A 57,671-nucleotide genomic window follows, 5' to 3' on the forward strand; every position below is an offset into this window, starting at 1 on the left:
CCCGTCATCGCCTCGCGCCGGCTCGCCGTGGCCGTCGCCGAGGACTTCCCCCGGGTCCTCTCGTACACCGACCGCGCGAGCGGCGCCCGGCTGCTCGGCAGCACGGCCCCCGTCACGAAGATCGTCCTCAACGGGACCGCCCGGGACGTCCGGGTCAAGGCCGCCCCCGTCCTGACCGCCTCCTCCGCCGCGTACACCCTCGTCCTCCCCGAGCTGCCCGGCGTCGAGATCGACGCGCGGCTCGGCGTCGACGGGCGGACCACCACGTTCCGGGTGACCGCCGTCCGCGACACCGAGGCCTTCCGCGTCGGCACGCTCGACATACCGGGCCACGACCTGGTCTCCGTGGGCTCCTCCGACCCCGGCGCCGCGACCGCGTTCACCCGGCTCGACCCGGACTCCACCAGGACCGCCGACGTCTTCGCCCGGGTCACCGACGCGACGGCCGCCGAGCCCGCCCCGGTCGGCGCGAGCTACGCGATCGTCAGCGCCGGCCGGCTCGCCGCCGCCGTCGAGTCCAACTCCAGCTTCGACAAGCCCTCCGGCGCGTCCGCCCGCGACGGCGCCCGCTTCTGGCACCAGGCCCGCACACAGGCCACCGGCACCGGCACCGAGACCCGGGTCGGCGTCTGGTCCGGCCAGTGGACCTACCGCGGCGAGGGCGCCCCCCAGCCCGCGAGCGGCGACGGACTGCCCTGGGCCAAGGTCGTCGTCACCCCCGACGCCAACGGCGACGGCACCACCGACTGGCAGGACGGCGCCGTCGCCTTCCGCACGATCGGGATCAGGGCCCCGGGCAGCGAGGACACCCCCGACCGGGTCGTCGCCCACATCCCGTTCAACTTCGCCTCACAGGCCACCCACCCCTTCCTGCGCACCCTCGACGACGTCAAGCGGATCTCGCTCTCCACCGACGGACTCGGCCAGTTCGCACTGCTCAAGGGATACGGCTCCGAGGGCCACGACTCCGCCCACCCGGACTACGGCGGCAACTACAACAAGCGGGCCGGCGGCCTCGCCGACCTCAACACCCTCCTCAAGGAAGGCCGGAAGTGGGGCGCAGACTTCGGCGTCCACGTCAACGCCACCGAGGCCTACCCCGAGGCCAGGAACTTCAGCGAGACCCTGGTCGACAAGACCAAGCCCGGCTGGAACTGGCTCAACCAGAGCTACTACATCGACCAGCGCCGCGACATCAACAGCGGCGACCTCGCCCGCCGCTTCCAGCAGCTCCGCGACGAGACCGACCGCAACCTCTCCACCCTCTACATCGACGTCTACTACACCCACGGGTGGATCGCCGACGAGACGGCCAGGGCCGTCCGGCGGCAGGGCTGGAACATCGCCACCGAGTGGTCCGACAAGTTCGAGCGGGCCTCCCTCTGGTCCCACTGGGCCAACGACCTCGACTACGGCGGCGCCACCAACAAGGGCCTCAACTCGCAGATCGTCCGCTTCATCCGCAACGGCGAGAAGGACGTCTGGAACGACCACCCGGTCCTCGGCCAGACCGCCCTCGTCGACTTCGAGGGCTGGACCGGCGAGACCGACTGGAACGACTTCACCGCCAACGTCTGGCAGCGGAACCTGCCCGCCAAGTACCTCCAGCACGAGCGGATCACCCGCTGGAACGGCGACGACCTCACCTTCACCGGCGGTGTCCGCGGCACCGTCGAGAACGGCGTCCGCACCTTCTACGAGCACGGCCGCAAGGTCCTCGACGGCGAGCGGTACCTGCTGCCCTGGGACGACGGAAAGAAGCTCTACCACTACAACAGGACCGGCGGCACGACCAGTTGGGCCGTCCCCGCCGGAGCCCGCTCGTACTCCGTGTACCGGCTCACCGACAACGGGCGGGTGAAGACCGCCACCGTACGGCCCGTCGACGGGCGGATCACCCTCGACGCCGCCGCCGGACAGCCCTACGTCCTGTACCCCGACCGCGCCCCCGAGCAGCGCGCCCCGAAGTGGGGCCAGGGCACCCCCGTCGCGGACCCCGGCTTCAACGACGCCGCGCTCACCGCCTGGACCAGGACCGGCACCGTCGCCCGGGACACCGACGCGCAGGGCCGCAACAGCGCCAGGCTCACCGGCGCCGGCGCCGCCTCGGTCGGCCAGCGGATCACCGGCCTCACCCCGGGCCGCCGGTACACCGCCTCGGCCCTCATCGAGGTACAGCCCGGGGCCACCCGGCCCACCACCCTCTCCGTCGCCGGGCGGACCGTCACCGTCGCACGCTCCGCGCTCCAGGACCGGGTCGCCGCCTCCGACTGGAACGGCACCCGCCTCCAGCGCGCCAAGGTCACCTTCACCGCGCCCCGCGGCGCCACCACCCTGCGGATCGAGGCCGCGGCCGGCAGCGCCGCCGCCGTCCGCGTCGACGACGTCCGGATCGTCGCCAACGCCCCCGCCACCAAGGCCGGGACCGTGGTGTACGAGGACTTCGAGGCCGTCGACCAGGGCTGGGGCCCCTTCCTCAAGGGCGACGCGGGCGGCACCACCGACCCGCGCACCCACATCGCCCAGCTGCACGCCCCCTACACCCGGGCGGGCTGGAACGGGAAGCTGATCGACGACGTCATCGGCGGCGCCGAGTCCCTCAAGTCCCACGACGAGAACAGCGGACTGGTCTACCGGACCGCCCCCTGGACCGTCCCGATGAAGGACGGCCACCGCTACCGCGTCGCCTACGCCTACCGGTCCAGCCACGCGGGCGCGTACGAGTGGATCACCGGCTACGACCGTGCGGACGGCACCCAGGTCGAGACCCGCCGCACCCCGATCGGGCAGCAGCGGACCGACGGACACTTCGCCGAGACCGTCACCGCCGGCTGCGGCGACACCTGGACCGGCCTGCGCAAGCGCGCCGACGCACCGGACGGCGCCGACTTCGTCCTCGACGACTTCACCGTCACCGACCTCGGACCGGCCGCCGAGCCCGCCGCCTGCGGCACGCTCACCCTCACCGCCCCCGAGACCCTGCTCCCCGGCCGCCCGAACGAGGTCACGGCGACCTTCGGCAACGACGAGGCGACCGAGGTCTCCGGTGCCCAGGCCGAGCTGGTCCTGCCGGCCGGCTGGACCGCCGAACCGGCCGCCCCCGTCGCCCTCGGCACGGTCGCGCCGGGCGGCCGGGCCACCGCCACCTGGCAGGTGACGCCCCCGGTGGACGTCGCCCACCGGCCGTACACCCTGGACGCCTCCCTCGCCTACACCGTCGGGGGAGGGGCGCGGAAGCTCACCACCGCGGCCACCGTCCGCACGCTGCCCCCGCCGCCCACCGCCGACACCTGGGCCAGCGACCTCGACTGGACCTCGGCGACCAACGGCTGGGGCCCGGTGGAGCGCGACCTCTCCAACGGCGAGACCGGCACCGGCGACGGCTCCCCGCTGCGCATCGGGGGAGTGACGTACGCCAAGGGCCTCGGCAGCCACGCGCCCGCGAAGGTCCGCTACTACCTGGGCGGCCGCTGCACCTCCCTCACCGCCGAGGTCGGGGTGGACGACGTCCAGACCGCGCGCGGCAGCGTCCGGTTCACCGTCCTCGCCGACGGGGCCGAGCGGGTGACGTCGCCGGTCCTCCGGGCCGCCGACCCGGCCTGGCCGCTCACCGCCGACGTCACCGGCGCCGACTACGTCGAGCTGGTGGCCGACGACGGCGGGGACGGCAACGGCAACGACCACGCGGACTGGGGCGCCGCCCGCTTCCACTGCGGAGCCTGACCGCCCGAGACCACCCACGGCAGCGCCGGGCCCGCACCCCCCACGGGGGGTGCGGGCCCTTCCGCGCGCGTGGACTACGTTGGGGCCCGGAACCGGCCCGACGACTCCCGGCCCGCCGGGGTCCATGTCGAACCCCTACAAACACGAGGGGTACCTGGCTGTTGACTCGTGCCGAACGGTTCCTCGTTCTGTCCAGCCTCACCAGGATTCGACACGCGAGACTGTACGGAGTCGACGGCGGGGTTTTCTTGTCCGACTTCGTAGGGTCGGTACATGACCGTTGTGGACCAGATCCCGAGCGAGCCCGTCGACGCCCGTGGCCGAGTGGCCGAGCTGCACGTCCTGCGCGAGCAGGCTCTCAGCGGCCCGAGCGAGCGCGCGACCGAGGCCCAGCACGCCAAGGGCAAGCTGACGGCGCGCGAGCGCATCGAGCTGCTGCTCGACCCTGGTTCCTTCAACGAGGTCGAGCAGCTCCGCCGGCACCGTGCCCAGGGCTTCGGCCTGGAGGCGAAGAAGCCGTACACCGACGGTGTCATCACCGGCTGGGGCACGGTCGAGGGCCGTACGGTCTTCGTCTACGCGCACGACTTCCGGATCTTCGGCGGCGCGCTGGGCGAGGCCCACGCGACGAAGATCCACAAGATCATGGACATGGCCATCGCGGCCGGCGCCCCGCTGGTCTCCCTGAACGACGGCGCGGGCGCCCGCATCCAGGAGGGCGTCTCGGCGCTCGCCGGCTACGGCGGCATCTTCCAGCGCAACACCCGCGCGAGCGGCGTCATCCCACAGATCTCGGTGATGCTCGGCCCGTGCGCCGGCGGCGCGGCCTACAGCCCGGCGCTGACGGACTTCGTCTTCATGGTCCGCGAGACCTCGCAGATGTTCATCACCGGACCGGACGTCGTCAAGGCGGTCACCGGCGAGGAGATCACCCAGAACGGCCTCGGCGGCGCCGACGTCCACGCGGGTGTCTCCGGCGTCTCCCACTTCGCGTACGACGACGAGGAGACCTGCATCGCGGAGGTCCGCTACCTCCTGTCGATGCTCCCGCAGAACAACCGCGAGAACCCGCCGACCGTCGCCTCCGAGGACCCGGCGGACCGCCGCTCCGACGTCCTCCTCGACCTGGTCCCGGCCGACGGCAACCGCCCGTACGACATGCACAAGGTCATCGAGGAGCTCGTCGACGACGGCGACTACCTGGAGGTCCACGAGCGCTGGGCCCGCAACATCATCTGCGCGCTGGCCCGTCTCGACGGCCAGGTCGTCGGCATCGTGGCCAACCAGCCGCAGACGCTGGCCGGCGTCCTCGACATCGAGGCCTCCGAGAAGGCCGCCCGCTTCGTGCAGATGTGCGACGCCTTCAACATCCCGATCATCACCCTTCTGGACGTCCCCGGCTTCCTCCCGGGCGTCGACCAGGAGCACGGTGGAATCATCAGGCACGGCGCGAAGCTGCTGTACGCGTACTGCAACGCGACCGTGCCCCGGATCTCCCTGATCCTGCGCAAGGCCTACGGCGGCGCCTACATCGTCATGGACTCCCAGTCGATCGGCGCCGACCTGACGTACGCCTGGCCCACCAACGAAATCGCGGTCATGGGCGCCGAGGGCGCCGCCAACGTGATCTTCCGCAAGCAGATCGCGGACGCCGAGGACCCCGAGGCCATGCGGGCCCGCATGGTCAAGGAGTACAAGGCCGAACTGATGCACCCGTACTACGCGGCGGAGCGCGGCCTGGTCGACGACGTCATCGACCCCGCCGACACCCGCCAGGTGCTCATCAGGTCCCTCGCGATGCTCCGCACCAAGCACGCCGACCTGCCGTCCCGCAAGCACGGCAACCCGCCTCAGTAAGAGGAGTCATCCACGTGACCACGCCTGCCAACCTTCTCCGTGTAGAGAAGGGCCACGCCGACCCCGAGGAGCTGGCCGCCATCACGGCGGTGCTGCTCGCCCGTGCCGCCGCCCGGTCCGACGAGGACACCGCCGCGGGCCACCGCGGCCGCACCACGGCCGGCTGGCGCCGCCTGGAGCGCGAGCACGGCTTCCGCGCGCCGCACAGCTGGCGCTGAGCGTCCGAGAGAGGGCCTGAACCCGGTCACACCGGGTTCAGGCCCTCTTTCGCGCTCCCGGGGCGCTCACGCGCCGTTCCCGGGCCCTGACGCGCCGTACAGGGCACCCGGGAGCCGGTACGCCGGCCCGGGGCGCCCCGAACCCGCCGACGAGGGGTCCCGGACACGCCGAAGGCCGCGTCCCCCGAGGGGAGCGCGGCCTTCGCGGTGCGGGGCGCCGGGGGACAGCTACCGCAGCCGGGCCATGAGGGCGTGCTCCACCAGGGTGATGAGCGCGCTCTTGGCGTCGGCGCGGTGCCGGGCGTCCGTGGTGATGATGGGGGTGTCCGGGCCGATCTGGAGGGCCTCGCGGACCTCCTCCGGCTGGTACGGCTGGGCGCCGTCGAAGCCGTTGAGGGCGATGACGAACGGCAGGCCGCTGTTCTCGAAGTAGTCGACGGCCGGGAAGCAGTCGGCGAGCCGGCGGGTGTCGACGAGGACGACGGCGCCGATGGCGCCGCGGACCAGGTCGTCCCACATGAACCAGAAGCGGTCCTGGCCCGGCGTACCGAAGAGGTACAGGATCAGGTCCTGGTCCAGGGTGATGCGGCCGAAGTCCATGGCGACGGTCGTCGTCTTCTTGTCGCCGGTGTGCGTGAGGTCGTCGATGCCCGCGGACGCAGACGTCATGACGGCTTCGGTACGCAGCGGATTGATCTCAGAGACGGCGCCGACGAACGTGGTCTTGCCCACGCCGAAGCCACCCGCCACCACGATCTTCGCGCTGGTGGTTGAACGGGCCGCGCCGCCGCTAGAGCTTGCGAAGTCCACTGAGCACCCTTTCGAGCAGTGTCACGTCTGGCTGACCGCCGGCGGCCTCGTCGCCGCCCGGCTGGTGAATGGCGACGAGCCCGGCCTCTGCCAGGTCGGCCACGAGGATTCGGGCGACGCCGAGGGGGATGGAGAGAAGGGCCGAGATCTCGGCGACCGACTTGATCTCGAAGCACAGCCGGCAGATCCGCTGGTGCTCGGGCAACTGCCCCTGCAACCGGGACGGATCGGCCGTCGTGCTGACCAGCGCCTCGATGGCGAGCTGGTAGCGCGGCCGGGTCCGGCCGCCGGTCATCGCGTACGGACGCACCAGCGGGTTGTGCGAGCCGCCCGCACTGCTGGAGCCGGCGGCCGACGAAGCGCGGGAGGAGCCCTGCGCACCCGCGGGCTGGGCGTGAGGCTGCCGATAGGGCTGCGACGCACCCTGTCTGCTCGGGGTGGAGGGAAAGTTGAATCGGTTGTGCGCGGTCTCGCCGAGCGGCGCCTGGTGCGCGTCATAACCGTTGTACGGGCTTGAGCCCGGTGGTGTTCCCACGTCTCCTCCTCCGACTGCCTCGCGGTCCATGTCCCTTGGAACCGCGCCACCGCACCTTACGGGGCGGTGGCGCGAAACGCACTGTCTGTCTGTTAGTTGAGAAGACTTCCCTGAAGCTCCGCCCGGAGGTCGGGGGTCAGGACGGTGCCCGCGCGATCCACGAGAAGGGCCATCTCGTAGCCCACGAGACCGATGTCCGCCTCGGGGTGCGAGAGCACGGCCAGCGAGGAGCCGTCCGAGATCGACATGATGAAGAGGAAGCCCCGCTCCATCTCCACGACGGTCTGGTTGACCGCCCCGCCCTCGAAGATCCGGGACGCGCCCGCGGTCAGCGAGGTCAGTCCGGAGGCGACGGCCGCCAGCTGGTCGGCGCGGTCGCGGGGGAATCCCTCGGACATCGCCAGCAGGAGTCCGTCGGCGGAGACCACCACCGTGTGGGACACCCCGGGGGTGTTGTCCACGAAGTTGGTGATCAACCAGTTCAGATTCTGCGCCGCCTGGCTCATGCTCACACTAACGCTCCTGGTTGTAGGTACTGCCCGGGCCGAGGCCCGATCCGTTCGTGTCCGTTCCCGCGCTGCGTCCCTGCTGGACCCCGCGGCGCAGGTTGCTCAACCTGCCCCGGACGTCCTCGGGTGCGCGGGAGACCTGGGGGCCGCCCTGCGGGGTCTGCTCGGCCGTGCCCTCGACCAGGTTGGCCTTCGGGACCCGGCGGGGAAGCCCGGACGAGGTGACCCCGCCCGCCTTCGGGTCCTTGAGCTTCCCGGCCCGCTGCCAGCGCTCGTCGTTGGTCGAGCGCCAGTCGTCGGTGGGGTCGGCTTCGTTCTGCTGCTGCTCCTGCGCCGGCTGCGCGGGCTTGGCCTGCTGCGGTGCCTGCTGCTGCGGCGCCCGCTGGGTCGGCGAGGCGACGCTGCCGCGGCGCGGCAGTCCGGCGTCGGTCAGTGCGTGGCCGGCGTCCGGGGCGGCACTCTGAGTCGGACCCGGACGGTCGAAGCCTACGCGCTCGGGGGCCTGTTCGGGAGCGCTCGGGGCAGATTCCGATTCCGCTCCGAACGGCTGCTGGTAGCCGCCCTGGTAAGCGCTCTGATCCTGCCAGTCTCCCTGGTGGGACTGGGTGTCGAACGCATTGCCGTACTGCTGGTGTTCGGTTCCCGGGGTCTCGTACGAGGCTTCCGCATAGCCCTGCTGCGGGTACGCCTCGTAGCCCTGCTGCGGGTAGCCGTAGCCGTCCTGCTGCTGCGGGAACCCGGCCGCGTACTCCTGGCCGTACTCCTGCGACTGCTGGGGCTGCTGCGCCTGCTGCTGTCCGTACTCCTGCGCCGGGGCGAACGGGTCGGCCGGGTACTCCTGACCCTGCTGACCGTACTCCTGGCCCTGGCCGTACTGGCCGCCCTGCGGCTGGGCCTGCTGCCCGAACTCCTCCGACGGCTGCGCCTCGTCGCGGAAGAGCGGCCGGTCGCCACCCTGCGCCTGGGCCTCCAGGGCGGCGCGCCGCCCCTCGCGCTTCAGCGAGCGGTCGACCGGGTCGAGCGGGCGCTCCTCCTCGGCCGGCTGCTCGTAGCGCGAGTCGTCGAAGCCGAGGTCGGCGGCGGTCAGCATCGGCTGCTGCTGCGGCGGGGCGCTCTCGAAGGCGCTCTGCTGCTGTTGCTGCTGCTGCGGAATGATCTGCGAGACGGTGAAGTCGTCCTGGAGCGGCTGCTCGCCACCGCCACCGTGCGTGATCGCGTCCGGCAGCATGACCAGCGAGGTCGTCCCGGCCTGCTCGCCCGAGGGGCGGAGCTGGACCCGGATGCCGTGCCGGTCGGCGAGCCGGCCGACCACGAAGAGGCCCATGCGCTGCGAGACGGCCGCGTCCACGGTCGGCGGGTTGGCCAGCTTGTGGTTGATGTCCGCGAAGTCCTCGGCGGTGAGGCCGATGCCCTTGTCGTGGATCTCGACCATCACGCGGCCGTCGGGGAGACGGGTCGCGGTCACGCGGACCTTGGTCTGCGGGGAGGAGAACGTGGTGGCGTTCTCCAGGAGCTCGGCGAGCAGGTGCACGAGGTCGGTCACGGCCTGGCCGTGGATCTCGGCCTCCGGCACGCCCGCCAGCTCGATGCGCTCGTACTGCTCCACCTCGGAGGAGGCGGCGCGCATCACGTCGACCAGCGGGACCGGCTGGTCCCAGCGGCGGCCGGGCTCCTCGCCGGCGAGGACGAGGAGGTTCTCGCCGTTGCGGCGCATACGGGTCGCCAGGTGGTCCAGACGGAAGAGGTTCTCCAGCTGGTCCGGGTCGGCCTCGTTGTTCTCCAGGTCGGTGATCAGGGTCAGCTGGCCCTCGATCAGCGACTGGTTGCGGCGCGAGAGGTTGGTGAAGATCGCGTTGACGTTGCCCCGGAGCATGGCCTGCTCGGCGGCGAGCCGGACGGCCTCGCGGTGGACCTGGTCGAAGGCGCGGGCGACCTCGCCGATCTCGTCCTGCGTGTCGATGGGGATCGGCTCGACACGGGTGTCGACCCGGCCGGGCTCGGTGCGCGAGAGCTGGTCGACCAGCATCGGCAGGCGCTGCTCGGCGATGCCGAAGGCGGCGGTCCGCAGCTGCTGCATGGCGCGGCTCATCTGGCGGGCCATCATCCCGGCGAGGATGAAGGCGGCGAGCAGCGCGATGACGACGATGCCGCCGTTGACCCAGGCGTCCGTCTTGGCCTCGTCGGAGATCTTGGCGGCCTCGTCCACGGCCTTGTCGACCAGGGTCTTCTCGACCTCGGAGTAGCCCTCGAACTTGGCGGTGGCGATGGCGATCCAGGACTCGGCCGTGATGCCCTTCGCCTTGAGCGAGGCGAGGCCCTCGGGGTCCTTGGCGGTGCCGATCGCGGTGGCGGCGCCCGAGTAGACGGAGCCGTCCTTGCCCTTGGGCAGGTCCAGGCCGGCGGCCTGCATCTGCTTGGCGCCCGCGGCGGCCTTGCCCGCCATGACCTTCTTCAGCATCTCGACGTCCTCGGGCATACCACCGGAGGAGAACTCGCCGAGGGCGATCTGCTCCAGGTAGTTGTACGAGTTGAACGCCACGGACTGCTGGGCGAAGACCGACTCGGTACGGCTGGGCCGGACCAGGAGCTGGGTGCCGATGGAGCGCTGGAGGGACTCGGCGCCCTTGGCCAGCTGGATGGCGTAGACGCTGCGGCCGTAGGCCGTGACGTTGCCGGTGCCGAGGCCGAGCTCGTTGGAGAACTCGGTGAGGTAGTGCTGGACGCCGGTGTACTGGAGCTGCGTGTTCACCGGGTCGAGGGAGCGGGTGTACGCGGCCTTGCGCAGCGCCTCCAGCTTCGGCTCCTCCTCGCGGAAGAGGTTCAGCCGGCGCTCCAGGCCCTGGCCCGAGGGCAGATCCTTGGCGGCCTCGTCGAACTTCACCTTGGCGGCGTCGGTCGCGGCGTACGCCCTGGTGACCTCGTCGCTCTTGCGGTCCTCGGCGGTCTTGGCCGCGAGCAGCGGGGCCGCGGTGAGGTCGCGCTCGTTGAGGAGGGCGGTGCTGTACTCCGAGGCGGCGCGCACGATGAGCGCCGTCTTCTCGGCGTCCTGCGCCTCCTGCCAGGTGTCGATCGCCCCCTTGACCTGGAAGCCGCCCATGACGAGGCCGACCAGCACGGGTATGCAGAGGATCGCGTTCAGCCTGGTGGGCACCCGCCAGTTGCGGGGCGAGAGCTTGCTGGAGCTGCCCGGGGCAGGGGCCACGGCGGGCTGCGTCACGGGCACGTCCGCGGGCGACATCGCCGTGCGCGACGGCGGGGTGAAGTTGCCCCGTGTCTCCTGCTCCGCGGAGCTTTCCTTGCTGCGCCTCACTCGACCAACAACCTCTCGGCGTCGGCACCTACGTTGTGCCGGTGTTTCGTTCAGGGCCGTACTACTCGGGAGTTCATGAATTGCAGCACGTGAAGGGTGTCGGTTCCAAACAGTGGGACGCGGACGGTTTCACGGGCGTGTGCGTCGTATAAAACGGGCATAAAGAGCGAGCCCCGCCAAAAGACGGGGCTCAGGTGAGCGCAGCGACACCGATCGGATGCATCGGGTGTCCGGGGCGCCCCAATTCTCTGTCGAAACGTTATGAACACGCGGGCGGTCGTGTCGAACGACACAGACCGCCCCCGGGCGCGCTGGCACAGGACGACCGTCCAGGGCCTCCGCCTACTTCAGCCGGGCCATGAGGGCGTGCTCGACCAGGGTGATGAGCGCGCTCTTGGCGTCGGCGCGGTGGCGGGCGTCCGTGGTGATGATGGGGGTGCCGGGGCCGATCTGGAGGGCCTCGCGGACCTCCTCCGGCTGGTACGGCTGGCTGCCGTCGAAGCCGTTGAGGGCGATGACGAACGGCAGGCCGCTGTTCTCGAAGTAGTCGACGGCCGGGAAGCAGTCGGCGAGCCGGCGGGTGTCGACGAGGACGACGGCGCCGATGGCGCCGCGGACCAGGTCGTCCCACATGAACCAGAAGCGGTCCTGACCGGGCGTACCGAAGAGGTACAGGATCAGGTCCTGGTCCAGGGTGATGCGGCCGAAGTCCATGGCGACGGTCGTCGTCGTCTTGCCACCGGTGTGCGTGAGGTCGTCGATGCCCGCGGACGCGGACGTCATCACGGCCTCGGTGCGCAGCGGGTTGATCTCAGAGACGGCGCCGACGAACGTGGTCTTGCCCACGCCGAAGCCACCCGCCACCACGATCTTCGCGCTGGTGGTCGACCGAGCAGCACCGCCGCTAGAGCTTGCGAAGTCCACTGAGCACCCTTTCGAGCAGAGTCACGTCCGGCGTGCCGCCGGTCTCTCCGTTGCCCGGCTGGTGGATCGCCACCATGCCGGCCTCCGCCAGGTCGGCGACGAGGATGCGGGCGACGCCGAGCGGCATCGACAGCAGCGCCGACACCTCGGCCACCGACTTGACCTCACGGCACAGGTGGCAGATGCGCTGGTGTTCCGGGAGGAGCGTGGCGAGGTGCGCCGGGTCGGCCGTGGTGCTGACCAGCGCCTCGATGGCGAGCTGGTAGCGCGGCCGGGTCCGGCCGCCGGTCATCGCGTACGGACGCACCAGCGGCTGGTCGCCCTCGTGCCCGTACTCGTCGACTGAGGAGCCGTACGGATCGTGAGAGGCGGGGGGCGGGGTCATGAATCCTCCGGGCGTGACAGCAAGCCTTCTGCCGTCTGACGTCTGATGGGGCCGGTGGGGGGCCGGGTGGGGCGGCCGGACGGATAACGGTGCCAGGGCGGTACGGAGGGGCGTACCGCCCTGTCGTTCGGTCGTGCGGTGAGGTCGTGTCCGGGGGGCGGACCGGTCAGTGGAGCAGGCTTCCCTGGAGCTCCGCGCGGAGATCCGGGGTGAGGACACTGCCGGCCCGGTCGACCAGCAGCGTCATCTCGTAGCCCACGAGGCCGATGTCGCACTCGGGGTGTGCGAGCACGGCCAGCGAGGAACCGTCGGAGACCGACATGAGGAAGAGGAAGCCTCGCTCCATCTCCACCACGGTCTGCGCGACGGGGCCCCCCTCGAAGATCCGGGACGCGCCCGCGGTCAGCGAGGTCAGTCCGGACGCGACCGCCGCCAGCTGGTCGGCGCGGTCACGGGGGAATCCTTCGGACATGGCAAGCAGGAGTCCGTCGGCGGAGACCACCACCGTGTGGGACACCCCGGGGGTGTTGTCCACGAAGTTGGTGATCAACCAGTTCAGATTCTGCGCCGCCTGGCTCATCGCGTTCAACTAACGCTCCTGCTGATGGTTCGGACCGAGGTGGATGCTACCCGTGGTCGAGTTGCCCGCCTGCCGGCCCTGCTGGATGCCGCGGCGCAGATTGGTCAGCCGGCCGCGGACGTCGTCGGGTGCACGCGAGACCTGGGGGCCGGCCGTGTGGGCCTGCTCCTGTGCGGTCCCGGGTACGAGGTTGGCCTTCGGCACGCGCCGGGGGAGGCCGGAGGTGGTGACGCCGCCGGCCGCGGGCTTGCGGACCCGCTCGGCCTGGCGCACCAGCTCGTCGTTGGGCGAGGTCCGCCAGGCGGCCCCGCCGTTCTGGTCACCGGCCGGACGCTGTGCCGGAGCGGAGGGCTGCTGCGGCGCGGCCGGGGCCTGCGCCTGCTGCTGCTGGGCCTGCTGCTGTGCCTGAGCCTGCTGCTGGGCCTGCTCCTGCTGGAACCAGTTGGTCTCCAGCGTGTCGTACAGCGGCGTACGGCCGTCACCGGTACCCGCCGGCGGCAGGGCCTCCGGACGGCGCGGCTGCTGGAGCTGCGGCTGGCCCTGGGGCTGCCGGCCCTGCGGCTGGACCGGCTCCGGGCGCGGGGCGCCGAAGTCGCCGCCGGTCCGCTGGCGCGGCGCGGGCGCCTGGCCGGCCTGGGGTGCCTGCTGCTGTGCCTGCGGGACGTACGGCTGCCGGCCGAACTGCTGCTGCTGGCCGCCCTGGTAGCCCTGCTGCTGGGGGGCCTGCTGCGGGGTCTGCTGGGGGCCGCCGAAGTCGGGCCGGGCGAACTGGCCGGTGGAGCCGGGGCCCTGCGGCGCGCCGAAGTCGGGGCGCGGGAACTGCGCGGTGGACGCCGGGTCCTGCGCGCCGCCCTGGTACGCCTGCGGCTGCTGTTGCGGCACCTGCTGCTGCGGGGCCTGGGGGCGGCCCTGCTGCTGCGGCGCGCCGAAGTCGGGACGCGGGAACTGGCCGGTGGAACCGGGGCCCTGGGGAGCCGGGAACGAACCGGTCGTCTCCGGGTCCTCGTGACCGCGCGGCGCGTCGAGCGGGCTCATCTCCTGCTGCGGGCGGCGGACCGGCTGCTGGGCCTGGTCGTTGCCCCAGCTCGCCGCCTGCGGCCGCTGCTGCTGGGGGGTGCCCCCCGGCAGTTCGGCGCGCGGGAACTCGTATCCGCCGGTCGGCTGGCCGCCCTGGGCGGGGCCCTGTGCCTGCGGAGCGCCGGGTCCGGCCTGCGGGCCGGAGCGGCTGCCCCAGACGTCCGTACGGGACGGGATGGCGCTCGCGGCGCCGCCGATGAGACCACCGCCGCCGGGGCCCGGACGGAGCGGGTCGCCGCCCTGCGGGGCCTGCGGGCCCTGCGGGTTCTGGGGGACCTGCGGCAGCTGACCGGTCCGGTCGAGCGAGGCGTTCTGCGGCTGCGGGGACTGCGGGGCGCCCTGCGGGCCGCCGCCGAGCGGGGCACCGTCGCGGGCGGGCAGCGCGGGGCGGGGACCGCCCGTACCGACCTGGCCGCGCGGCGCACCGGTGCCGAGCCGGCCGGCCGCCGAGGACGGCGGACCGCCCTGGCCCGGGCGTCCGCCGGGGCCGCCGGCCGCGCCGGGACCGGCGGGAAGCCGACCGCCGGGGGCGGTGGCGCCGGGCGGCATCGCGCCCTGGCCGCCGGCACCCTGCTTGGGCATCGGCTTCTTGCCGCCCTGGGCGACGTCGACCGGCAGCATGACGAGCGCGGTGGTGCCGCCCGAGTCCGAGGGGCGCAGCTGGATGCGGATGCCGTGTCGCAGGGACAGGCGGCCGACCACGAAGAGGCCCATGCGGCGGGAGACGGAGACGTCCACGGTGGGCGGCGAGGCGAGCCGCTCGTTGATCGCGGCGAGGTCCTCGGGGGAGAGGCCGATGCCGGTGTCGTGGATCTCGACGAGGACGCGGCCGTCGGGCAGCGCGTGGCCGGTGACCCGGACCTTGGTCTGCGGCGAGGAGAACGAGGTGGCGTTCTCCAGCAGCTCGGCGAGGAGGTGGACGAGGTCGTTGACGACCCGGCCGGCGACCTCGGTCGCGGGGACCGAGGCGAGTTCGATGCGCTCGTACTGCTCCACCTCGGAGGCGGCGGCACGGAGGACGTCGACCAGCGGGACCGGGCGGGTCCAGCGACGGCCCGGCTCCTCACCGGCGAGGACGAGGAGGTTCTCACCGTTACGGCGCATACGCGTCGCGAGGTGGTCGAGCTTGAAGAGCGAGGACAGCTGGTCCGGGTCGGCCTCGCGCGACTCCAGCTCGGAGATGAGCGAGAGCTGTCGCTGGATGAGGCCCTGGGAACGGCGCGAGAGGTTGGTGAACATCGCGTTGACGTTGCCCCGGAGGAGGGCCTGCTCGGCGGCGAGTCGGACGGCCTCGCGGTGCACGTCGTCGAAGGCCGCGGCCACCTGGCCGATCTCGTCCCGGGAGTGCACACCGACGGACTCGACGGAGGTGTCGACGTCCTGCGGGTCGGACTCGGAGAGCTGCTTGACGAGCTCGGGCAGGCGTTCCTGGGCGACCTTGGTCGCGGTGTCCTGGAGTCGGCGCAGCGAGCGGATCATGGACCGGGCCACGACGAAGGCGCCGATGAGGGAGACGCCGAGGACGAGGAGGATCAGCGCACCGTTGACGATGGCGTCCCGCTGCGACTCCTGGCGGAGTTCACGGGCCAGGCTCTCCATGTCGCCGAGCAGACCGCGCTCGATGCGGTTCATGGTGGCGATCTTGGTGCCGTACTCGTCGGTGAAGTTGAGGTGGCCGCGCGGGGTGGTGGACCGCTCCATGGCGCCGTCCATGTTGAGGACGCGCTCGGCGTACTTCTCGGCGGCGGTGATCGAGGGGTTGCCGCTGTTCAGGGAGGCGAGCCGCTCGGTGGCGTCGCCGCCGGTCGACTCGTAGATCGCCTGGAAGGACTGGAGTTCACGGCCCTCGGAGTTGAGCGCGGCCTCGGCGTAGAGGCGGTCACCCTGCTGGATCTTGCCCTTGGTCCGGTCGCTCGGCGGCAGCGCGGAGGCGATGATCGCCTGCTGGATGGAGGCGTACTCCTTGGCGGACGAGAACGCGGCGAGCGCGCGGGTCCGCTTGATCATCTCGGGGTTGCTGGTCGCCTGGGCCATGTCCTGGGACAGGCTGAGCAGGGAGCGGATGAGACGGCTGTACGCCTCGACCGTCACCGAGTGGGAGACGCCTTCCTCGTACGCGTTGCTCCGGATCGTGTGCAGACCGCTGACCTGCGAGGCGATCTGGTTGACGTTCTGCCGGATGCTGCGCAGCGCCTCGTCGCCCTCGGTGGCCGGGATGGCCTCCGTGGCCTGGAGGAATGCCTTGTACTCGAGGTCCGTCTTCCGGCGCGGGTTGGCGACCTGGTAGTCGCTGACCGGGCGGGCGTTGGAGAGGGGCCCCGCGGAGAGGTCCCGCTCGGACTGGAGGGCCTGCGCGAGGTCGGTGGCCTCGCGGGTCAGCTTGGTGAGCAGCTGCATGTGGTCGAGCTGCTCCATGTCCTGGAGCGACTCGCTGATGCGGATGCCGCCCAGGGTGGTCGCGGCGACCACGGGGAGGGTGAGGAGCGCGACCAGGCGCGTGGAGATGCGCCAGTTGCGCAGGGCTATTCGAGGTCCGACCTCGTTCTCGGCCCGGGCCTTGGGGGGTGTGTCGGTCGGCTCGGCGGAGCCGGCCGCGGCGCTCGTGCGCCTGCCGCCGTCACCGGCGTCGCCGGACGGGCCCTGACCCTGGTTCGGGGTGTGCGGGGCCGAGGGACCGCGGTCGGTCCCGGCACGCGGTTCCTGCTCCGCCGGAGCATCCGCTCGGCCCTGACGGGCCTGGGGAGACCCCGAGCCATCCCTCTTGAAACGTCCCTGCACTAGCGTCGCAACCTCTGGACCAGGCGTCCTTCCGGATGAACGGAGAGGACGGTGTCGGTGTCAATCGGGGTGCGTGGAGGGCACCCCAGGTGGTCGTCGGTGACCGGCGCAGTTCCCCCTTCTCCGCCCCTGGGCCGGCGCTGCGTTGCGCCCCCTGCGTGCCGGTTTGAATCCCGCGGCGGTGCGTGGAATTCCAGCACAGTGGCGGACCTCCAACAAGGGCCGCGTGTCGCGCCGGGCGGGTCATGACAACCTGTGCGCACGGCGTCACCCGATGTAGAAGATGATCACGGAGGATTCGGACTATTCCTCCCCAATGGCCGCGCGTACCTGTGTGTCCCAGTCGCCATGATCAGGAGCGGAATGCTGCATTCAGTGGCGTAATGTCCCTTTCCGTGGCGACAGGCGACGGTCCGTAATGCCCGGATTATGTCATCGTTGGTGAGCAAACTCACACGATGATCGATGTCTTAGCCATGCATTCGAAGGGAATCGCATGTTTAGCCTGACGCTTTACACCCCTTCGCGCCCGAACGCGGCGCCCGTTTCGGAACAAGGTCAGATCACCGCGATGAAGACGACGCAGACGACGACGCCCGGCAGCACGGCCAACCCCCGCCGTTCCACCCTCGTCCACCTCTCGGACGCCGCAGAGCTCGGCCGGGTCGCCCTCCCCGAGTACGCGGCCGAACTGCCGGCGAAGACGGCCAACCCGCGCCGCACCGTCCTCATGCAGCCCCCGGCGCCCTACCAGCCGCAGCCGTACGCCGCCGCGACCCGCTGACGCCACTCCCGGGCCCGCCCGCGTCATCCTTGTCACGGCGCCGGTGACATCGCCGGTCGGCCGCCCCGCGCCGCGTTAGCCTGGAGCGTCAGACTCCAGCCAGCACCAAGTGAGGGGCGACAGCACTCGTGCGCATCGCCAGATTCTCCATCGACGGCAATGTGGCCTTCGGCGCCGTCGAGGGCGAGGACCCCGCCGAGTCCGCCTCGTCCGGCGGCCTCGTCCTCGACATCATCAAGGGCATCCCGTACACCGACTTCGAGCTCAGCGGCACCAAGGTCCCGCTGAGCAAGGTACGGCTCCTGCCGCCCGTGCTCCCCAACAAGGTCGTGGCCATCGGCCGCAACTACGCGGAGCACGCCGCCGAACTCGGCAACGAGGTCCCCGACGTCCCCGTCGCCTTCTTCAAGCCCACCACCTCGGTGATCGGCCCCGGCGACGCCATCGAGTACCCCTCCTTCTCCAGCGAGCTGCACCACGAGGCCGAACTGGCCGTGGTCATCGGCCGCATGTGCCGCGAGGTGCCCCGCGAGCGCGTGAAGGACGTCGTCTTCGGCTTCACCTGCGCCAACGACGTCACCGCCCGCGACGCCCAGCGCCGCGAGAAGCAGTGGGCCCGCGCCAAGGGCTTCGACACCTCCTGCCCGCTGGGCCCCTGGGTGGAGACCGGCCTGAGCCTCGCGCAGGCCGGCGACCTGACCGTCCAGGCCACGGTCAACGGCGAACAGCGCCAGCTGGGTCGGACGAGCGACATGATCCGCTCCATCGAGGACCTGGTCGTCCACATCACCGAGGCCATGACGCTGCTCCCCGGAGACGTCATCCTCACCGGCACCCCCGCCGGGGTCGGCCCCCTCAACGTCGGCGACGAGGTCGCCGTCACCATCGAAGGCATCGGCACTCTCACCAATAAGGTGATCAAGCGTGGCTAACGCGATCCGCGTCCGTTTCTGTCCCTCGCCGACCGGCAACCCCCACGTGGGTCTGGTCCGCACCGCTCTCTTCAACTGGGCCTTCGCCCGGCACAACGAGGGCACCATGGTCTTCCGCATCGAGGACACCGACGCCGCCCGCGACTCCGAGGAGTCGTACGAGCAGCTGCTCGACTCCCTGAAGTGGCTCGGCCTCGACTGGGACGAGGGCCCGGAGGTCGGCGGCCCGCACGCGCCGTACCGCCAGTCGCAGCGGATGGACCTCTACAAGGACGTCGCCGACAAGCTGCTCGCCGGCGGGTACGCGTACCCCTGCTACTGCACCACCGAGGAGCTCGACGAGCGCCGCGCCGCCGCCCGCGCCGCCGGCCGCCCCTCCGGCTACGACGGCCACTGCCGTGACCTCACCGAGGAGCAGAAGGCGGCGTACGAGGCCGAGGGCCGCGCGTCGATCGTCCGCTTCCGGATGCCCGACGAGCCCATCACCTTCACCGACCTGGTCCGCGGCGAGCTCACCTTCACCCCGGAGAACGTGCCGGACTACGGCATCCTCCGGGCCAACGGCGCCCCGCTGTACACCCTGGTCAACCCGGTCGACGACGCCCTGATGGAGATCACCCACGTCCTGCGCGGTGAGGACCTGCTCTCCTCCACCCCCCGCCAGGTCGCCCTCTACAAGGCCCTGATCGAGCTGGGCGTCGCCAAGGAGATCCCCTCCTTCGGCCACCTGCCGTACGTCATGGGCGAGGGCAACAAGAAGCTCTCGAAGCGCGACCCGGAGGCCTCCCTCAACCTCTACCGCGAGCGCGGCTTCCTCCCCGAGGGCCTGCTGAACTACCTGTCGCTCCTCGGTTGGTCCTTCTCGGCCGACCAGGACATCTTCACCATCCCCGAGATGGTGGCGGCGTTCGACATCGCCGACGTGAACGCCAACCCGGCGCGCTTCGACCTCAAGAAGGCCGAGTCGATCAACGCCGACCACATCCGCATGCTGGACGTGAAGGCGTTCGCCGAGGCCTGCGAGCCCTGGCTGCGGGCCCCCTTCGCCAACTGGGCCGCCGAGGACTTCGACCGGACCGCCTGGGAGGCCATCGCGCCGCACGCCCAGACCCGCGTCACCGTCCTCTCGGACATCACGGCCAACGTGGACTTCCTCTTCCTGCCGGAGCCGGTCTTCGACCAGCCCTCGTGGGACAAGGCGATGAAGGGCGAGCCCGCGGCCCTCCTCACCACCGCCCGGGAGAAGCTGGACGGCGCCGACTGGAGCGACCCCGAGTCCCTCAAGAACGCCGTGCTGGCCGCCGGTGAGGCCCACGGCCTGAAGCTCGGCAAGGCCCAGGCCCCGGTCCGCGTCGCCGTCACCGGCCGCACGGTCGGCCTGCCCCTCTTCGAGTCCCTGGAGATCCTGGGCAGGGAGAAGACCCTGGCCCGCATCGACGCGGCCCTGGCGAAGCTCGCCGCCTGACCCCTGCCGCGCGGTACGGTCGGTCCATGACCATCCGCGCGGTGCTGTGGGACGTCGACGACACCATCTTCGACTACGCCCGTGCCGACCACACCGGCATGAGCGCGCACCTGACGGCCGAGGGCCTGGTGGACGGATACGCCTCCGTCGACCAGGCCCTCGGTCGTTGGCGGGAGCTGACCACGCTCCACTGGCGCCGCTTCGAGGCCGGCGGGGTCGACTTCCAGGAGCAGCGGCGCGACCGCGTCCGGGACTTCCTGGCGCTGCCGGGGCTGACCGCGGCGGAGGCCGACGGCTGGTTCGAGCGGTACGTCTCCCACTACGAGGCGGCCTGGGAACTCTTCCCCGACGCGCTGCCCGTCCTGGACCTGCTGGCCGATGACTATCGTCACGGGATCCTGTCCAACTCCAGCCTGCACAACCAGGACCGGAAGCTGCGGGTCCTCGGCGTACGGGACCGCTTCGAGACCGTCCTCTGCGCGGCCGAGCTCGGGGTGGCCAAGCCGGCCCCGGAGGCCTTCCTCGCCGCCTGCACCGCCCTTGACCTGCACCCGAGCGAGGTGGCGTACGTGGGGGACCAGCCCGACATCGACGCCAGGGGAGCCGTGGAGGCGGGTCTGCGGGGCATCTGGCTGGACCGGGCGGACACCGGCGGCCGCCCCGAACTGAAGCGGATCACGAGCCTCCGCGAGCTTCCGGCCCTGCTCGGGGGCCCAACCCGTTTTGGAGCACCGTCCACCTTCGGGTAATGTTCTTCCTGCGCCGAGGGGAACAAGCCGAAAGGCAAGAACCCGGAAAGCGCAAGCCGAGCAAGATCCTCCCTGGTGGGGACATTGCCCCGGTGGCCTATGGTGTAATTGGCAGCACGACGGTTTCTGGTTCCGTTAGTCTTGGTTCGAGTCCAGGTAGGCCAGCTCGCAGAGCTTTATCTGCAACCTGTGGATGGCATCCACGAAGCCCCCGTTGTGTAGCGGCCTAGCACGCCGCCCTCTCAAGGCGGTAGCGCCGGTTCGAATCCGGTCGGGGGTACTGATCCATCCTGTAGGTCACTTGGGTAGCTCCCGGTCGATCTACGGTGACATCACCCGGTTCCGGCCGGGTGGGATCGCTAGGGCCCCCGTTGTGTAGCGGCCTAGCACGCCGCCCTCTCAAGGCGGTAGCGCCGGTTCGAATCCGGTCGGGGGTACGGTGTAACCACCATGGCCTATGGTGTAATTGGCAACACTACGGTTTCTGGTACCGTCATTCTTGGTTCGAGTCCAGGTAGGCCAGCTCGCAGAGTTTTATCTGCACCCGCGGATCCGATCCGCTAGGGCCCCCGTTGTGTAGCGGCCTAGCACGCCGCCCTCTCAAGGCGGTAGCGCCGGTTCGAATCCGGTCGGGGGTACAGACAGAGGAAGCCCTTCCCTTCGGGGGAGGGCTTCCTCGCTTTTTGCCCGCCGTACCCACAACTCCGGCCCACCGCTGCGGCGTTGAAGCGGTGGGCCGGGACGAACGGGATACGGCGGGAGGTCAGCCGGTGCGGCGGAGCGCCTCGGAGAGACGGGCCGCGGCGTCGATGACCGCCTGGGCGTGCATACGGCCCGGGTGGCGCGTCAGGCGCTCGATCGGGCCGGAGACCGACACGGCGGCCACCACGCGGTTCGACGGGCCGCGGACGGGCGCGGAGACGGACGCGACGCCCGGCTCCCGCTCGCCGATCGACTGGGCCCAGCCGCGGCGCCGTACGCCCGAGAGGGCCGTCGCCGTGAAGCGGGCGCCCTGGAGGCCGCGGTGGAGCCGCTCGGGCTCCTCCCAGGCCATCAGGATCTGCGCCGAGGAGCCCGCCTTCATCGTCAGCGTCGAGCCGACCGGGACGGTGTCCCGCAGGCCCGAGAGCCGCTCGGCCGCCGCCACGCAGATGCGCATGTCGCCCTGCCGGCGGTAGAGCTGGGCGCTCTCGCCGGTGACGTCGCGCAGATGCGTCAGCACCGGGCCCGCGGTCGCGAGCAGCCGGTCCTCGCCGGCCGCGGCGGCGAGCTCCGACAGGCGCGGTCCGAGGATGAACCGGCCCTGCATGTCACGCGCCACCATCCGGTGGTGTTCCAGTGCCACGGCCAGTCGATGGGCCGTGGGTCGTGCGAGTCCCGTCGCCGCGACCAGTCCTGCGAGGGTGGCCGGACCGGACTCCAGGGCGCTCAGGACAAGGGCTGCCTTGTCGAGAACGCCTACGCCGCTAGAGTTGTCCATGCAACGATATTCGCGTCTCACTCTGTGAAACGCAAGTTCAATTTCCAGCGGAACTTGTCACTCTGGTGAGGCGGCCGCACAACGGCCCGCGAAACGGGTCTCTAGTTGTGCCGGCGTAGACGTCGGCCGGAGGGAAAGCGATGGGTAGGACACTCGCGGAGAAGGTCTGGGACGACCACGTCGTCCGGCGCGCCGAGGGCGAGCCCGACCTCCTCTTCATCGATCTGCACCTGCTGCACGAGGTGACCAGCCCCCAGGCCTTCGACGGTCTGCGCCAGAACGGCCGGCAGGTGCGGCGCCTCGACCTCACCATCGCCACCGAGGACCACAACACCCCGACCCTCGACATCGACAAGCCGATCGCCGACCCCGTCTCCCGCGCGCAGCTGGAGACCCTCCGGAAGAACTGTGCCGAGTTCGGCGTCCGGCTGCACCCGCTGGGCGACGTCGAGCAGGGCGTCGTCCACGTGGTGGGACCGCAGCTCGGCCTGACCCAGCCGGGCACCACCGTCGTCTGCGGCGACTCGCACACCTCCACGCACGGCGCCTTCGGCGCGCTGGCGTTCGGCATCGGCACCAGCCAGGTCGAGCACGTGCTCGCCACCCAGACGCTGCCGCTGGCCCGCCCCCGGACCATGGCCATCACGGTCGACGGCGAGCTGCCCGAGGACGTCACCGCCAAGGACCTGATCCTGGCGATCATCGCCCGGATCGGCACGGGTGGCGGCCAGGGCTACATCCTGGAGTACCGCGGCTCCGCCATCGAGAAGCTCTCGATGGAGGCCCGGATGACCATCTGCAACATGTCGATCGAGGCCGGCGCCCGCGCGGGCATGATCGCCCCGGACGAGACCACCTTCGCGTATCTGAAGGGCCGCGCCCACGCCCCCGAGGGCGAGGACTGGGACGCCGCCGTCGCGTACTGGGAGACCCTGCGGTCCGACGAGGACGCGGTCTTCGACGCCGAGGTCGTCATCGACGCCGCCTCCCTGGCGCCGTTCGTCACCTGGGGAACCAACCCGGGCCAGGGCGCGCCGCTTTCGGCGAACGTCCCCGACCCGGCTTCGTACGAAGACGCCTCGGAGCGCCTGGCCGCGGAAAAGGCCCTGGAGTACATGGGGTTGACCGCCGGACAGCCGCTGCGCGACATCCGGGTCGACACCGTCTTCGTAGGCTCCTGCACCAACGGCCGCATCGAGGACCTGCGCAACGCCGCCGCCCTGCTGGACGGCCGCAAGGTCGCCGACGGCGTCCGCATGCTGGTCGTCCCCGGCTCGGTGCGGGTGGCCCTGCAGGCCGTCGAGGAGGGCCTGGACAAGGTCTTCAAGGAGTCCGGCGCCGAATGGCGGCACGCGGGCTGCTCGATGTGCCTGGGCATGAACCCCGACCAACTGGCTCCCGGTGAGCGCTCCGCGTCCACCTCGAACCGCAACTTCGAGGGCCGGCAGGGCAAGGGCGGCCGGACCCACCTGGTCTCGCCCCAGGTCGCCGCCGCCACCGCCGTCCTGGGCCATCTGGCCTCCCCGGCCGATCTGTCCGACGTCGCCACCACCGCGGGGGTCTGAGGAACCATGGAAGCTTTCACCACGCACACCGGCCGGGCCGTCCCGCTGCGCCGCAGCAACGTCGACACCGACCAGATCATCCCGGCCCACTGGCTCAAGAAGGTCACCCGCGACGGCTTCGAGGACGGCCTCTTCGAGGCCTGGCGCAAGGACGAGGAGTTCGTCCTCAACCGCCCGGAGCGGCAGGGCGCCTCGGTCCTGGTCGCCGGCCCCGACTTCGGCACCGGCTCCTCCCGCGAGCACGCCGTCTGGGCGCTCCAGAACTACGGCTTCCAGACGGTGATCTCCGCCCGCTTCGCCGACATCTTCCGCGGCAACTCGCTGAAGAACGGACTGCTGACCGTGGTCCTCCCGCAGGAGACGGTCGACGCGCTCTGGGAGCTGACCGAGGCCGACCCGACCGCAGAGGTCACCGTCGACCTGGAGCGCCGCAAGGTCCTGGCCGACGGGATCGACGCCGACTTCGAGCTCGACGAGAACGCCCGCTGGCGGCTCCTGAACGGTCTCGACGACATCAGCCTCACCCTTCAGAACGAAGCCGACATCGCGGCCTTCGAGGCGTCCCGACCGGCCCACAAGCCCCGTACAATTACGGTCTGAGCAGCGCTTTTCCACGACTGCGCCCCCCACCGCCCGGTGGGGGGCGCAGTCGCTTGTTGAGACCCTGTCGGGCGACAACTCGCCCTAGATGGCACAATCGGTGCATGGAACGCGACAGCCAACTCGAGCTCTACGAGTCAGTCGCCGCCCGATTGAAGGAAGCGCACACAAGAGTGCGCTCACTGCAAGTCCCGGAGGGCGTAAGGATGGCGCTGTCCCGGAAGCTGCTGGTCGTGACGGCCGCGGCGAAGCACGATCTCAAGGACGCGGCAGCGCGTCTGGACCGGTTGATGAAGGACCTCGACGAGGGCCGATTCCCAGAGGACGACTGACACCAGGAACTCCGCAGCGGATCTACCGCGTTGCGGCACTAGGGTGATTAGCCCGTTTCGTGTTTGATTTGCGGTATATACATGCCTAACGTGCGAAAAAGCTTGAACACTTTCGTTCTGGCAATGTCTCCGAAGGGGAAGACGTGAACAAGGCGCAGCTCGTAGAAGCGATTGCCGACAAGATGGGCGGTCGCCAGCAGGCCGCCGAAGCCGTCGACCACGTGCTCGACGCCATCGTGCGTGCCGTGGTCGGGGGCGACCGGGTCTCGGTGACGGGTTTCGGCTCGTTCGAGAAGGTCGACCGTCCGGCCCGCTACGCCCGCAACCCGCAGACGGGTGAGCGGGTGCGGGTCAAGAAGACCTCGGTCCCGCGCTTCCGTGCCGGTCAGGGCTTCAAGGACCTGGTCAGCGGCTCGAAGAAGCTCCCCAAGGGCGGCGAGGTCTCCGTCAAGAAGGCGCCCAAGGGCAGCCTGACCGGCGGCGCCTCCGCCACGGTGAAGAAGGCCGCCGCCAAGAGGGCGACCGCCGCGAAGAAGACCACCGCCGCCGCCAAGAAGGCGACCCCGGCGAAGAAGGCCACCACGGCCGCCGCCAAGAAGACCACCTCGGCCGCCGCGAAGAAGACCACCGCGGCCGCCAAGAAGGCGACGCCGGCGAAGAAGGCCACCACGGCCGCCGCGAAGAAGACCTCCGCCGCCGCCAAGAAGACCACCACGGCCGCCGCCAAGAAGGCGACCAAGGCCACCGTCAAGAAGACCGCGCCCGCCGCCAAGAAGGCCACGGCGACGAAGGCGCCGGCCAAGAAGACGACGGCGCGCAAGACGACCGCCAAGAAGACCGCCGCCAAGAAGTAGGACGAGCGGTAGACACCCGCCGGGCCGGGCTCCCCCCAGGGAGCCCGGCCCGCGGCGCGTCCGGTGCCCCGACGCGGGGGACCGGGCGCGTCAGAACGTCTGGAGCGTCACCAGGGTGATCCGCAGGCCGGCCCCCGAGGTGCCCGGCTCCGCCTCGATCCGGACCCGCTGCCCCGGCCGCAGCATCCGCAGCCCGCCCGCCTCGAAGGCCGCCGCCCCGAACTCCACGGGGGTGCCGTCGTCGAGCAGCACACTGCCGCTGCGGGTCTCGGAGTCGTACGTGAACGCGGTCGCCTGCATGAACCGCAGCCTATCCGGCCGCCGGCAGCCACCGGGCCGCCGTCCGCGGGCCGAGCCCCAGCGCCCCGGCCGCCGCCAGATCCTCACCGGTGTCGACGTCCCGGCGCACCGAATCCACCCCCGCGAGCAGGATTTCCACCGCGCCCGAAGACAAATGCCGAAGCCGCGACGCACCTCCGAATGCCGGTTCCAATTCCACCCCCGGACCCGCCGAGAGGAATGTCGTACCTATTTCGGCGGCATCCGCGAGAAAAGCCCTGGGAAAATTACCGGCCACCTCCAGGACCCGGGTCAGCTCCTCGGGCCGGAGCGCCGGCAGGTCCGCGTTCAGCGCCGCCACCCGGGCGCGCGGCCGCCGCGACCGCACCGCGCGGACCCCGTGCGCGAGCGCCGCGTTGAGCCCCGCCGCCGGGGCGTCCGGCACGATCCGCGCGCCCAGGGCCGCGAGTGCCGCGCCGGCCGCCGGATCGTCCGTGACGACGACCACATCCCGTACCCGCGGGCAGACCAGCACCGCCCCCACGGTGTCCTCGGCGAAGGCCAGCGCCAGCCGTGGGCGGAGCCGGGACCCGGCCGCCGCGGCCAGCCTGCTCTTCGCCAGGGCGAGGGGCTTCAGGGGTACGACCAGGGACCAGCCGTCGTCCGCATGCGTGTTCATCGCGGCCCATTCTGTCCCGCCCACGCGGTCCCCAGCAGGGCCCGGGGCGTACGGTGTCACTCGACAGAGCAGGAGCACGGGGCGACACTTGACCCCCTGCCAGGCTGTCCCGGAGAAAGGTGTACGCGTGCCCCGCCGCAGAATCGGCTTCTGGTACCGCCTCGCGGCGGTCATCGCCAAACCCCCCCTGGTGGTTCTGTTCAAGCGGGACTGGCGCGGCATGGAGCACATTCCGGCCGACGGCGGATTCATCACCGCGGTCAACCACAACTCCTACCTGGACCCGCTGTCGTACGCGCACTACCAGTACAACACCGGTCGGGTCCCGCGCCTCCTCGCCAAGGCGGGTCTCTTCAGGACCCCCTTCGTCGGGATGATGCTGCGCGGCACCGGCCAGATCCCCGTCTACCGCGAGACGACGAACGCGCTCGACGCGTTCCGCGCCGCCGTCGCCGCCATCGAGCGCGGCGAGTGCGTCGCCTTCTACCCCGAGGGCACCCTCACCCGGGACCCCGACATGTGGCCCATGGCGGGCAAGACGGGAGCCGCGCGCGTCGCGCTGCTCACCCGGGCCCCCGTCGTCCCGGTGGCCCAGTGGGGCGCCAACCTGGCGATGCCGCCGTACGCCAAGGAGAACAAGCTCAGCCTGTTCCCCCGCAAGACCCTGACGGTGCAGGCCGGTCCGCCCGTCGACCTCTCCCGCTTCTACGGACTCGAGCCCACGCCCGAGGTGCTCCGCGAGGCGACCGAGGTCATCATGGCCGCCATCACCGCGCTCCTGGAGCAGATCCGCGGCGAGCAGGCGCCCGCCGAACCGTACGACCACCGCCGGGCCCGCCTGGAGCAGCGGCGCAAGGCCGCCGAAGGGGGCACCAAGTGACCAGGGCAGCAGTCTTCGGAAACGGATCGTGGGGCACCGCGTTCGCGATGGTGCTCGCCGACGCGGGCTGCGAGGTGAGCCTGTGGGGCCGCCGCGCCGAACTCGCCAAGGAGATCAACGCCTCCCGGACCAATCCCGACTACCTGCCGGGCGTCGAACTCCCCGCGGCGATCACGGCCACCGCCGACCCGGCCGAGGCGGCCCACGACGCCGACTTCACCGTCCTCGTCGTCCCCTCCCAGACCCTCCGCGGCAACCTCGCCGCCTGGGCGCCGATGCTGGCCCCCGACACCGTCCTCGTCTCCCTCATGAAGGGCGTCGAACTCGGCACGGCCAAGCGGATGAGCGAGGTCATCACCGAGGTCGCGGACGTCCCCGCCGAGCGGGTCGCCGTCCTCACCGGGCCCAACCTGGCCAAGGAGATCGCCGCCCGGCAGCCCGCCGCCGCCGTCGCCGCCTGCGTCGACGAGACGGTCGCCCAGCGCCTCCAGGCCGCCTGCATGACCCCGTACTTCCGCCCGTACACCAACACCGACGTGGTGGGCTGCGAGCTCGGCGGGGCCGTGAAGAACGTCATCGGCCTCGCCGTCGGCATCGCCAACGGCATGGGCCTCGGCGACAACTCCAAGGCCACGCTCATCACCCGCGGCCTCGCCGAGACGACCCGCCTCGGACTCGCCATGGGCGCCGACCCGCTGACCTTCTCCGGCCTCGCGGGCCTGGGCGACCTCGTCGCCACCTGCTCCTCGCCGCTCTCCCGGAACAACACCTTCGGCACCAACCTCGGCCGCGGGATGACCCTCCAGGAGACGATCGCCGCCACCAAGCAGACCGCCGAGGGCGTCAAGTCCTGCGAGTCCGTGCTCGACCTGGGGCGCCGCCACGGCGTCGACATGCCGATCACCGAGACGGTCGTGTCGATCGTCCACGACGGCAAGCCCCCGGTCGTCGCGCTCAAGGAGCTGATGTCCCGCAGCGCGAAGCCCGAGCGCCGGTAGCCGCCACCGCGCGCGCCACCCCGCGCCCCCCCTCCGCCGCACCGCCCCGCACTGGGCCGGACGCGCGCGAGGGGAGCGGGGTCGCAAGGCCGTTCGGGACGCGCAGGGTACGCTCATCGCGATATGAGCGAGAACACCCAGAGCCCCCGCAAGCCGCGCGTGGCCGTCGTCTTCGGCGGACGCAGCTCCGAGCACGCCATCTCCGTCGTCACGGCGGGCGCCGTCCTGAGCGCCATCGACCGGGACAAGTACGACGTGCTGCCCATCGGCATCACGACGGACGGGCGCTGGGCGCTCACCGCCGACGCCCCGGAGCGCATGGCCATCGCCGACCGCGCCCTGCCGAACGTCGCCGAGCTGGCCGAATCCGCCGACGGCGGCGTCGTCCTCTCCGTCGACCCCGCCAACCGCGAGGTCGTCCTCACCGAGCCCGGCGCCGTGCCGAGGGCCCTCGGCGAGGTCGACGTCGTCTTCCCCATGCTCCACGGCCCGTACGGCGAGGACGGCACCCTCCAGGGCCTCCTGGAGCTCTCCGGCGTCCCCTACGTCGGCGCGGGCGTCCTCGCCTCCGCCGTCGGCCAGGACCCGCGGCGGCTCCTCCATGGGCATCACCAAGGTCGACGACCTCTCGGGCCTGGACGAGGCCATCGAGGAGGCCCGCCGGCACGACCCCAAGATCCTCGTCGAGTCCCTGCTGCGCGGCCGCGAGATCGAGTGCGGCGTCCTGGAGTTCGAGGACGGGCCGCGCGCCAGCGTGCCGGCCGAGATCCCGCCGGTCACGGACCACGACTTCTACGACTTCGAGGCCAAGTACATCGACTCGGCCTCCGGCATCGTGCCCGCCCCCATCGGGGACGAGGCCACCGCCGAGATCCAGCGCCTCGCCGTCGCCGCCTATGAGGCGGTCTCCTGCGAGGGCCTGGTCCGCGCCGACTTCTTCCTCACCGAGGACGGCGAGTTCGTCATCAACGAGATCAACACCATGCCGGGCTTCACGCCGATCTCCATGTACCCGCGCATGTGGCAGGAGAGCGGCGTGAGCTACCCCGAGCTCGTCGACCGGCTGATCCAGGCCGCGCTGAGCCGCTCCACCGGCCTGCGCTGACCCGGAGGACCCCGAAGACCGTGCCGCCGCCCTCAGAGGCTGGGCGGCACGGTCTTCCGTACGGGGGCGGCGAGATCCGCGAGCGGCGTCATGTCGTGCGTGTACTGCTCGCCGAACGTCACCTCGACGTACGTCTTCCGGTACGTGGAGGTGAAACGGGGCCCGCCGCCCTCGGGACGCTCCAGCATCCAGTTCACGCCGTTCGCCTCGACGCCCTGCGCCTTGGGATCGCTCATCTTTTCGGGCCGGGGCACCCCGCAGCGCAGTACGATCGCACCGTCACCCCAACCGGCGGTCAACTCGGAGCCGGGCTCCGGGTCACTCCGTTCCAGCCCCGCCACGGTGTCGGGAAGCTCCTTCGCCAGTGCCTGGCAGAAGACGGCCTCCGCCGCCGGCGGACGGGGAACCTCGACGGACGCGGTGGCGTCCGGCGAGGAGCAGCCGGCGGCGGCCAGCAGCAGAACGGCTGCCGTGACGGCGGCGGGCAGGCCGAAGGGCCGGTGGGAAGACATCACCGGCCAAGCGTAGACGGGGGCTACAGATGAACGACCGGGCAGGTGAGGGTGCGCGTGATGCCGTCCACTTGCTGGACCTTGGCGACCACCATGCGGCCGAGTTCGTCGACCGTGTCCGCCTGCGCCCGCACGATCACGTCGTACGGACCGGTGACGTCCTCCGCCTGGATCACCCCCGGGATCTTGGAGATGGTGTCGGCGACGGTCGACGCCTTGCCCACCTCGGTCTGGATGAGGATGTACGCCTGAACCACGGAACCTCCAGGGCGACCACGAGGATCTTGTGGGAGAAAGGGACGCCACGGTACCGCGTCGCCGCGGGCCGCGGGGAGACCCGCGCCTCCCGAGGCGCTCGCGGGGTGGCGTACGCAGGACAGAAGTTGACGGCTTACTTGACGGTACCCAGCACGGTGACGGCCCGCGACCCGCGGCGCGCGCAGACGCGCCGCCGCCCGCCGGCCGGCACGAAGACACGAGGTGAGGCGCGGTGAAGGGCACAGTCGGAGAGCTGGGCGAGTTCGGGCTCATCAGGGAGCTCACGTCCCGGCTCACGTCCACCCCGGCGGTACGGATCGGGCCGGGCGACGACGCCGCGGTCGTCTCCGCACCCGACCGGCGCGTGGTCGCCAGCACGGACATCCTGCTCGAAGGACGTCACTTCCGCCGCGACTGGTCGACGGCGTACGACGTCGGCCGCAAAGCCGCCGCGCAGAACCTCGCCGACATCGCCGCGATGGGCGCGGTCCCCACGGCGCTCCTCCTCGGCCTGGTCGTCCCGGCCGAGCTGCCCGTCACCTGGCCCACCGAACTGATGGACGGACTGCGCGACGAATGTCAGGTCGCGGGCGCCGCGGTGGTCGGCGGCGACGTCGTCCGCGGCGACACGATCATGGTCTCCATCACCGCGCTCGGCGACCTCCGCAACCACGACCCGGTCACCCGGGGCGGCGCCAAGACCGGCGACGTCGTCGCCTACACGGGATGGCTCGGCTGGTCCGCCGCCGGGTACGCGGTCCTCTCCCGCGGCTTCCGCTCCCCGCGCGCCTTCGTCGAGGCCCACCGCAGGCCCGAACCGCCGTACCACGCGGGCCCCGCGGCCGCCGGCCTCGGCGCCACCGCCATGTGCGACGTCAGCGACGGACTCATCGCCGACCTCGGCCACATCGCCGAGGCCAGCAACGTCCGCATCGACCTGCGCTCCGGCCTCATCGACATCCCGACGCAGATGAACGACATCGGCCAGGCCGTCGGCGTCGACCCGATGCAGTGGGTGCTCACCGGGGGAGAGGACCACGCCATCGTGGCCACCTTCCCGCCCGACGTGAAGCTGCCCGCCCGCTGGAAGGTCATCGGCGAGGTCCTCAACCCCTCCGCGCTGCCGCAGGTCACCGTGGACGGCGCGCCCTGGCACAGCGTGGGCGGCTGGGACCACTTCGGGGAGACCGAGTGACGCCCCCCGGGGCGCAGGCGCCCCCGCTGGTGCTGACCGTCGCCGGATCCGACTCCGGCGGCGGGGCCGGCATCCAGGCCGACCTGAAGGCGATGCTCGCGCTCGGCGTCCACGGCATGAGCGTGCTCACCGCCGTCACCGCCCAGAACTCACGGGGTGTCCAGGGGGTCTGGGAACTGCCCGTGGAGGCCGTGCGCGCCCAGTACCGGGCCGTCGTCGACGACATCGGCGTCCAGGCGGTCAAGACCGGGATGCTGGCCTCCGCCGCGCTGGTGGAGACCGTCGCCGAGCTGCTCACGGACACCGCCGCCCCGGTCGTCGTCGACCCGGTCGGCGTCTCCAAGCACGGGGACTCGCTGCTCGCCGCGAGCGCGCTCGACTCCGTCCGTACGAAGCTGCTTCCCCTGGCCACCGTCGCCACGCCCAACCTGGACGAGGTGACGCAGCTCATAGGCGTGCACGTCGTGCACGAGAGCGACATGAGGAACGCCGCCGAGGGAATCCTGTCGTACGGACCGGAGTGGGTCCTCATCAAGGGCGGGCACCTGCCCACCGGCCGGGAGGCCGTCGACCTGCTCACCGACGGAACCGAGGAGCACTGGCTGCGCGCCCCGCGCCACGACAACCGGCACACGCACGGGACGGGCTGCACCCTGGCCTCGGCGATCGCGTCCGGACTCGCGAAAGGCCTCCCGGTGCCTGAGGCGGTACGGGAGGCCAAGGAGTACGTGACCGGGGCCATCGCCGCCGGGTTCGCCCTGGGGGAGGGCATCGGGCCGGTGGACCACGGCTGGCGGTTCAGGGAGTGAGGACCCCGCCGGTGGTCACACCGGCGGACCTCCCGGGCCCGGGCATGGCAAAAGGCCGGTTCACCTGGGTGAACCGGCCTTTCAAGGCAACCGCAGGGGCTGCGCTACGACAGAACACGCGTCGCAATTAGCGCGAGACCTTGCCGGCCTTGATGCACGAGGTGCAGACGTTGAGCCGCTTCGGCGTCCGACCGACCACGGCACGCACACGCTGGATGTTCGGGTTCCAGCGACGAGGCGTACGGCGGTGCGAGTGCGAAATGTTGTTGCCGAAGCCCGGCCCCTTGCCGCAGACGTCGCAGTTGGCAGCCACGGGTCACTCCAAAGACTTCAGATTTACAGTGAAATCCGGCGCACCGGAATCAGGAGTCTGAAGTGGCTTGCCGGGGGATGGCCCGGTGTGGAACCGGGCAACCGAAGCAGCATACAACGACTGCCTCGGTGGAACGAAACTACCATGCTCGGGGCAGACCCCGCCCCGGGCCCAGGTCACCGGGGGTCCCCTGCCCGACCGAAGCCCGAGAGCTTGGGGGAGGGACACCCCGGGTCTACCCTGCGGTGAGCGCACCGCCGAAGGAGGACCCCCCGTTGTCGCGAGCCCGTCAGCCCTCCGAGGAGCTCGTCCAGCTCGACGCCGCAGCGGTCAGGTCCTGGTGCGCCCGCTCCCTCGACGCCCTCGGCCGGGAGCGCGAGGAGATCGACGCGATCAACGTGTACCCCGTGGCGGACGGGGACACCGGCACCAACCTCTACCTGACCGCGGAAGCCGCCCACCAGGCCGTCGAGGCCGTCTTCGCGGCCTCCGCCCCCGACACCGCCGAGACCGTACGGGCCATGGCACACGGCGCCCTCCTCGGCGCCCGCGGCAACTCCGGGACCATCCTCTCCCAGCTCCTGCGCGGCATGGCGGGCGTCCTCGCCGAAGGCGGTGACGGGGACCACCTCGCCCGTGCCCTCGCCGAGGCCGCGAGCGCCGCCCGCCGGGCCGTCGCCCACCCCGTGGAGGGCACCATCCTCACCGTGGCCACGGCAGCCGCCGAGGCCTGCGCCGGCGGCGGCGGACTCATCGATGTGGCCAGGAACGCCCACCGGGGCTCCCGGACCGCCCTCGCCGCCACCTCCGGACAGCTCGACGTCCTCGAACGCGCCGGAGTCGTCGACGCGGGCGGCCGGGGCCTGGTCACGGTCCTCGGCGCCCTCCTCGAGACCGTCACCGGACAGGCCCCGGCCGCCCGCGTCGACGACTCCGGCGCGTTCGAGGACGTCGAGCTGTCCGGAGGTGGCGGCGAGGGCGGTCCGGGAGCCCCGGTGGGCGTTCCTGGCCACATCGCGCACGGACCCGCCCCCCACGAGGAGTGCCCCACCGAGGGCGGACCCGCCTACGAGGTGATCTACCTCCTGGAGGCCGACGACACCGCCGTGGAGCTGCTCCGAGCCCGGCTCGACGCCCTGGGGGAGTCCCTCGTCGTCGTCGGCGGCGACGGGCTTTGGAACGTCCACGTGCACGTCGACGACGCGGGCGCCGCCGTCGAGGCCGGTGTCGAGGCCGGACGGCCCCACCGCATCCGCATCACCCATTTCGCCGCCGACTCCGCGGCCTCCACGGCGCGCGGCGAACGCGCTCAGCGCGCCGTCGTCGCCGTCGTCCCCGGCGAGGGCCTCGCCGGGCTCTGCGCCGAGGCCGGCGCCACCACCGTCCGGACCCGGCCCGGCGAACCGCCCGCCGGCGACGAACTCCTCGACGCGATCCGGCGGGCCCACGCGCGCGAGGTCGTCCTGCTGCCCAACGACACCGACCTGCGGCAGACCGCGGCCACCGTCGCCGAACACGCCAGGGCCGAGGGCATCCGCGTCGCCCTCATCCCCACCCGGGCCGCCGTCCAGGGCATCGCCGCCCTCGCCGTCCACGAACCCGACCGCCGCTTCGACGAGGACGTCGTCGCCATGACCGCCGCCGCCGGCGCCACCCGCTACGCCGAACTCGCCGTCGCCGAACGGCAGTCCTTCACCTCGGCCGGCGTCTGCCAGGCCGGCGACGTCCTCGGCCTCATCGAGGGCGACGTCGCCGTCATCGGCACCGACCTCACCGACACCGCGCGCACCGTCCTCGACCGGATGCTCTCCGCGGGCGGCGAACTCGTCACCCTCGTCGTCGCCGACGACACCCCGCCCGGACTCGCCCCCGACCTGGAGGCCCACGTCCGGAGCGGCTACCTGGCCGTCGACACCACCACGTACCACGCGGGCGCGGGCGCCCCACCGCTGCTCATCGGGGTGGAATAGCCACTTTTCCCGGCGCTCCTCCCCGGCCTCCGGGACGACTGTCGGTCCCGTGGTGTGCAATGGAACGCGTGCCCGCGCTCGACGAACCACTCAAGAAGTCCCTCGGCCCCGCCACCGCCAAGGTCATGGCCGAGGCGCTCGACCTGCACACGGTCGGTGACCTCCTCCACCACTACCCCCGCCGGTACGCCGAGCGGGGGGAGCTGACGACCCTCGCCGACCTGCCGCTCGACGAGCACGTCACCGTGGTCGCCCAGGTCGCCGACGCCCGTGTGCACACCTTCAACGGCGCCAAGGGACGCGGCCAGCGCCTCGAAGTGACCATCACCGACGGCAGCGGCCGCCTCCAACTGGTCTTCTTCGGCAAGGGCGTGCACAAGCCGCACCACGACCTGCTGCCCGGCACCCGCGCGATGTTCGCCGGCAAGGTCTCGCTCTTCAACCGGCGCCTCCAGCTCGCCCATCCCGCGTACGAACTCCTCCGCGGCGAGGACGGGGAGCGCACCGACACGATCGACGTCTGGGCCGGGGCCCAGATCCCGATCTACCCGGCCACCACCAAGCTGGAGTCCTGGAAGATCGCCAAGGCCGTCGACGCGGTCCTGCCCAGCGTCGTCGACGCCGTCGACCCGCTCCCCGACGCCCTGCGCGAGGGCCGCGGCCTCGCCGAACTCCCCGACGCCCTCCGGCTCATCCACCGGCCCCGCACCAAGGCCGACATCGCCGTCGCCCGCGAACGCCTCAAGTGGGACGAGGCCTTCGTCCTCCAGGTCGCCCTCGCCCGCCGCCGGCACGCCGACACCCAGCTCCCCGCCGCCGCCCGCCGGCCCGTCCCCGGGGGCATCCTCGACGCCTTCGACGCCAAGCTGCCCTTCACCCTCACCGACGGCCAGCGGAAGGTCTCCCGCGAGATCTTCGACGACCTGGCCACCGAACACCCCATGCACCGCCTCCTCCAGGGCGAGGTCGGCAGCGGCAAGACGCTGGTCGCGCTGCGCGCCATGCTCGCCGTCGTCGACACCGGCGGACAGGCCGCCATGCTCGCCCCCACCGAGGTCCTCGCCCAGCAGCACCACCGCTCCGTCACCGAGATGATGGGCGAGCTCGCCCAGGGCGGGATGCTCGGCGGCGCCGAACGGGCCACCAAGGTCGTCCTGCTCACCGGCTCCATGGGCACCGCCGCCCGCCGGCAGGCCCTGCTCGACCTGGTCACCGGCGAGGCCGGACTCGTCATCGGCACCCACGCCCTGATCGAGGACAAGGTCCGCTTCCACGACCTGGGCCTGGTCGTCGTCGACGAGCAGCACCGCTTCGGCGTCGAGCAGCGCGACGCCCTGCGCGGCAAGGGCAAGCAGCCCCCGCACCTCCTGGTGATGACCGCCACCCCCATCCCGCGCACGGTCGCCATGACCGTCTTCGGCGACCTGGAGACCAGCGTCCTCGACCAGCTGCCCGCCGGACGCTCCCCGATCGCCACCCACGTCGTCCCCGCCGCCGACAAGCCGCACTTCCTCGCGCGCGCCTGGGAACGGGTCCGCGAGGAGGTCGGCAAGGGACACCAGGCGTACGTGGTCTGCCCCCGCATCGGCGACGAGGAGGACCAGAAGAAGAAGGCGAAGGCGTCCGCCGCGGACGAGGCCGAGAAGCGCCCGCCGCTCGCCGTCCTCGACGTCGCCGAGAAGCTCGGCGCCGGGCCCCTCGCCGGACTCCGGATCGCCGTCCTGCACGGCCGGATGCACCCCGACGACAAGGACGACGTCATGCGCCGCTTCGCCGCCGGCGAGCTCGACGTCCTCGTCGCCACCACCGTCATCGAGGTCGGCGTCAACGTCCCCAACGCCACCGCCATGGTGATCATGGACGCGGACCGCTTCGGCGTCTCCCAGCTCCACCAGCTCCGCGGCCGCGTCGGCCGCGGCTCCGCGCCCGGCCTCTGCCTCCTCGTCAGCGAGATGCCCGAGGCCACCCCCGCCCGGCAGCGCCTCGCCGCCGTCGCCGCCACCCTCGACGGCTTCGAGCTCTCCCGCATCGACCTCGAACAGCGCCGCGAGGGCGACGTCCTCGGCCAGGCCCAGTCCGGCGTCCGCTCCTCGCTGCGGGTGCTCACCGTCATCGACGACGAGGAGGTCATCGCCGCAGCCCGGGAGGAGGCGACCGCCGTCGTCCTCGCCGACCCGGACCTCACCGCCCACCCCGGGCTGCGCACCGCCCTCGACGCCCTGCTCGACAAGGACCGCGAGGAGTACCTGGAGAAGGGCTGACCGCGCGGCGACGGACCGCGGTCATATCCTGAGACGTACGCACTGGACGACGCAGGACGAGGACACCGATGACCCGCGTGATCGCCGGAACCGCCGGCGGGCGCCGCCTGGCGGTACCGCCAGGCAACGGCACCCGCCCCACCTCCGACCGGGCGCGCGAAGGCCTCTTCTCCACCTGGGGCGCGCTCCTCGGCACCCTCGACGGGGCCAGGCTCGCCGACCTGTACGCCGGCTCCGGCGCCGTCGGCCTGGAGGCGCTGTCCCGGGGAGCCGCCCACGCCCTCCTCGTCGAGGCCGAACCGCGTGCCGCCCGGACCATCCGGGAGAACATCGCCTCGCTGGGCCTGCCCGGCGCCGAACTCCGTACCGGCAAAGCGGAGCAGATCGTGACGGGAGCGGCCCCCGCCGACCCCTACGACCTGGTCTTCCTCGACCCGCCGTACGCCGTCGGCGACGAGGAACTCCGGGAGATTCTCCTCACACTCCGCTCGGGGGGGTGGCTCGCGGACGACGCCCTCGTCACCGTGGAGCGCAGCACCAGAGGCGGGGAATTCGGCTGGCCGGTCGGTTTCGAACCACTGCGGGCCCGTCGTTACGGCGAGGGAACGTTTTGGTACGGTCGCGCCGCCTCACCGTGCGAAGACGCACGATGACCGGACCGGAGAGCGAGGGACCCACGTTGCGCCGCGCCGTCTGTCCGGGGTCATTCGACCCCATCACCAACGGACATCTCGACATCATCGCCCGAGCCTCCAAGCTCTACGACGTCGTCCACGTCGCGGTGATGATCAACCAGTCGAAGAAGGGCCTGTTCACGGTCGACGAGCGGATCGAGCTGATCCGCGAGGTCACCGCCGACCTCGGCAACGTCGAGGTGGAGTCCTTCCACGGACTGCTCGTCGACTTCTGCAAGCAGCGCGACATCCCCGCGATCGTCAAGGGGCTGCGCGCGGTCAGCGACTTCGACTACGAGCTGCAGATGGCCCAGATGAACAACGGCCTCACGGGCGTGGAGACCCTCTTCGTCCCCACCAACCCGACCTACAGCTTCCTGTCGTCCTCGCTGGTCAAGGAGGTCGCGGCCTGGGGCGGCGACGTCTCGCACCTGGTCCCGCCGACGGTCCTGCCCCGGCTGACCGAGCGCCTGGCGCGGAAGTGACGCGCGGCCACCGCCGCTGACGCTCCGTCACCCGCTGTCGGACGGGCCCCGACTGCCCTTACAGTCGTCCCGTCCGTCTCCATCCAGCTGTAGAGAGTGGCGAGCACCCGGTGGACGTGCAGAAGAAGCTCGACGAGATCGTCGCGACCGTGCAGGGCGCCCGCTCCATGCCCATGTCGGCATCCTGCGTGGTCAACCGCGCCGAGCTGCTCGCCCTGCTCGCGGAGGTGCGGGAGGCCCTGCCCGGCTCCCTGGCCCAGGCCCAGGAGCTGATCGGCGGCCGCGAGCACATGGTCGAGCAGGCCCGCCAGGAGGCGGAGCGGATCATCGAGGCCGCGCACGCGGAGCGCGGTTCGATCGTCTCCGACACCCAGGTCGCCCGGCAGTCCCAGGAGGAGGCCGACCGGATCCTCTCCGAGGCCCGCCGGGAGGCGGAGGAGGTCCGCGCGGAGGCCGACGACTACGTCGACTCCAAGCTCGCGAACTTCGAGGTCGTCCTCAACAAGACGATCGGCTCCGTCGACCGCGGCCGCGAGAAGCTCCTCGGCCGGGGCCCCGGCCTCGACCAGAACGGCTACGCCGACGAGGACGCCCCCGAGTACAGCTCGGACCCGCAGACCCTGATCCACCGGGCCGACGAGTACGTCGACGCCAAGCTCGGCGCCTTCGAGGCGGTGCTCAGCAAGACCCTGGAGGCCGTCGGCCGGGGCCGGCAGAAGCTGCACGGCCGGATCGCCACCGACGCGCTGGGTGAGCACATGGCCGCCCAGGACGGCCTCGTCGGCTCCGTGCACACCAGCGACTCCGACTACCTGGCCGGTCTCGCGGAGCTCGCCGACCCCGAGCCGGTCCAGATCCCCGCCCAGCAGCAGGCCCCGCAGGCGCAGCCCCAGGCCGACCCGTACGCGGCCTACCAGCAGTCCCAGGGCGACCCGTACGCCGGCTACCAGCAGGTCCAGCAGCAGCCCGACCCCTACGCGTACCAGCAGCAGCCGCCGCAGCACACGGATCCCTACGGCTACCAGCAGCAGGACCCGTACGCGTACCAGCAGCCCGCCCAGCAGGACCACGGGCAGGGGCAGCAGCACCAGGGCGGCGCGCTGGACGAGACGAGCTTCTTCGACACGGGCATGATCGATCTGGAGCAGCTGCGCCGCTACGAACAGGGGCAGTAGCCGGGCCGGTCGGGACCCCGACGCCCGGATTGGGCCCTGGGCGAAGCGTCCAGTATCCTGGCTCTTCGGTCGCGCGCATCTCCGCGATCCATGCTGCCCGCGTCTGGCAGCCTCCTCGACGCAGCACGACTTTCGAAAGCAGGAAGAGCCCTGAGCACGCGCCTCGACCACCGCAACCCCCTCGTGTTCGACACACACGAGCTGGGGCGGCGTCCTGGTGCCCTCCAGCGGATCTCGCGTTCGATCGAGGCCCCCCGGGACCTGGGCGTCGAAGGAGTGATCGGAGTGCCCGAGGGCGCCCCGGTCGACATCGATCTCCGTCTTGAGTCGGTCATGGAAGGGGTGCTTGTCACAGGCACCGCCCGTGCATCGGCCGAGGGGGAGTGCGTAAGGTGTCTGGAGCCCGTCGAGCTGGAGCTCGACGTGGACTTCCAGGAGATGTTCTCGTACCCCGACTCCGACGACCGGGGCCGCTCCAAGGCGGCCGCGGACGACGAAGCCGAGGCAGACGAGGACATGATCCCCCTCGAGGACGGCATGTTCGACCTCGAACCCGTGCTGCGTGATGCGGTGGTGCTCGCACTGCCGATGCAGCCGGTGTGCCGGGAGGACTGTGCGGGTCTGTGCTCCGAGTGTGGAGCCAACCTGAACGAGAACCCCGACCACCACCATGACGCCGTCGACGCTCGTTGGGCGGCACTGCAGGGACTCGCCGGTTCGCTGGGAACCGATGAGAAGGACAACATGAGCGGCAAAGCCTCTGACGGGGACGTCCGAAGCGCCGCCGAGAAGCAGGAGAAGTAGCCGTGGCTGTTCCGAAGCGGAAGATGTCGCGCAGCAACACGCGCCACCGCCGGTCGCAGTGGAAGGCTGCGGTCCCCACCCTGGTTTCGTGTGAGCGTTGCCAGGAGCCGAAGCTGCAGCACATCGCGTGCCCGAGCTGCGGCACCTACAACAAGCGCCAGGTCCTCTCGGTCTGATTGGGCTGGTGAGAGGCGCAATGTCTGAGTCCCGCAAGACGGACGACAAGACGGACCATGCCTCGTCCCACACGCTTCTGGAAGGGCGGCTCGGCTATCGGCTCGAGTCCGCCCTTCTGGTGCGTGCGCTGACCCACCGTTCGTTCGCGTACGAGAACGGCGGTCTGCCCACCAACGAGCGGCTGGAGTTCCTCGGGGACTCCGTGCTCGGCCTGGTGGTCACGGACACGCTGTACCGGACCCACCCCGACCTGCCGGAAGGCCAGCTGGCCAAACTGCGGGCCGCGGTGGTCAACTCGCGTGCGCTGGCGGACGTGGGGCGCGAACTCGAACTCGGCTCCTTCATCCGGCTCGGCCGGGGCGAAGAGGGCACGGGCGGCCGGGACAAGGCGTCCATCCTCGCCGACACCCTTGAAGCGGTGATCGGCGCGGTCTATCTCGACCAGGGCCTCGAAGCGGCGTCCGAGCTGGTGCACCGGCTCTTCGACCCGCTGATCGAGAAGTCCTCCAACCTCGGTGCCGGCCTGGACTGGAAGACCAGTCTCCAGGAGCTCACCGCGGCCGAGGGTCTCGGTGTGCCGGAGTACCTCGTCTCCGAAGAGGGTCCGGACCACGAGAAGACCTTCACTGCTGCCGCCCGCGTCGGTGGTGTCTCGTACGGCACCGGCACCGGCCGCAGCAAGAAGGAAGCGGAACAGCAGGCGGCGGAGTCCGCGTGGCGCTCGATCCGGGCCGCCGCGGACGAACGCGCGGCGGCGGCCAAGGCCGCGGCCGAGGCGGGAGAGGTCGCCGACCCCTCGTCGACCGCCCACCGGGCGTCGGCCTGACCGGCCGCGTCACCGCTTCCCGGGAACCCCGCCCCACGGCGGGGTTCCCGTCTTTTCCGGGGTGCGCGCGCCGGTAGGGTGGAACCTCCGTAGGAGAGACGTACGTCCGGAGGAGTCCCGTGCCCGAGCTGCCCGAGGTCGAGGTCGTCCGGCGGGGTCTGGAGCGCTGGATCGCCGGACGGACCGTGACCGACGTCGAGGTGCTGCACCCCAGGGCCGTACGCCGTCATCCGGCCGGCGGCGAGGACTTCGCGGCACGGCTGAAGGGGCAGCGGTTCGAGGTGGCGCGCCGCCGCGGCAAGTACCTCTGGCTGCCGCTGGCCGAGACCGGCACCTCCGTCCTCGGTCACCTCGGCATGAGCGGGCAGCTGCTCGTCCAGCCCGAGGGCGCCGCGGACGAGAAGCACCTGCGGATCCGGATGCGCTTCGACGACGCAGACGGCACCGAGCTCCGCTTCGTCGACCAGCGCACCTTCGGCGGGCTCTCGCTCCACGACCAGACCCCCGACGGGCTCCCGGACGTCATCGGGCACATCGCGCGGGACCCGCTGGACCCGGAGTTCGACGACGACGCCTTCCACCGCGCGCTGCGGCTGCGCCGTACGACGGTCAAGCGCGCGCTGCTCGACCAGTCGCTGATCAGCGGCGTCGGCAACATCTACGCGGACGAGGCGCTCTGGCGTGCGCGGCTGCACTACGACCGGCCGACGGCGACCCTGACCCGGCCGCGCTCCGCGGAGCTGCTCGGGCACGCCCGGGACGTGATGAACGCGGCCCTCGACGTGGGCGGCACCAGCTTCGACAGCCTGTACGTCAACGTCAACGGCGAGTCCGGCTACTTCGACCGCTCGCTCGACGCCTACGGCCGCGAGGACGAGGCCTGCCGCCGCTGCGGCACCCCGATACGCAGGCGCCCCTGGATGAACCGCTCCAGCTACTTCTGCCCGCGCTGCCAGCGCCCGCCGCGCACGACCCTCTGACGGCTCGCGCTCCGGGACACCGTCCGGACCGGCGTCCCGCGCGGTCCGTCCGGCCGCTCGCTCTGGGATACGGAGCTCCGGCGCCGCTCAGCCCGACGCGGGCGCGGCGCGCTCCGCGTCGTAGCCGGCCCGGGCCGCCTCGACCTCGGGCATGCGGCCCTCCACCAGCGCGATCAGGCCGATCAGCCGCTCCGCGATGTCGCGACCGAGGGCGGTGAGCCGGTAGTCGACCCGCGGCGGGTTGGTGGGCTGGGCCTCGCGGTGCACGAGGCCGTCGCGCTCCAGCGCGTGCAGGGTCTGCGACAGCATCTTCTCGCTCACGCCGTCGACCCGGCGCCGCAGCTCGTTGAACCGGAACGACCCCTCGTACAGGGCGCCCAGCGTCAGGCTTCCCCAGCGCCCCGTCACGTGCTCCAGCGTGCAGCGCGAGGGGCAGGCGCGGGCGAACACGTCGTAGGCGAGGTCGTCGGTCATGCTTTCACCGTACTCCCGCGCAGCGCTCACCACCATCGTGCGCACACCAGAGGTGTGCGCTTTCGGGAAGTGAGCGTGCCGTCGCTCCGGGGGGATCAGTAGCCGAAGTCCTGGGTCCACCAGGGGCCGCCGTCGGCGAAGTGGACGCCCACGCCGAGGGTGGTGAAGTCGCAGTTCAGGATGTTGGCGCGGTGGCCGTCGCTGTTCATCCAGGACTGCATCACGGCCGCCGCGTCCGCCTGGCCGCGGGCGATGTTCTCGCCGCCGAGGCCCGAGACGCCCGCCTTCTCGGCGCGCACCCACGGGGTGGCCCCGTCAGGGTCCGTGTGGTCGAAGAAGCCGCGGGCCGCCATGTCCGAGCTGAAGGCGCCGGCCAGCGCCGCGAGCCGGGCGTTCGCGCTCACCGGCGAGCAGCCCACCTTGGCGCGCTCGTCGTTCACGAGGCGGACGACCTCGGCCTCCGCGGCCGCGCTGCGGTCCGTGGTGGAGGGGGCCGCCGGCTTCGCGACCGGCGCCTCGGTCGTCGGATCGGGCTTCGGTTCCGGCTTCGGAGCGGGGGCCTTCGTGGTGGGCGCGGCCGTGGTCCGGGGCGCCTTCGGCTTGGCGGGCGCCTTCGTCGGGGCCTTGGCCGGTGCCTTCGTCGGCGCCTTCGTCGGGGTCTGCGCCTTCGTCGGAGTCGGCTTCGCCTTCGGGGTCGGCTTCGCGGACGGGGTCGCCGAAGGGGAGGCAGTCCTGCCCTGGTCCGTACCCGTGCCCGTCTTCGCGGGCGGGCGCGGGCCGCTCCGCTCGCCGGTCGGGGTCTGGGTGGCTCCGCCCTGCGTCGTCAGCTCCGGCGCCTGCCGGGACTGGCCCGGGCGTTCGCTCGAACCGGCGCTGCCGACGGTGAGGGTGTCGCCGCCGGGCAGCAGGCCCGAGGTGACGGCGATGGCGCCCACCGCGACGGCGGCGGAGGCTCCGAGCAGGCCGGTGCGCACGGGGCGCCGCTTGCGGCGGGTACCCCGGTGACGGCGGTCCGAACCGTCGGCGTACTCTTCTGCGGCGGGTGCGGCTCCGGCGCGACGGTGGCGTCCCATCTGGTCTGCCTTCCTCTTGCTGGTCCTGCTGTGGTCCTGTGCCGGCCCTCAGGGCCTTTGCTGATCTTTGCTCTCGGTACCGTTGCGGACCGGCTCTCGAACAGCACGGGTCCGAACGGGTGAGGCGTGTTCGGTCGGGACTGTAGCCCATGCGGGTCGGTGGCGATGTGCTCATCTGGCAATCCGCCCGTTAGCGTGCAGGCATGGAAGACGATGTGCGGATGACCGCCTGGGTACGCGGCCGGGTACAGGGAGTGGGCTTCCGCTGGTTCACCAGGGCAAACGCTCTGGAGATCGGCGGCCTGGTCGGCTTCGCCCTGAACCTGGACGACGGCCGGGTACAGGTGGTGGCCGAAGGGGCGCGTGAGAATTGCCACCGTCTGCTCGCCTGGCTCCACTCCGCCGACACACCCGGGCGCGTGGACGGCGTCACTGAGATCTGGGCCACCCCGCGCGGTGGATACGACGGCTTCGCCATCCGCTGACGATCACTCTCCGACACCCTCTCCCGGTGACCGAGAGGGGTGCCGGGTGGACGGGCGGTAACAGCAGGTCGACGGGGAAAGCCCCTGGTGGTTGCCAACGAGCCGCCGTCATGGAAGGCTGCCGGGTAAGGATGATCGCGACGCCCTGAGGCACCGAGTTCCAGAGGCCCCGCCGCCCGCTGAGCGGCCCGGGACTCCTCGGAAAGCCCTTCAAACGGGGCGTGATCGTGTTGACCGTCAAACTTTTTGGTGAGACTCTGGAATCCCCGCGCACCTTAGCTGTTCGGCAGTGGAACCGGCACGACAAGCAGTACTGCCGAGCACCGCGGGTGCGACATCCCTCACGACCCAACCGCTACGGTCGGTCACTCATTGTGGAGGACCACTCATCATGGCAAAGGCGCTTCTCGGTTACGTCGGCGGCTCCGACCCGCGACTCCTCGCCGAGATGCGACGGCTCCAGCAGCGCGTCCAGGACCTGGAATCCGAGCTGGTACGGATCCAGTCCGAGAACGACTCGCTCGCCGCGGCCGCCGCTCAGCACCAGGGAGAGTCGCTGCTGAACAGCATCGACCTCGACGTACCCCAGGCGGAGCCTGCGCTCACCTGACAACCCAGCCCCGAGGGGCCAGGTGGGAATCACTCACGCCGGCACCGCCGACGGCACAACCATGCCGGTGGGGCCGACCGAGTACTCATGTCGGCAGAGCGGACATGCAAGGGGCGCCCCGGCGTCCCTTCCTTCTTTCACCCGCCGTTCCCCTCCCGTACCCCCCTTTCTCACCCGAGGATCTGCCCTGCACGTTCGCGGGTGAAACGCGCGAGCCCCGGTAGAGTCCGGGCGTGCACCTCAAGGCCCTGACCCTCCGCGGATTCAAGTCGTTCGCCTCGGCCACCACGCTGCGGTTCGAACCCGGAATCACCTGCGTCGTGGGCCCCAACGGATCGGGCAAGTCCAACGTCGTGGACGCCCTGTCCTGGGTCATGGGCGAGCAGGGCGCCAAGTCGCTGCGCGGCGGCAAGATGGAGGACGTCATCTTCGCCGGCACGACCGGTCGCCCGCCGCTCGGCCGTGCCGAGGTGTCCCTCACCATCGACAACTCCGACGGCGCGCTGCCCATCGACTACGCCGAGGTCACGCTCACCCGCATCATGTTCCGCGGCGGCAGCAGCGAGTACCAGATCAACGGCGACACCTGCCGACTGCTCGACTTCCAGGACCTGCTCTCCGACTCCGGCATCGGACGCGAGATGCACGTCATCGTGGGCCAGGGCCAGCTCGACTCGGTGCTGCACGCCGACCCGATGGGCCGCCGCGCCTTCATCGAGGAGGCCGCGGGCGTCCTCAAGCACCGCAAGCGCAAGGAGAAGGCGCTGCGGAAGCTCGACGCGATGCAGGCCAACCTCGCGCGCGTGCAGGATCTCACCGACGAACTGCGCCGCCAGCTCAAACCCCTCGGCCGGCAGGCCGCCGTCGCCCGCCGCGCCGTCGTCATCCAGTCCGACCTCCGCGACGCCCGGCTCCGCCTCCTCGCCGACGACCTCGTCCGGCTCCAGCAGGCCCTCACCGCAGAGGTCGCCGACGAGGCGGCCCTGCTCGCCCGCAAGGAGGCGACCGAGGGCGAACTGCGGGCCGCACTCGCCCGCGAGGCCGCCCTGGACGCCGAGGCACGCGCGCTCGTCCCCCGCCTCGAACGCGCCCAGCAGAACTGGTACGCCCTCTCCCAGCTCGCCGAGCGCGTCCGCGGCACCGTCTCCCTCGCCGACGCGCGCGTGAAGAGCGCCACCGCCGCACCCGCCGAGGAACGCCGCGGCCGCGACCCGGAGGACCTGGAGCGCGAGGCGGCCCGCGTCCGCGAGCAGGAGGCCGAGCTGGAAGCCTCCCTGGAGGCGGCCGAGCGTGCCCTGGAGGACACCGTCACCCACCGCGCCGACCTCGAACAGGCGCTGGCCTCAGAGGAACGCCGCCTCAAGGACCTGGCCCGCGCCCTCGCCGACCGGCGCGAGGGCCTCGCCCGCCTCCACGGCCAGGTCAACGCCGCCCGCTCGCGCGCCGCCTCCGCCCAGGCCGAGATCGACCGCCTCGCCGCCGCCCGCGACGAGGCGGGGGAGCGGGCGGCCACCGCCCAGGAGGAGTACGAGCAGCTCAAGGCCGAGGTCGACGGCCTCGACGCCGCGGACACCGAGCACGGCGAGCGCCACGAGGCCGCCCGCCGCGCCCTCGCCGAGGCGGAGACCGCACTCGGCACCGCCCGCGAGGCCGTCGCCACCGCCGAACGCGGCCGCGCCGCGACCCAGGCCCGGCACGACACCCTCGCCCTCGGACTGCGCCGCAAGGACGGCACCGGCACCCTGCTGACGGCCGGACTCAGCGGACTCCTCGGACCGGCGGCCGAACTGCTCACCGTCACCCCCGGATACGAGGTCCCCGTGGCCGCCGCCCTCGGCGCCGCCGCCGACGCGGTCGCCGCCACCGGCCCCTCCGCCGCGGCCGAGGCCCTCCGCCTGCTGCGCAAGCAGGACGCCGGCCGTGCCTCCCTGCTGCTGACCGGAGCCCCCGAACCCGACCGCCCGGCAGCGGCCGGGGCCGCCCCCGGCGGCCACCCGTGCGCCGCCGACCTCGTCCGGGGCCCGGACGAACTCATGGGTGCGGTACGCCGGTTGCTCGCCGGGATCGTCGTCGTCGACGACCTCGACCAGGCCGCCGAACTGGTCAGGACCCGGCCCGCGTCGACCGCAGTCACCCTGGAGGGCGACCTGCTCGGGGCGCACTTCGCCCAGGGCGGCTCCGCGGGCGCGCCCAGCCTCCTCGAAGTCCAGGCCTCAGTCGCCGAGGCCGCCGCCGAACTCGACGCACTCGCCGTGCGCTGCGAGGAGTCGGCCGCCGCCCGGGGCGAGGCCGAGGAGCGGCGCCGTACCGCCGCCGCCCTCGTCGAGGAACTCGACACCCGGCGCCGTACCGCCGAACGCGAGAAGTCCGCGGTCGCCCAGCAGCTCGGCCGGCTCGCCGGCCAGGCCAGGGGAGCGGCCGGGGAGGCCGAGCGGACCGCGGCCGCCGCCGCCCGCGCCCAGGAGGCCCTGGAGAAGGCGACCGCCGACGCGGAGGAACTCGCCGAACGGCTGCTCGTGGCCCAGGAGGCCGCCGCCTACGGGGAGGACGGCGACGAGGAACCCGACACCGCCGTCCGCGACCGGCTGGCGATCGACGGGTCCAACGCGCGCCAGACCGAGATGGAGGCCCGCCTCCAGGTCCGTACCCATGAGGAGCGGGTGAAGGGGCTGGCCGGCCGGGCCGACTCGCTGGACCGGGCCGCCCGCGCCGAACGGGAGGCACGCGCGCGTGCCGAGCAGCGCCGCGCCCGGCTGCGCCACGAGGAGCGGGTCGCGGGAGCCGTCGCCGCCGGAGCCCGGAGCCTGCTGGCCCATGTCGAGGTGTCCCTCGGCCGCGCGGAGCGGGAGCGGGTGGAGGCGCAGGCGGCGCGCGCCGACCGGGAGGAGGGCCTGACGGCCGCCCGGGCCCGGGGCCGCGACCTCAAGGCGGAACTCGACAGACTGACCGACTCGGTGCACCGGGGCGAGGTCCTCGGCGCGGAGAAGCGGCTGCGGATCGAGCAGCTGGAGTCCCGGGCCCTGGAGGAGTTCGGGGTGGAGGCGACCGCGCTGGTCGCCGAGTACGGACCGGACCAGCCCGTCCCCCCGTCACCGGCCGTCGAGGGCCCGGAGGACGCCGGCGCCCCGGCGGGCGCGGACGGCCCGGCGGGCTCGGCGACGGAGGACGAGGGGCGCCCCTTCATCCGTTCGGAGCAGGAGAAGCGCCTCAAGGCGGCCGAACGGGCGTACCACCAGCTCGGCAAGGTCAACCCGCTGGCCCTTGAGGAGTTCGCCGCCCTTGAGGAGCGTCACCGCTTCCTCTCCGAGCAGCTGGAGGACCTGAGGAAGACCCGGACCGACCTGCTTCAGGTCGTGAAGGAGGTCGACCTGCGGGTCGAGCAGGTCTTCACCGAGGCCTACCGGGACACCGCCCGGGAGTTCGAGGGCGTCTTCTCCCGGCTCTTCCCGGGAGGCGAGGGGCGGCTCGTGCTCACCGACCCCGACAACATGCTGACCACCGGCGTCGAGGTGGAGGCCCGTCCGCCCGGCAAGAAGGTGAAGCGGCTCTCGCTGCTCTCGGGCGGAGAGCGCTCGCTGACCGCCGTGGCGCTGCTGGTCTCGATCTTCAAGGCCCGGCCCAGCCCGTTCTACGTGATGGACGAGGTCGAGGCGGCGCTCGACGACACCAACCTCCAGCGGCTGATCCGGATCATGCGGGAACTCCAGGAGTCCTCGCAGCTGATCGTGATCACCCACCAGAAGCGGACCATGGAGGTCGCGGACGCGCTGTACGGGGTGTCCATGCAGGGTGACGGCGTCTCGAAGGTGATCAGTCAGCGGCTGCGCTGAGGCTGAGGGCATGCGTCATTGCTTCAAGTGTTGAACTCAAGCCACCCTCCAGTGCTTATTAAGTCATATGACATGACCTATTGACTTAGAAACTTGAAGGCATAGTCTCTGCAACGTTGCTTTAACCTTCACGTGGTGGGCGGCGTGAAGTTGTGCGCCACTGGAAGGGCTTGTGCCCCCCATCGAGGAGTCCATGTGTCCAATACCGCGCAGGCGCCCACGCCGCCGCCGTCCGGCGACCGCACCGCACATCCGGACCACCTCGGCCACGTCATCTTCATCACGGCCTCCGCGGCGATGGGCGGATTCCTCTTCGGCTACGACAGCTCCGTCATCAACGGCGCCGTCGAGGCGATCCGCGACCGCTACGACATCGGCTCCGGAACCCTCGCCCAGGTCATCGCCATCGCCCTGATCGGCTGCGCGATCGGCGCCGCCACGGCCGGCCGGATCGCCGACCGCATCGGCCGCATCCGCTGCATGCAGATCTCCGCGGTGCTCTTCGCCGTCAGCGCCGTCGGCTCCGCGCTGCCCTTCGCCCTCTGGGACCTGGCGCTCTGGCGCATCATCGGCGGCTTCGCCATCGGCATGGCCTCCGTCATCGGCCCCGCCTACATCGCCGAGGTCGCCCCCGCCGCCTACCGCGGTCGCCTCGGCTCCTTCCAGCAGGCCGCGATCGTCATCGGCATCGCCATCTCCCAGCTGGTGAACTACGGCATCCTCCAGCTCGCCGACGGCGACCAGCGCGGCGAGATCGGCGGCCTGGAGGCCTGGCAGTGGATGCTCGGCGTCATGGTCGTGCCCGCCGTCCTCTACGGCATGCTCTCCTTCGCCATCCCCGAGTCGCCGCGCTTCCTCATCTCGGTCGGCCGCAACGACCGGGCCAAGGAGGTCCTCGCCGAGGTCGAGGGCCAGGGCGTCGACCTCGACGCACGGGTCGCCGAGATCCACCAGGCCATGCGCAGCGAGCACAAGTCCACCTTCAAGGACCTGTTCGCCGCCGGCTCCCGCTTCCGGCTCCTGCCCATCGTCTGGGTCGGCATCGGGCTCTCGGTCTTCCAGCAGCTCGTCGGCATCAACGTCGCGTTCTACTACTCCGCGACGCTCTGGCAGTCCGTCGGCATCGACCCGTCGAGCTCGTTCTTCTACTCGTTCACCACGTCGATCATCAACATCATCGGCACCGTGATCGCGATGGTCCTCGTCGACCGCGTCGGCCGCAAGCCGCTCGCCCTCGTCGGCTCCATCGGCATGGCGATCGCCCTCGCCTTCGAGGCCTGGGCCTTCTCGGCCGACCTCGTCGACGGCAAGCTGCCCGAGACCCAGGGTGTCGTGGCGCTCGTCGCCGCCCACGTCTTCGTGCTGTTCTTCGCCCTCTCGTGGGGCGTGGTGGTCTGGGTCTTCCTCGGCGAGATGTTCCCCAACCGGATCCGTGCCGCCGCCCTCGGTGTCGCCGCCTCCGCCCAGTGGATCGCCAACTGGGCCATCACGGCCAGCTTCCCGTCCCTCGCGGACTGGAACCTGTCCGGCACCTACGTCATCTACACGGTCTTCGCCGTGCTCTCGATCCCCTTCGTGCTCCGGTACGTCAAGGAGACCAAGGGCAAGGCGTTGGAGGAGATGGGCTGATCCCCGCTGCCCCTCTCCTCACCCACGGAACCGCCCCGGTCCCGGGCCCGACGCCCGGGACCGGGGCGGTCCGCCGTTCTCCCCGCCCTCAGGCCGTCAGCCGGGGCACCACCTCGTCGCAGAACAGCCGGACGCTCCGCCACCCCTCCTCCGGCGGCATCCCGCCGCACAGCGGATGCAGCACGAGGCTCTCCGGATCGAGAGCCAGGCACTCCTCCGGGGTCACGACCCGGTAGACCCCCTCGGCGCGCAGCTCCGCCACCGTCGTCGCCGCCGACCGCACCGCCGAGCGGATGTCCTTCGACTGCCAGGAGGCGTACGTCCGGGCCTCGTGCAGGAAGTGCTCCCCGTGCAGGGCCCAGGTCCGGTCCGGGTCCTCCGACAGGTGCAGCAGCGGCGTCACCTCGGCCGGCATCATCGTCCAGCCCTCCGTGCCGTACTCCGCGCACCGCTCGCGGTAGTACGCCTCCAGCTCCGGCAGGTGCGCGCTGGGGAAGAACGGCAGCCCGAGCCGGGCCGCCCGCCGGGCCGCCGCCCGGGACGACCCCCCGACCAGCAGCAGCGGATGCGGCTGGGTGAGGGGCCGCGGGGTGACCCGCACCGTACGGCCCCCGTAGGTGAACGGCTCCCCGGTCCAGGCCGTGAGCAGCGTCTCCAGGAGCAGGTCCTGCAGCTTCCCGCGCCGCCCCCAGTCGACGCCCCGCTCCTCGTACTCCTCCGGGCGGTAGCCGATCCCCGCCACCGTCACCAGGCGCCCGCCGCTCAGCAGGTCGAGGACCGCGATGTCCTCGGCGAGCCGCAGCGGGTCGTGCAGCGGGCCGATGATCGCGGAGACGGTGACGGCGATCCGCCGCGTCGCGCCGAAGACGGCGCCCGCGAAGGCGAAGGGGGAGGGCAGCCAGTTGTTCGCGACGCCGTGGTGCTCCTCGGTCTGCACGGTGTCGACCCCGTGGGCGTCGGCGTACGCGGCCATCTCGACGGCGGCGCGGTAGCGGGCGGAGAGGGACTCGGGGGTCGCGCGGGGATCGACGAGGTTGAACCGTACGACGGTGAACGGCATGGGAAGTCCCCCTCCGCTGGTGGGATACCGGCGAAGGGGGACGTTATCTGACGTTGCGTCAGATGGAAACGGTCTCGCGCGTCCCGGCGGGCTCCGCCGACGCCGCGGATCCGGCGGCCGGCGTCCGCGGCAGCACGGCGTACAGGACGCCCGCCACCACGATCGTCGCCGCCCAGCCCAGGCCGTTCTCACCGATCCAGGAGGAGGCCAGCGGGCCGGAGAACCAGTCGACCTTCGTGAAGAGGAGACCCGCGAGGAGCGCGACCGCCCAGGCCGTCATCGCCTGCCAGGCGAAACCGCCCCGGTACCAGTACGCGCTGGTGCGGGTGGTGTCCATGAGCGCCGCCGCGTCGTACGACCGGCGCCGCAGCATGTCCACGCCGAAGACGCCGATCCAGGCCGAGAACGCCACCGCGAGCAGCGTCAGGAAGGAGATGAACGAGCCGATGAAGCTGGTCGCCACCACCATGAGCAGGAAGCCGAAGACCAGGCTGATCACCGCGTTGACGCTGACCGCCGCCGCGCGCGAGACCTTGATGCCCAGGGTCTGGGCGGTGAACCCGGCGGAGTACATCGACATCGAGTTGATCAGGAGCATCCCGATCAGGGCGATCACCAGGTACGGCACCGAGATCCACATCGGCAGCAGCTCGCCGATGAAGGAGACCGGGTCCTGCGCGGAGGCCAGGTCCGGGGTCGACACCGCCATGACCGCGCCCATCAGGACCATCGGCAGCACCACGATCCCGGCGCCGCCGACCGTGGAGCCGACCATCGCCCGCGACGAGGCCGTACGGGGCAGGTAGCGGGTGAAGTCGGGGCCCGAGGGGACCCAGCTGATGCCGCCCGCCGCGATCGTGCCGATGCCCGCGATCATCATCGCCGTGGAGCCGGCCGGCTTGGCGAAGACCGCCGACCAGTCGGTGTTCGCCACCAGGTAGCCGAGGACGAGCACCGAGAACGCCCCGAAGAGGTACGTGGACCACTTGCTGCACACCCGCAGCGCGTTGATGCCGAGCCCCGAGACGAGGAAGGTGCAGGTGACGAAGAGCAGCAGCGTCACCACGATGAGGACGGTGTTCGACCTCACACCGAAGAGCAGGTCGAGGACGGTCAGCACCGCGTACGCCCCGGTGACCGCGTTGATGGTCTCCCAGCCCCACCGGGCCACCCAGATCAGCGCACCGGGAAAAAGGTTTCCGCGCTGACCGAACACCGCCCGGGACAGCGCCATCCCCGGGGCGCCGCCCCGCTTGCCGGCGATCGAGATCAGACCGACGATCCCGTACGAGAGGACCGGCGCGGCGACCGCCACCGCCAGGACCTGCCAGAAGTTCAGACCGTTGAAGACGATCAGGCCGGCGCCCATCGTGAGCAGCAGCACACTGATGTTGGCCGCCACCCAGGTCGGGAAGAGCTCGCGGACCCGCCCGGTCCGCTCGTGGTCGGGGACGGGTTCGAGACCGCGGGTCTCCACAGCGCCGTCGTGGGTCGCGCCTACGGCTTCGGAGGCGTCGTGGGGCATAGGGGTACTCCGTACAGATGTGGGGGGAACCCACCCAGCGTACGTGCTCTTTCTCCGGCGCCTTCGTGGCCGATACTGGTCGGGTTATGGAACTCATCCTTGCTGTAGTCATCGCTCTGGTCGTCGCGGTCGCCGTGACGAGCGGGCTCGTGGTCAGCGGTCGCAAGAAGAAGCAGCTGCCGCCGGCCGAGCCGCCGTCCACCACGCCGACCATCACCGCTCCGCCCGCCGAGCCGCACGTCGGCGAGGAGGCGGAGACGCCGCGGGAGGAACCACGCCGCACGGTCGAGGAGGTCCAGCTCCCGGCCGAGGAGGCCGTCGAGACGCCCGCCGCCGTCGAGGACCCCGTCGTCGCCGCGCCCGAGGCCCCCGAGATCGAGGTTCCGGAGCCCACCGCCGGCCGTCTCGTACGGCTCCGGGCCCGGCTCGCCCGCTCGCAGACCTCGCTCGGCAAGGGGCTGCTCACGCTCCTGTCCCGCGAGCACCTCGACGAGGACACCTGGGAGGAGATCGAGGAGACCCTTCTCACGGCCGACGTCGGCGTCGCCCCCACCCAGGAGCTCGTCGAGCGGCTCCGCGAGCGGGTCCGGGTGCTCGGCACCCGCACCCCGGAGGAACTGCGCACCCTGCTCCGCGAGGAGCTCATCGTCCTGCTCGGCCCCGACCTCGACCGCACGGTGCACACCGAGAGCCCCTCGGACGTGCCCGGCGTCGTCATGGTCGTCGGCGTCAACGGCACCGGGAAGACCACGACCACGGGCAAGCTCGCCCGGGTCCTCGTCGCCGACGGCAAGTCCGTCGTCCTCGGCGCGGCCGACACCTTCCGCGCCGCGGCCGCCGACCAGCTCCAGACCTGGGGCGAGCGCGTGGGCGCCCGGACCATCCGCGGCCCGGAGGGCGGCGACCCGGCGTCGATCGCCTTCGACGCGGTCAAGGAGGGCATCGCCGAGGGCGCCGACGTCGTCCTCATCGACACCGCCGGCCGGCTCCACACCAAGACCGGCCTCATGGACGAGCTCGGCAAGGTCAAGCGCGTCGTCGAGAAGCACGGCCCGCTCGACGAGATCCTGCTCGTCCTCGACGCCACCACCGGCCAGAACGGTCTGATCCAGGCCCGCGTCTTCGCCGAGGTCGTCGACATCACCGGCATCGTCCTCACCAAGCTCGACGGCACCGCCAAGGGCGGCATCGTCGTGGCCGTCCAGCGCGAGCTGGGCGTCCCGGTCAAGCTGATCGGCCTGGGCGAGGGTCCGGACGACCTGGCGCCCTTCGAGCCGGGCGCCTTCGTCGACGCCCTGATCGGCGACTGACGTCCCGTACGACACGCGGAAGGGCCCTCGCCGACCGGCGAGGGCCCTTCCGCGTACCGGGGCTCAGAACCGGGTGCGGTGGCAGATGTACGCCAGGGTGCCGAGCAGCAGCCGCGCCTGCGGCGGCGCGCCCGCCGTGTCCAGCGTCGGGGGCCGCAGCCAGCGCACCGGGCCGAGACCGCCGAGGTCCGACGGGGGAGCGGTGACATGGGCGCCGGGGCCCAGACAGTGCAGATCCAGATCGGCGTCGTCCCAGCCCATCCGGTAGAGCAGCTGCGGAAGCTCCGCCGCCGCCCCGGGGGCCACGAAGAACCGCGCCCGGCCGGTCGGCGTCGCGCACACCGGGCCGAGCGGCAGCCCCATGCGTTCGAGCCGTACGAGCGCCCGGCGGCCCGCGGCCTCGGCGACCTCGATCACGTCGAAGGCCCGTCCCACCGGGAGGAGCATCGCCGCGCCGGGGTACTCCGACCAGGCCTTGGTCGCGTCGTCGAGTCCGGCGCCCGCCGGGACCGGTGCCGCGAAGGCGAGGGGGTGCGCTCCGGGGGCCGTGCACGACGTCTCCCCGCAGGAGCACTGGCCGGAGACCGCCCGCGCTCCGGGCACCACGTCCCAGCCCCACAGTCCGGTGTACTCGGCCACCGCAGTGCACTCCGTGGCGCGAACGCGGCGACGAGCGCCGGACCGCATCTCACGCATGCCGCTGATCGTGAAACCCATGTCCCCTCCAACGGGTCGAGCGCGCCGGTGGTTACGACTCGGAGCATAGTCGTCACCCTGTGTCACGGTTCGTCGCCGGGGGTGGCGCACTGTCGTGTACGGGGTGGTGCGGACCGTCGCGCGCGCCTCTCCGCGCTCCCGTCCGCCGGCTCCGGTTCGTCGCATGTCAAGTGAATCGCGTTCCATGGGTGGCGAGTTCATTCGAAGGGGTGGCGAATGGTGGCGTTTCCCGGATCGCCCTCGTGGAGGGGTGATCGTAGGGTTACTTTCGGTACTCGAACCGCGGGTTGGTCTGCACCCGCGGGTATGCCGGAGGCAACCCGGTTTCCAGTTCGAAGGAGTGCGAACGCCGGACGGGTGCCGCGCGAGGCGGCATTCTGGTAGGGGTTCAGGTGACAGGCGATCAGGTGAATGGGGGCGTTCCAGTGGGCGGCAACGGCGCAGACGGTACGACTGCCGGGAAGCGCCCCAACGAGCAGCTGGGCTCGTGGTTCGTGCGCAGCGGCTGGTCGAAGGGCGAACTCGCGCGCCAGGTGAACCGCCGGGCGCGCCAGATGGGCGCGCACCACATCTCCACCGACACCTCACGGGTCCGCCGCTGGCTCGACGGCGAACAGCCGCGCGAGCCCATCCCGCGGATCCTGTCGGAGCTGTTCTCCGAGCGCTTCGGCTCCGTCGTCGCCGTCGAGGACCTCGGCCTGCGCACCGCCCACCAGTCGCCCTCCGTCTCCGGCGTCGACCTGCCCTGGGCCGGACCCCAGACGGTCGCCCTGCTCGGTGACTTCTCCCGCAGCGACCTCATGCTCGCCCGCCGCGGCTTCCTCGGCTCCTCCCTGGCCCTGGCCGCCGGACCCGCCCTCATCGAACCGATGCAGCGCTGGCTCGTCCCCACCCCCGCCGGCGAACTCGAACGGCCCGACACGCTCGCCGACGCCCGCCGCCCCAACCGGCTCTCCGAGATCGAACTCGACCTCCTCGAATCCACCACGGCCATGTTCCGCAAGTGGGACGCCCAGTGCGGCGGGGGACTGCGCCGCAAGGCCGTCGTCGGCCAGCTCCACGAGGTCACCGACCTCCTCCAGGAGCCGCAGCCGGCCGCCACCGCCAAGCGCCTCTTCACCTGCGCCGCCGAACTCGCCGAACTCGCCGGCTGGATGAGCTACGACGTGGGCCTCCAGCCCACCGCCCAGAAGTACTTCGTGCTCGCCCTGCACGCGGCCAAGGAAGCCGGCGACAAGCCCCTCGGCTCGTACATCCTGTCCTCGATGAGCCGCCAGATGATCCACCTGGGCCGGCCCGACGACGCCCTCGAACTCATCCACCTCGCCCAGTACGGCAGTCGGGACTGCGCCACCGCCCGCACCCAGGCCATGCTGTATGCGATGGAGGCCCGCGCCTACGCCAACATGGGCCAGCCCTCCAAGTGCAAGCGGGCCGTCCGGATGGCCGAGGACACCTTCGCCGACGTCGGCCTCGACGGCGAGCCCGAGCCCGACTGGATCGGCTTCTTCTCCGAGGCCGAGCTCAACGGCGAGAACTCCCACTCCTACCGCGACCTCGCCTACGTCGCCGGCCGCTCCCCCACCTACGCCTCCCTCGCCGAGCCCGTCATGGAGCGGGCCGTCGAGCTCTTCGAGAAGGACGCCGACCACCAGCGGTCGTACGCCCTGAACCTCATCGGCATGGCCACCGTCCACCTCCTCAAGCGCGAACCCGAGCAGTCCGTCGTCCTCGCCGAGAAGGCCCTCGGAGTCGCCCGCAGCATCCGCTCCGAGCGGGTCAACACCCGGCTCCGCAAGACCGTCGACCACGCCGCCCGCAACTACAGCGACGTCGCCGAGGTCGTCCACCTCACCGACCGGCTCACCCAGCTGCTCCCCGAGGCCGCCGAGGCGGTCTGACCCACCCGGCGCCCCGGCGCCGCCCCCGCACTCCGGCCGCGCCGGACGTCCCGTACTGCCCGACTCGGCTCCCCCGCCGCAAGGTCACACGGACTCCGGCGCGGCCGGTTCCGCGTCTCCGGACCCTCGCGCCGCCCCCGTCCCCGGCCCGTGCGCCGCCCGGATTCCGGGCCCCGCGACCCGTGCGGAGGGTACGGCCGCCGGCCCGCCGCCACGGAGCCGTTCACGGTCGCGTAACACGCCCCACCCCTTCGTCACCGCTCCGAAACATCGAGCGGCATCGGCCGAAACGGCCCTGCGCGAGCGGCATCGGCCGAAACGGCCCTGCGCGAATCTCTGGCGCATAACCGGCCACCCCTCACGGCCGCAGCCGCCCGCCGGCCCCGCCCCCGCACAGGCCGCATTCGACGACGAGGAGACGCCGATGGCACCAGCCATCACGACCCTGGCAGCAGACGCCCCCGAGCTGTCCGCCGCCAACACCGGGTTCATGCTCATCTGCTCCGCCCTGGTCATGCTGATGACCCCGGCGCTCGCCTTCTTCTACGGAGGCATGGTCCGCGTCAAGTCCACCCTCAACATGCTGATGATGAGTTTCATCAGCCTCGGGATCGTCACGATCCTCTGGGTGCTCTACGGCTTCAGCCTCGCCTTCGGCACCGACTCGGGCTCGATCATCGGCTGGTCCTCCGACTACGTCGGCCTCAGCGGCATCGGCGTCACCGAGCTCTGGGACGGCTACACCATCCCGGTGTACGTCTTCGCCGTCTTCCAGCTGATGTTCGCCGTCCTCACCCCGGCCCTGATCAGCGGCGCCCTCGCCGACCGCGTCAAGTTCACCGCCTGGGCCCTCTTCATCACCCTCTGGGTCACCGTCGTCTACTTCCCCGTCGCCCACTGGGTCTGGGGCTCCGGCGGCTGGCTCTTCGAGATGGGCGTCATCGACTTCGCCGGCGGCACCGCCGTCCACATCAACGCCGGCGCCGCGGCCCTCGGCGTCATCCTCGTCATCGGCAAGCGCGTCGGCTTCAAGAAGGACCCGATGCGCCCCCACAGCCTCCCGCTGGTCATGCTCGGCGCCGGTCTCCTCTGGTTCGGCTGGTTCGGCTTCAACGCCGGCTCCTGGCTCGGCAACGACGACGGCGTCGGCGCGGTGATGTTCGTCAACACCCAGGTCGCCACCGCCGCCGCCATGCTGGCCTGGCTGGCC

50 protein-coding genes, 5 tRNA genes and 1 pseudogene (1 of these 56 only partly in view) are annotated in these 57,671 nt (G+C 71.6%); 37 read left to right on the forward strand and 19 right to left on the reverse strand.

The genetic code is table 11. The features are described from left to right. From EAO70_RS32250 to EAO70_RS32260, 3 genes are all read left to right on the forward strand, one after another. Positions 1-3,723, forward strand: a 3,723-nt coding sequence (locus tag EAO70_RS32250; protein ID WP_148006639.1) for an endo-alpha-N-acetylgalactosaminidase family protein, incomplete at its 5' end; no start/stop codon positions are given. A gap of 273 nt (positions 3,724-3,996) precedes the next feature. Continuing rightward, entirely contained in the window at positions 3,997-5,580 is a 1,584-nt protein-coding gene (locus EAO70_RS32255; RefSeq protein WP_148006319.1) for an acyl-CoA carboxylase subunit beta, read from the forward strand. A gap of 14 nt (positions 5,581-5,594) precedes the next feature. Further along, on the forward strand, positions 5,595-5,798 hold the full coding sequence (locus EAO70_RS32260) for an acyl-CoA carboxylase subunit epsilon (RefSeq protein ID WP_030320260.1): 204 nt from the start codon (positions 5,595-5,597) through the stop codon (positions 5,796-5,798). Between the two features lie 228 nt (positions 5,799-6,026). Here the strand turns inward: EAO70_RS32260 and EAO70_RS32265 are convergent, their stop codons facing one another. The 8 genes from EAO70_RS32265 to EAO70_RS32300 form a co-directional block, all read right to left on the reverse strand. Next, on the reverse strand, positions 6,027-6,608 hold the full coding sequence (locus EAO70_RS32265; RefSeq protein WP_073912790.1) for a GTP-binding protein: 582 nt from the start codon (positions 6,606-6,608) through the stop codon (positions 6,027-6,029). Beyond that, positions 6,589-7,143: a DUF742 domain-containing protein gene (locus EAO70_RS32270; RefSeq protein WP_148006320.1), complete on the reverse strand. Its 555-nt coding sequence runs from the start codon at positions 7,141-7,143 to the stop codon at positions 6,589-6,591. The genes EAO70_RS32265 and EAO70_RS32270 overlap by 20 nt, the downstream gene beginning before the upstream one ends. Positions 7,144-7,235: 92 nt before the next feature. Then, positions 7,236-7,649, reverse strand: coding sequence for a roadblock/LC7 domain-containing protein (locus EAO70_RS32275; RefSeq protein WP_148006640.1), 414 nt, complete (start codon positions 7,647-7,649; stop codon positions 7,236-7,238). A 7-nt stretch (positions 7,650-7,656) separates the two neighbouring features. Then, the gene (locus tag EAO70_RS32280) at positions 7,657-10,962 is read right to left on the reverse strand and encodes a nitrate- and nitrite sensing domain-containing protein (RefSeq protein WP_148006321.1); all 3,306 of its coding nucleotides are present in this window, start codon (positions 10,960-10,962) and stop codon (positions 7,657-7,659) included. A gap of 342 nt (positions 10,963-11,304) precedes the next feature. Continuing rightward, positions 11,305-11,886, reverse strand: coding sequence for a GTP-binding protein (locus tag EAO70_RS32285; protein WP_055602619.1), 582 nt, complete (start codon positions 11,884-11,886; stop codon positions 11,305-11,307). Continuing rightward, positions 11,867-12,271, reverse strand: coding sequence for a DUF742 domain-containing protein (locus EAO70_RS32290; protein ID WP_121834079.1), 405 nt, complete (start codon positions 12,269-12,271; stop codon positions 11,867-11,869). The genes EAO70_RS32285 and EAO70_RS32290 overlap by 20 nt, the downstream gene beginning before the upstream one ends. A 166-nt stretch (positions 12,272-12,437) precedes the next feature. Further along, positions 12,438-12,851: a roadblock/LC7 domain-containing protein gene (locus EAO70_RS32295; RefSeq protein ID WP_030325548.1), complete on the reverse strand. Its 414-nt coding sequence runs from the start codon at positions 12,849-12,851 to the stop codon at positions 12,438-12,440. Between the two features lie 9 nt (positions 12,852-12,860). Next, positions 12,861-16,706: a nitrate- and nitrite sensing domain-containing protein gene (locus EAO70_RS32300; RefSeq protein ID WP_148006322.1), complete on the reverse strand. Its 3,846-nt coding sequence runs from the start codon at positions 16,704-16,706 to the stop codon at positions 12,861-12,863. 571 nt (positions 16,707-17,277) lie between these two features. Between EAO70_RS32300 and EAO70_RS32305 the strand changes: the two genes are divergently transcribed. From EAO70_RS32305 to EAO70_RS32345, 9 genes are all read left to right on the forward strand, one after another. Beyond that, entirely contained in the window at positions 17,278-17,490 is a 213-nt protein-coding gene (locus tag EAO70_RS32305; protein WP_148006323.1) for a hypothetical protein, read from the forward strand. 128 nt (positions 17,491-17,618) lie between these two features. After that, positions 17,619-18,422 carry a fumarylacetoacetate hydrolase family protein gene (locus EAO70_RS32310; protein ID WP_148006324.1) on the forward strand — a complete coding sequence of 268 codons (804 nt, stop codon included), beginning with the start codon at positions 17,619-17,621 and terminating at the stop codon, positions 18,420-18,422. Next, positions 18,415-19,887: a glutamate--tRNA ligase gene (gene gltX, locus EAO70_RS32315; protein WP_148006325.1), complete on the forward strand. Its 1,473-nt coding sequence runs from the start codon at positions 18,415-18,417 to the stop codon at positions 19,885-19,887. The genes EAO70_RS32310 and gltX overlap by 8 nt, the downstream gene beginning before the upstream one ends. A gap of 26 nt (positions 19,888-19,913) precedes the next feature. Then, positions 19,914-20,636, forward strand: coding sequence for an HAD family hydrolase (locus tag EAO70_RS32320; protein WP_148006326.1), 723 nt, complete (start codon positions 19,914-19,916; stop codon positions 20,634-20,636). 93 nt (positions 20,637-20,729) lie between these two features. Continuing rightward, positions 20,730-20,801, forward strand: a tRNA-Gln gene (locus EAO70_RS32325). A 42-nt stretch (positions 20,802-20,843) separates the two neighbouring features. After that, positions 20,844-20,916 (forward strand) — tRNA-Glu (locus EAO70_RS32330). Between the two features lie 84 nt (positions 20,917-21,000). Next, positions 21,001-21,073: transfer RNA gene (locus EAO70_RS32335), tRNA-Glu, on the forward strand. Positions 21,074-21,087: 14 nt separating this feature from the next. After that, positions 21,088-21,159, forward strand: a tRNA-Gln gene (locus EAO70_RS32340). 42 nt (positions 21,160-21,201) lie between these two features. Then, positions 21,202-21,274 (forward strand) — tRNA-Glu (locus EAO70_RS32345). Positions 21,275-21,399: 125 nt separating this feature from the next. Here the strand turns inward: EAO70_RS32345 and ndgR are convergent. After that, positions 21,400-22,116 (reverse strand): IclR family transcriptional regulator NdgR, encoded by a 717-nt coding sequence (ndgR, locus tag EAO70_RS32350; RefSeq protein WP_016432448.1) that lies wholly within the window; start codon positions 22,114-22,116, stop codon positions 21,400-21,402. 140 nt (positions 22,117-22,256) lie between these two features. Between ndgR and leuC the strand changes: the two genes are divergently transcribed. From leuC to EAO70_RS32370, 4 genes are all read left to right on the forward strand, one after another. Continuing rightward, a complete protein-coding gene (gene leuC / locus EAO70_RS32355) occupies positions 22,257-23,681 on the forward strand; it encodes a 3-isopropylmalate dehydratase large subunit (protein ID WP_148006327.1) in 1,425 nt (474 codons plus the stop codon). Positions 23,682-23,687: 6 nt separating this feature from the next. Further along, positions 23,688-24,281 (forward strand): 3-isopropylmalate dehydratase small subunit, encoded by a 594-nt coding sequence (leuD, locus tag EAO70_RS32360; protein ID WP_148006328.1) that lies wholly within the window; start codon positions 23,688-23,690, stop codon positions 24,279-24,281. A gap of 104 nt (positions 24,282-24,385) precedes the next feature. Then, complete coding sequence (locus tag EAO70_RS32365; RefSeq protein ID WP_024755921.1) at positions 24,386-24,613, forward strand: hypothetical protein; 228 nt, start codon at positions 24,386-24,388, stop codon at positions 24,611-24,613. 143 nt (positions 24,614-24,756) lie between these two features. Next, positions 24,757-25,467 carry an HU family DNA-binding protein gene (locus tag EAO70_RS32370; RefSeq protein ID WP_148006329.1) on the forward strand — a complete coding sequence of 237 codons (711 nt, stop codon included), beginning with the start codon at positions 24,757-24,759 and terminating at the stop codon, positions 25,465-25,467. A gap of 90 nt (positions 25,468-25,557) precedes the next feature. Here EAO70_RS32370 and EAO70_RS32375 read toward each other — a convergent pair whose 3' ends face one another. Then, positions 25,558-25,767, reverse strand: coding sequence for a hypothetical protein (locus EAO70_RS32375; RefSeq protein ID WP_148006330.1), 210 nt, complete (start codon positions 25,765-25,767; stop codon positions 25,558-25,560). A gap of 10 nt (positions 25,768-25,777) precedes the next feature. Continuing rightward, entirely contained in the window at positions 25,778-26,425 is a 648-nt protein-coding gene (cofC, locus tag EAO70_RS32380) for a 2-phospho-L-lactate guanylyltransferase (RefSeq protein ID WP_148006331.1), read from the reverse strand. Positions 26,426-26,552: 127 nt separating this feature from the next. Here cofC and EAO70_RS32385 point away from each other — a divergent pair, with 127 nt between their 5' ends. The 3 genes and pseudogenes from EAO70_RS32385 (at position 26,553) to EAO70_RS32395 (ending at position 29,408) form a co-directional block, all read left to right on the forward strand. Then, positions 26,553-27,305 carry a lysophospholipid acyltransferase family protein gene (locus EAO70_RS32385; protein WP_148006332.1) on the forward strand — a complete coding sequence of 251 codons (753 nt, stop codon included), beginning with the start codon at positions 26,553-26,555 and terminating at the stop codon, positions 27,303-27,305. After that, the gene (locus EAO70_RS32390; RefSeq protein WP_148006333.1) at positions 27,302-28,303 is read left to right on the forward strand and encodes an NAD(P)H-dependent glycerol-3-phosphate dehydrogenase; all 1,002 of its coding nucleotides are present in this window, start codon (positions 27,302-27,304) and stop codon (positions 28,301-28,303) included. The genes EAO70_RS32385 and EAO70_RS32390 overlap by 4 nt, the downstream gene beginning before the upstream one ends. 123 nt (positions 28,304-28,426) lie before the next feature. Further along, a pseudogene (locus EAO70_RS32395) lies at positions 28,427-29,408 on the forward strand (D-alanine--D-alanine ligase family protein). A gap of 32 nt (positions 29,409-29,440) precedes the next feature. On the opposite strand, the gene EAO70_RS32400 reads toward EAO70_RS32395, so the two are convergent. Both EAO70_RS32400 and EAO70_RS32405 read right to left on the reverse strand, forming a co-directional pair. After that, on the reverse strand, positions 29,441-29,920 hold the full coding sequence (locus EAO70_RS32400; protein WP_148006641.1) for a DUF3515 domain-containing protein: 480 nt from the start codon (positions 29,918-29,920) through the stop codon (positions 29,441-29,443). 23 nt (positions 29,921-29,943) lie between these two features. Further along, positions 29,944-30,177, reverse strand: a complete 234-nt coding sequence (locus tag EAO70_RS32405) for an Lrp/AsnC family transcriptional regulator (protein ID WP_017947604.1) — start codon at positions 30,175-30,177, stop codon at positions 29,944-29,946. A 233-nt stretch (positions 30,178-30,410) separates the two neighbouring features. Here EAO70_RS32405 and EAO70_RS32410 point away from each other — a divergent pair, with 233 nt between their 5' ends. Together EAO70_RS32410 and thiD are read left to right on the forward strand one after the other, a co-directional pair. Beyond that, a complete protein-coding gene (locus EAO70_RS32410; protein WP_148006334.1) occupies positions 30,411-31,373 on the forward strand; it encodes a thiamine-phosphate kinase in 963 nt (320 codons plus the stop codon). Continuing rightward, entirely contained in the window at positions 31,370-32,182 is an 813-nt protein-coding gene (gene thiD / locus EAO70_RS32415) for a bifunctional hydroxymethylpyrimidine kinase/phosphomethylpyrimidine kinase (protein WP_148006335.1), read from the forward strand. The genes EAO70_RS32410 and thiD overlap by 4 nt, the downstream gene beginning before the upstream one ends. A 127-nt stretch (positions 32,183-32,309) precedes the next feature. On the opposite strand, the gene rpmB is transcribed toward thiD, so the two are convergent. Further along, positions 32,310-32,495 (reverse strand): 50S ribosomal protein L28, encoded by a 186-nt coding sequence (gene rpmB, locus EAO70_RS32420; RefSeq protein ID WP_015036441.1) that lies wholly within the window; start codon positions 32,493-32,495, stop codon positions 32,310-32,312. A 275-nt stretch (positions 32,496-32,770) separates the two neighbouring features. On the opposite strand from rpmB, the gene EAO70_RS32425 reads away from it, so the two are divergent. The 9 genes from EAO70_RS32425 to mutM all read left to right on the forward strand — a co-directional run bounded on the left by EAO70_RS32425 (position 32,771) and on the right by mutM (position 41,847). After that, on the forward strand, positions 32,771-34,465 hold the full coding sequence (locus EAO70_RS32425) for a DAK2 domain-containing protein (RefSeq protein WP_148006336.1): 1,695 nt from the start codon (positions 32,771-32,773) through the stop codon (positions 34,463-34,465). 59 nt (positions 34,466-34,524) lie between these two features. Then, positions 34,525-36,726, forward strand: a complete 2,202-nt coding sequence (gene recG / locus EAO70_RS32430; RefSeq protein WP_148006337.1) for an ATP-dependent DNA helicase RecG — start codon at positions 34,525-34,527, stop codon at positions 36,724-36,726. Between the two features lie 68 nt (positions 36,727-36,794). Next, a complete protein-coding gene (gene rsmD, locus EAO70_RS32435) occupies positions 36,795-37,379 on the forward strand; it encodes a 16S rRNA (guanine(966)-N(2))-methyltransferase RsmD (RefSeq protein ID WP_148006338.1) in 585 nt (194 codons plus the stop codon). Positions 37,380-37,405: 26 nt separating this feature from the next. Continuing rightward, positions 37,406-37,885 (forward strand): pantetheine-phosphate adenylyltransferase, encoded by a 480-nt coding sequence (gene coaD / locus EAO70_RS32440; RefSeq protein WP_187284142.1) that lies wholly within the window; start codon positions 37,406-37,408, stop codon positions 37,883-37,885. A gap of 110 nt (positions 37,886-37,995) precedes the next feature. Beyond that, positions 37,996-39,060, forward strand: a complete 1,065-nt coding sequence (locus EAO70_RS32445; RefSeq protein ID WP_148006340.1) for an ATP synthase F0 subunit B — start codon at positions 37,996-37,998, stop codon at positions 39,058-39,060. A 90-nt stretch (positions 39,061-39,150) separates the two neighbouring features. Continuing rightward, positions 39,151-39,864, forward strand: a complete 714-nt coding sequence (locus EAO70_RS32450) for a YceD family protein (protein ID WP_148006341.1) — start codon at positions 39,151-39,153, stop codon at positions 39,862-39,864. Between the two features lie 2 nt (positions 39,865-39,866). Continuing rightward, positions 39,867-40,040, forward strand: coding sequence for a 50S ribosomal protein L32 (gene rpmF, locus EAO70_RS32455; RefSeq protein ID WP_015036448.1), 174 nt, complete (start codon positions 39,867-39,869; stop codon positions 40,038-40,040). A gap of 20 nt (positions 40,041-40,060) precedes the next feature. Then, on the forward strand, positions 40,061-40,867 hold the full coding sequence (rnc, locus tag EAO70_RS32460) for a ribonuclease III (RefSeq protein ID WP_148006342.1): 807 nt from the start codon (positions 40,061-40,063) through the stop codon (positions 40,865-40,867). Between the two features lie 119 nt (positions 40,868-40,986). Beyond that, positions 40,987-41,847, forward strand: a complete 861-nt coding sequence (gene mutM / locus EAO70_RS32465) for a bifunctional DNA-formamidopyrimidine glycosylase/DNA-(apurinic or apyrimidinic site) lyase (protein ID WP_148006343.1) — start codon at positions 40,987-40,989, stop codon at positions 41,845-41,847. 87 nt (positions 41,848-41,934) lie between these two features. Here the strand turns inward: mutM and EAO70_RS32470 are convergent, their stop codons facing one another. Further along, positions 41,935-42,321 (reverse strand): winged helix-turn-helix transcriptional regulator, encoded by a 387-nt coding sequence (locus EAO70_RS32470; RefSeq protein ID WP_148006344.1) that lies wholly within the window; start codon positions 42,319-42,321, stop codon positions 41,935-41,937. A 95-nt stretch (positions 42,322-42,416) separates the two neighbouring features. Continuing rightward, the gene (locus tag EAO70_RS32475; RefSeq protein ID WP_148006345.1) at positions 42,417-43,394 is read right to left on the reverse strand and encodes a CAP domain-containing protein; all 978 of its coding nucleotides are present in this window, start codon (positions 43,392-43,394) and stop codon (positions 42,417-42,419) included. Positions 43,395-43,597: 203 nt separating this feature from the next. Here EAO70_RS32475 and EAO70_RS32480 point away from each other — a divergent pair, with 203 nt between their 5' ends. The 4 genes from EAO70_RS32480 (at position 43,598) to EAO70_RS32495 (ending at position 49,948) form a co-directional block, all read left to right on the forward strand. Continuing rightward, entirely contained in the window at positions 43,598-43,879 is a 282-nt protein-coding gene (locus tag EAO70_RS32480; protein ID WP_148006346.1) for an acylphosphatase, read from the forward strand. 391 nt (positions 43,880-44,270) lie between these two features. Beyond that, entirely contained in the window at positions 44,271-44,489 is a 219-nt protein-coding gene (locus EAO70_RS32485; protein ID WP_015036455.1) for a hypothetical protein, read from the forward strand. Positions 44,490-44,722: 233 nt separating this feature from the next. Further along, on the forward strand, positions 44,723-48,319 hold the full coding sequence (gene smc / locus EAO70_RS32490; protein ID WP_148006347.1) for a chromosome segregation protein SMC: 3,597 nt from the start codon (positions 44,723-44,725) through the stop codon (positions 48,317-48,319). Positions 48,320-48,514: 195 nt separating this feature from the next. After that, positions 48,515-49,948, forward strand: coding sequence for a sugar porter family MFS transporter (locus tag EAO70_RS32495; RefSeq protein WP_148006348.1), 1,434 nt, complete (start codon positions 48,515-48,517; stop codon positions 49,946-49,948). 88 nt (positions 49,949-50,036) lie between these two features. Here the strand turns inward: EAO70_RS32495 and EAO70_RS32500 are convergent, their stop codons facing one another. Beyond that, the gene (locus EAO70_RS32500) at positions 50,037-51,008 is read right to left on the reverse strand and encodes an LLM class flavin-dependent oxidoreductase (RefSeq protein WP_148006349.1); all 972 of its coding nucleotides are present in this window, start codon (positions 51,006-51,008) and stop codon (positions 50,037-50,039) included. Positions 51,009-51,066: 58 nt separating this feature from the next. Beyond that, positions 51,067-52,533 carry a cytosine permease gene (locus EAO70_RS32505; RefSeq protein ID WP_148006350.1) on the reverse strand — a complete coding sequence of 489 codons (1,467 nt, stop codon included), beginning with the start codon at positions 52,531-52,533 and terminating at the stop codon, positions 51,067-51,069. 86 nt (positions 52,534-52,619) lie between these two features. On the opposite strand from EAO70_RS32505, the gene ftsY reads away from it, so the two are divergent. Beyond that, positions 52,620-53,843 carry a signal recognition particle-docking protein FtsY gene (ftsY, locus tag EAO70_RS32510; protein ID WP_148006351.1) on the forward strand — a complete coding sequence of 408 codons (1,224 nt, stop codon included), beginning with the start codon at positions 52,620-52,622 and terminating at the stop codon, positions 53,841-53,843. Positions 53,844-53,906: 63 nt separating this feature from the next. Here ftsY and EAO70_RS32515 read toward each other — a convergent pair whose 3' ends face one another. After that, positions 53,907-54,560 (reverse strand): bifunctional DNA primase/polymerase, encoded by a 654-nt coding sequence (locus EAO70_RS32515; protein WP_148006352.1) that lies wholly within the window; start codon positions 54,558-54,560, stop codon positions 53,907-53,909. A gap of 425 nt (positions 54,561-54,985) precedes the next feature. On the opposite strand from EAO70_RS32515, the gene EAO70_RS32520 reads away from it, so the two are divergent. Both EAO70_RS32520 and EAO70_RS32525 read left to right on the forward strand, forming a co-directional pair. Then, positions 54,986-56,461, forward strand: a complete 1,476-nt coding sequence (locus EAO70_RS32520; RefSeq protein ID WP_148006353.1) for a hypothetical protein — start codon at positions 54,986-54,988, stop codon at positions 56,459-56,461. Between the two features lie 424 nt (positions 56,462-56,885). Then, on the forward strand, positions 56,886-57,671 hold the 5' portion of the coding sequence (locus tag EAO70_RS32525) for an ammonium transporter (protein WP_148006354.1). It continues 564 nt past the right edge of the window; only the first 786 of its 1,350 coding nucleotides appear in the window; the start codon lies at positions 56,886-56,888; its stop codon lies beyond the right edge, outside the window.

Source organism: Streptomyces sp. adm13(2018) (genome assembly GCF_008042145.1).
Lineage (GTDB): Bacteria > Actinomycetota > Actinomycetes > Streptomycetales > Streptomycetaceae > Streptomyces.

Excerpts from the sequence above, each read along its gene's own strand:
- EAO70_RS32255 (WP_148006319.1), top strand. The coding sequence starts at position 3,997 with ATGACCGTTGTGGACCAGATCCCGAGCGAGCCCGTCGACGCCCGTGGC.
- EAO70_RS32275 (WP_148006640.1), bottom strand. The coding sequence starts at position 7,649 with ATGAGCCAGGCGGCGCAGAATCTGAACTGGTTGATCACCAACTTCGTG.
- EAO70_RS32290 (WP_121834079.1), bottom strand. The coding sequence starts at position 12,271 with ATGACCCCGCCCCCCGCCTCTCACGATCCGTACGGCTCCTCAGTCGAC.
- EAO70_RS32295 (WP_030325548.1), bottom strand. The coding sequence starts at position 12,851 with ATGAGCCAGGCGGCGCAGAATCTGAACTGGTTGATCACCAACTTCGTG.
- EAO70_RS32305 (WP_148006323.1), top strand. The coding sequence starts at position 17,278 with ATGAAGACGACGCAGACGACGACGCCCGGCAGCACGGCCAACCCCCGC.
- EAO70_RS32320 (WP_148006326.1), top strand. The coding sequence starts at position 19,914 with ATGACCATCCGCGCGGTGCTGTGGGACGTCGACGACACCATCTTCGAC.
- ndgR (WP_016432448.1), bottom strand. The coding sequence starts at position 22,116 with ATGGACAACTCTAGCGGCGTAGGCGTTCTCGACAAGGCAGCCCTTGTC.
- leuC (WP_148006327.1), top strand. The coding sequence starts at position 22,257 with ATGGGTAGGACACTCGCGGAGAAGGTCTGGGACGACCACGTCGTCCGG.
- leuD (WP_148006328.1), top strand. The coding sequence starts at position 23,688 with ATGGAAGCTTTCACCACGCACACCGGCCGGGCCGTCCCGCTGCGCCGC.
- EAO70_RS32365 (WP_024755921.1), top strand. The coding sequence starts at position 24,386 with ATGGAACGCGACAGCCAACTCGAGCTCTACGAGTCAGTCGCCGCCCGA.
- EAO70_RS32375 (WP_148006330.1), bottom strand. The coding sequence starts at position 25,767 with ATGCAGGCGACCGCGTTCACGTACGACTCCGAGACCCGCAGCGGCAGT.
- cofC (WP_148006331.1), bottom strand. The coding sequence starts at position 26,425 with ATGAACACGCATGCGGACGACGGCTGGTCCCTGGTCGTACCCCTGAAG.
- EAO70_RS32400 (WP_148006641.1), bottom strand. The coding sequence starts at position 29,920 with ATGTCTTCCCACCGGCCCTTCGGCCTGCCCGCCGCCGTCACGGCAGCC.
- recG (WP_148006337.1), top strand. The coding sequence starts at position 34,525 with ATGGAACGCGTGCCCGCGCTCGACGAACCACTCAAGAAGTCCCTCGGC.
- rsmD (WP_148006338.1), top strand. The coding sequence starts at position 36,795 with ATGACCCGCGTGATCGCCGGAACCGCCGGCGGGCGCCGCCTGGCGGTA.
- EAO70_RS32450 (WP_148006341.1), top strand. The coding sequence starts at position 39,151 with ATGCTGCCCGCGTCTGGCAGCCTCCTCGACGCAGCACGACTTTCGAAA.
- rnc (WP_148006342.1), top strand. The coding sequence starts at position 40,061 with ATGTCTGAGTCCCGCAAGACGGACGACAAGACGGACCATGCCTCGTCC.
- EAO70_RS32470 (WP_148006344.1), bottom strand. The coding sequence starts at position 42,321 with ATGACCGACGACCTCGCCTACGACGTGTTCGCCCGCGCCTGCCCCTCG.
- EAO70_RS32475 (WP_148006345.1), bottom strand. The coding sequence starts at position 43,394 with ATGGGACGCCACCGTCGCGCCGGAGCCGCACCCGCCGCAGAAGAGTAC.
- EAO70_RS32480 (WP_148006346.1), top strand. The coding sequence starts at position 43,598 with ATGGAAGACGATGTGCGGATGACCGCCTGGGTACGCGGCCGGGTACAG.
- EAO70_RS32485 (WP_015036455.1), top strand. The coding sequence starts at position 44,271 with ATGGCAAAGGCGCTTCTCGGTTACGTCGGCGGCTCCGACCCGCGACTC.
- EAO70_RS32500 (WP_148006349.1), bottom strand. The coding sequence starts at position 51,008 with ATGCCGTTCACCGTCGTACGGTTCAACCTCGTCGATCCCCGCGCGACC.
- EAO70_RS32505 (WP_148006350.1), bottom strand. The coding sequence starts at position 52,533 with ATGCCCCACGACGCCTCCGAAGCCGTAGGCGCGACCCACGACGGCGCT.
- ftsY (WP_148006351.1), top strand. The coding sequence starts at position 52,620 with ATGGAACTCATCCTTGCTGTAGTCATCGCTCTGGTCGTCGCGGTCGCC.
- EAO70_RS32515 (WP_148006352.1), bottom strand. The coding sequence starts at position 54,560 with ATGGGTTTCACGATCAGCGGCATGCGTGAGATGCGGTCCGGCGCTCGT.